Source organism: Psychromonas sp. SR45-3 (assembly GCF_014163575.1).
GTDB lineage: Bacteria > Pseudomonadota > Gammaproteobacteria > Enterobacterales > Psychromonadaceae > Psychromonas > Psychromonas arctica.
On record NZ_JACJDP010000021.1, the window covers coordinates 1 to 57,671 of the forward strand.

General features: G+C 37.0%; 52 protein-coding genes (1 of these 52 running past the window's edge). 35 read left to right on the forward strand and 17 right to left on the reverse strand.

All coding sequences use genetic code 11. The features are described 5' to 3' along the window. The 8 genes from H5084_RS12010 to H5084_RS12045 form a co-directional block, all read left to right on the forward strand. On the forward strand, positions 1-674 hold a 674-nt coding region (locus H5084_RS12010), incomplete at its 5' end, for a transposase (RefSeq protein WP_409077637.1). A 523-nt stretch (positions 675-1,197) separates the two neighbouring features. Beyond that, positions 1,198-3,066 carry a methyl-accepting chemotaxis protein gene (locus H5084_RS12015; RefSeq protein WP_182690619.1) on the forward strand — a complete coding sequence of 623 codons (1,869 nt, stop codon included), beginning with the start codon at positions 1,198-1,200 and terminating at the stop codon, positions 3,064-3,066. Positions 3,067-3,430: 364 nt separating this feature from the next. Next, positions 3,431-4,018: a uracil-DNA glycosylase family protein gene (locus H5084_RS12020; protein WP_182690620.1), complete on the forward strand. Its 588-nt coding sequence runs from the start codon at positions 3,431-3,433 to the stop codon at positions 4,016-4,018. Between the two features lie 474 nt (positions 4,019-4,492). After that, positions 4,493-5,059, forward strand: coding sequence for a PepSY domain-containing protein (locus H5084_RS12025; RefSeq protein WP_182690621.1), 567 nt, complete (start codon positions 4,493-4,495; stop codon positions 5,057-5,059). Between the two features lie 616 nt (positions 5,060-5,675). After that, positions 5,676-6,746: an extracellular solute-binding protein gene (locus H5084_RS12030; protein WP_182690622.1), complete on the forward strand. Its 1,071-nt coding sequence runs from the start codon at positions 5,676-5,678 to the stop codon at positions 6,744-6,746. Positions 6,747-6,845: 99 nt separating this feature from the next. Then, positions 6,846-7,961: an ABC transporter ATP-binding protein gene (locus H5084_RS12035; RefSeq protein ID WP_182690623.1), complete on the forward strand. Its 1,116-nt coding sequence runs from the start codon at positions 6,846-6,848 to the stop codon at positions 7,959-7,961. 5 nt (positions 7,962-7,966) lie between these two features. Next, positions 7,967-8,842: an ABC transporter permease gene (locus H5084_RS12040; RefSeq protein WP_245600448.1), complete on the forward strand. Its 876-nt coding sequence runs from the start codon at positions 7,967-7,969 to the stop codon at positions 8,840-8,842. A 10-nt stretch (positions 8,843-8,852) separates the two neighbouring features. Further along, complete coding sequence (locus H5084_RS12045) at positions 8,853-9,716, forward strand: ABC transporter permease (protein WP_028869874.1); 864 nt, start codon at positions 8,853-8,855, stop codon at positions 9,714-9,716. Positions 9,717-10,003: 287 nt separating this feature from the next. On the opposite strand, the gene H5084_RS12050 is transcribed toward H5084_RS12045, so the two are convergent. Together H5084_RS12050 and H5084_RS12055 are read right to left on the reverse strand one after the other, a co-directional pair. Next, positions 10,004-10,582, reverse strand: coding sequence for a hypothetical protein (locus H5084_RS12050; protein WP_182690624.1), 579 nt, complete (start codon positions 10,580-10,582; stop codon positions 10,004-10,006). Between the two features lie 212 nt (positions 10,583-10,794). Beyond that, positions 10,795-12,342 (reverse strand): sodium:alanine symporter family protein, encoded by a 1,548-nt coding sequence (locus H5084_RS12055; RefSeq protein WP_182690625.1) that lies wholly within the window; start codon positions 12,340-12,342, stop codon positions 10,795-10,797. Positions 12,343-13,229: 887 nt separating this feature from the next. Here H5084_RS12055 and H5084_RS12060 point away from each other — a divergent pair. The 7 genes from H5084_RS12060 (at position 13,230) to H5084_RS12090 (ending at position 22,440) form a co-directional block, all read left to right on the forward strand. Beyond that, complete coding sequence (locus tag H5084_RS12060) at positions 13,230-14,612, forward strand: uracil-xanthine permease family protein (RefSeq protein ID WP_182690626.1); 1,383 nt, start codon at positions 13,230-13,232, stop codon at positions 14,610-14,612. Between the two features lie 602 nt (positions 14,613-15,214). Next, positions 15,215-16,321, forward strand: a complete 1,107-nt coding sequence (gene potA / locus H5084_RS12065) for a spermidine/putrescine ABC transporter ATP-binding protein PotA (protein ID WP_156916152.1) — start codon at positions 15,215-15,217, stop codon at positions 16,319-16,321. Beyond that, complete coding sequence (potB, locus tag H5084_RS12070) at positions 16,305-17,177, forward strand: spermidine/putrescine ABC transporter permease PotB (protein WP_182690627.1); 873 nt, start codon at positions 16,305-16,307, stop codon at positions 17,175-17,177. The genes potA and potB overlap by 17 nt, the downstream gene beginning before the upstream one ends. Continuing rightward, complete coding sequence (gene potC / locus H5084_RS12075; RefSeq protein ID WP_028869880.1) at positions 17,161-17,934, forward strand: spermidine/putrescine ABC transporter permease PotC; 774 nt, start codon at positions 17,161-17,163, stop codon at positions 17,932-17,934. The genes potB and potC overlap by 17 nt, the downstream gene beginning before the upstream one ends. Further along, entirely contained in the window at positions 17,934-18,965 is a 1,032-nt protein-coding gene (locus H5084_RS12080) for a PotD/PotF family extracellular solute-binding protein (RefSeq protein ID WP_028869881.1), read from the forward strand. The genes potC and H5084_RS12080 overlap by 1 nt, the downstream gene beginning before the upstream one ends. Positions 18,966-19,453: 488 nt before the next feature. Further along, the gene (locus tag H5084_RS12085; RefSeq protein ID WP_028869882.1) at positions 19,454-20,851 is read left to right on the forward strand and encodes an MBL fold metallo-hydrolase RNA specificity domain-containing protein; all 1,398 of its coding nucleotides are present in this window, start codon (positions 19,454-19,456) and stop codon (positions 20,849-20,851) included. Positions 20,852-21,231: 380 nt separating this feature from the next. Next, entirely contained in the window at positions 21,232-22,440 is a 1,209-nt protein-coding gene (locus H5084_RS12090) for an acetate kinase (RefSeq protein WP_182690628.1), read from the forward strand. Positions 22,441-22,677: 237 nt separating this feature from the next. On the opposite strand, the gene H5084_RS12095 is transcribed toward H5084_RS12090, so the two are convergent. After that, on the reverse strand, positions 22,678-23,946 hold the full coding sequence (locus H5084_RS12095) for a hypothetical protein (RefSeq protein WP_182690629.1): 1,269 nt from the start codon (positions 23,944-23,946) through the stop codon (positions 22,678-22,680). 442 nt (positions 23,947-24,388) lie between these two features. Between H5084_RS12095 and H5084_RS12100 the strand changes: the two genes are divergently transcribed. The 3 genes from H5084_RS12100 (at position 24,389) to H5084_RS12110 (ending at position 26,782) form a co-directional block, all read left to right on the forward strand. Further along, the gene (locus H5084_RS12100) at positions 24,389-25,108 is read left to right on the forward strand and encodes a ZIP family metal transporter (RefSeq protein ID WP_182690630.1); all 720 of its coding nucleotides are present in this window, start codon (positions 24,389-24,391) and stop codon (positions 25,106-25,108) included. Between the two features lie 166 nt (positions 25,109-25,274). After that, positions 25,275-25,547, forward strand: coding sequence for an acylphosphatase (yccX, locus tag H5084_RS12105; protein WP_182690631.1), 273 nt, complete (start codon positions 25,275-25,277; stop codon positions 25,545-25,547). Positions 25,548-26,191: 644 nt separating this feature from the next. Next, positions 26,192-26,782, forward strand: coding sequence for an AAA family ATPase (locus H5084_RS12110; protein ID WP_028869887.1), 591 nt, complete (start codon positions 26,192-26,194; stop codon positions 26,780-26,782). A 120-nt stretch (positions 26,783-26,902) separates the two neighbouring features. Here H5084_RS12110 and H5084_RS12115 read toward each other — a convergent pair whose 3' ends face one another. Then, positions 26,903-27,817 carry a DMT family transporter gene (locus H5084_RS12115; RefSeq protein WP_182690632.1) on the reverse strand — a complete coding sequence of 305 codons (915 nt, stop codon included), beginning with the start codon at positions 27,815-27,817 and terminating at the stop codon, positions 26,903-26,905. Between the two features lie 227 nt (positions 27,818-28,044). On the opposite strand from H5084_RS12115, the gene H5084_RS12120 reads away from it, so the two are divergent. Then, the gene (locus H5084_RS12120) at positions 28,045-28,536 is read left to right on the forward strand and encodes a MarR family winged helix-turn-helix transcriptional regulator (RefSeq protein ID WP_182690633.1); all 492 of its coding nucleotides are present in this window, start codon (positions 28,045-28,047) and stop codon (positions 28,534-28,536) included. A gap of 292 nt (positions 28,537-28,828) precedes the next feature. On the opposite strand, the gene H5084_RS12125 is transcribed toward H5084_RS12120, so the two are convergent. From H5084_RS12125 to H5084_RS12150, 6 genes are all read right to left on the reverse strand, one after another. Then, complete coding sequence (locus H5084_RS12125) at positions 28,829-30,553, reverse strand: ABC transporter substrate-binding protein (protein WP_182690634.1); 1,725 nt, start codon at positions 30,551-30,553, stop codon at positions 28,829-28,831. Positions 30,554-30,661: 108 nt separating this feature from the next. After that, positions 30,662-30,934: a DUF2160 domain-containing protein gene (locus H5084_RS12130; RefSeq protein WP_182690635.1), complete on the reverse strand. Its 273-nt coding sequence runs from the start codon at positions 30,932-30,934 to the stop codon at positions 30,662-30,664. Between the two features lie 9 nt (positions 30,935-30,943). Further along, positions 30,944-31,744, reverse strand: coding sequence for a carbohydrate ABC transporter permease (locus H5084_RS12135; RefSeq protein WP_028869895.1), 801 nt, complete (start codon positions 31,742-31,744; stop codon positions 30,944-30,946). 19 nt (positions 31,745-31,763) lie between these two features. Next, entirely contained in the window at positions 31,764-32,627 is an 864-nt protein-coding gene (locus H5084_RS12140) for a carbohydrate ABC transporter permease (protein ID WP_028869896.1), read from the reverse strand. Beyond that, positions 32,620-33,723 carry an ABC transporter ATP-binding protein gene (locus H5084_RS12145; RefSeq protein ID WP_182690636.1) on the reverse strand — a complete coding sequence of 368 codons (1,104 nt, stop codon included), beginning with the start codon at positions 33,721-33,723 and terminating at the stop codon, positions 32,620-32,622. Before H5084_RS12145 ends, H5084_RS12140 begins: the two co-directional genes overlap by 8 nt. Further along, on the reverse strand, positions 33,716-34,816 hold the full coding sequence (locus tag H5084_RS12150; protein ID WP_028869898.1) for an ABC transporter ATP-binding protein: 1,101 nt from the start codon (positions 34,814-34,816) through the stop codon (positions 33,716-33,718). Before H5084_RS12150 ends, H5084_RS12145 begins: the two co-directional genes overlap by 8 nt. Before the next feature lie 598 nt (positions 34,817-35,414). On the opposite strand from H5084_RS12150, the gene H5084_RS12155 reads away from it, so the two are divergent. Beyond that, a complete protein-coding gene (locus H5084_RS12155) occupies positions 35,415-37,316 on the forward strand; it encodes a sigma-54-dependent Fis family transcriptional regulator (protein ID WP_182690637.1) in 1,902 nt (633 codons plus the stop codon). Positions 37,317-37,586: 270 nt separating this feature from the next. Here the strand turns inward: H5084_RS12155 and ald are convergent, their stop codons facing one another. After that, entirely contained in the window at positions 37,587-38,705 is a 1,119-nt protein-coding gene (gene ald / locus H5084_RS12160; protein WP_182690638.1) for an alanine dehydrogenase, read from the reverse strand. Positions 38,706-39,137: 432 nt separating this feature from the next. Between ald and lrp the strand changes: the two genes are divergently transcribed. Further along, on the forward strand, positions 39,138-39,602 hold the full coding sequence (gene lrp / locus H5084_RS12165; protein WP_028869901.1) for a leucine-responsive transcriptional regulator Lrp: 465 nt from the start codon (positions 39,138-39,140) through the stop codon (positions 39,600-39,602). Between the two features lie 57 nt (positions 39,603-39,659). Here the strand turns inward: lrp and H5084_RS12170 are convergent, their stop codons facing one another. Next, positions 39,660-40,295, reverse strand: a complete 636-nt coding sequence (locus H5084_RS12170; RefSeq protein WP_028869902.1) for a hypothetical protein — start codon at positions 40,293-40,295, stop codon at positions 39,660-39,662. A gap of 465 nt (positions 40,296-40,760) precedes the next feature. Here H5084_RS12170 and H5084_RS12175 point away from each other — a divergent pair, with 465 nt between their 5' ends. Further along, entirely contained in the window at positions 40,761-42,401 is a 1,641-nt protein-coding gene (locus H5084_RS12175) for a bifunctional diguanylate cyclase/phosphodiesterase (protein WP_037072083.1), read from the forward strand. A 46-nt stretch (positions 42,402-42,447) separates the two neighbouring features. Here the strand turns inward: H5084_RS12175 and H5084_RS12180 are convergent, their stop codons facing one another. Beyond that, a complete protein-coding gene (locus H5084_RS12180; RefSeq protein WP_028869903.1) occupies positions 42,448-42,822 on the reverse strand; it encodes a VOC family protein in 375 nt (124 codons plus the stop codon). 621 nt (positions 42,823-43,443) lie between these two features. On the opposite strand from H5084_RS12180, the gene H5084_RS12185 reads away from it, so the two are divergent. From H5084_RS12185 to H5084_RS12205, 5 genes are all read left to right on the forward strand, one after another. Further along, the gene (locus H5084_RS12185; protein WP_028869904.1) at positions 43,444-44,325 is read left to right on the forward strand and encodes a GGDEF domain-containing protein; all 882 of its coding nucleotides are present in this window, start codon (positions 43,444-43,446) and stop codon (positions 44,323-44,325) included. Between the two features lie 259 nt (positions 44,326-44,584). Then, positions 44,585-44,986, forward strand: a complete 402-nt coding sequence (locus tag H5084_RS12190; protein ID WP_205962987.1) for a phosphate-starvation-inducible protein PsiE — start codon at positions 44,585-44,587, stop codon at positions 44,984-44,986. A gap of 73 nt (positions 44,987-45,059) precedes the next feature. Then, complete coding sequence (locus H5084_RS12195; protein ID WP_028869906.1) at positions 45,060-45,527, forward strand: GNAT family N-acetyltransferase; 468 nt, start codon at positions 45,060-45,062, stop codon at positions 45,525-45,527. 13 nt (positions 45,528-45,540) lie between these two features. Then, a complete protein-coding gene (locus H5084_RS12200) occupies positions 45,541-45,786 on the forward strand; it encodes a Rho-binding antiterminator (protein ID WP_028869907.1) in 246 nt (81 codons plus the stop codon). Between the two features lie 51 nt (positions 45,787-45,837). Then, positions 45,838-46,611, forward strand: a complete 774-nt coding sequence (locus H5084_RS12205; protein WP_182690639.1) for a spermidine synthase — start codon at positions 45,838-45,840, stop codon at positions 46,609-46,611. A gap of 11 nt (positions 46,612-46,622) precedes the next feature. Here the strand turns inward: H5084_RS12205 and H5084_RS12210 are convergent, their stop codons facing one another. Then, a complete protein-coding gene (locus H5084_RS12210; protein WP_259396788.1) occupies positions 46,623-47,507 on the reverse strand; it encodes an OmpA family protein in 885 nt (294 codons plus the stop codon). A 124-nt stretch (positions 47,508-47,631) separates the two neighbouring features. On the opposite strand from H5084_RS12210, the gene rnt reads away from it, so the two are divergent. After that, a complete protein-coding gene (gene rnt, locus H5084_RS12215; protein ID WP_028869910.1) occupies positions 47,632-48,240 on the forward strand; it encodes a ribonuclease T in 609 nt (202 codons plus the stop codon). Positions 48,241-48,569: 329 nt separating this feature from the next. Then, positions 48,570-48,986, forward strand: a complete 417-nt coding sequence (locus tag H5084_RS12220; protein WP_182690640.1) for a fibronectin type III domain-containing protein — start codon at positions 48,570-48,572, stop codon at positions 48,984-48,986. A 123-nt stretch (positions 48,987-49,109) separates the two neighbouring features. Here the strand turns inward: H5084_RS12220 and grxD are convergent, their stop codons facing one another. Next, entirely contained in the window at positions 49,110-49,442 is a 333-nt protein-coding gene (gene grxD / locus H5084_RS12225; protein WP_028869912.1) for a Grx4 family monothiol glutaredoxin, read from the reverse strand. A gap of 206 nt (positions 49,443-49,648) precedes the next feature. Here grxD and sodB point away from each other — a divergent pair, with 206 nt between their 5' ends. Further along, positions 49,649-50,233, forward strand: a complete 585-nt coding sequence (gene sodB, locus H5084_RS12230; RefSeq protein ID WP_028869913.1) for a superoxide dismutase [Fe] — start codon at positions 49,649-49,651, stop codon at positions 50,231-50,233. 197 nt (positions 50,234-50,430) lie between these two features. Here sodB and cysZ read toward each other — a convergent pair whose 3' ends face one another. Continuing rightward, positions 50,431-51,198, reverse strand: a complete 768-nt coding sequence (gene cysZ, locus H5084_RS12235) for a sulfate transporter CysZ (RefSeq protein ID WP_028869914.1) — start codon at positions 51,196-51,198, stop codon at positions 50,431-50,433. Between the two features lie 246 nt (positions 51,199-51,444). Between cysZ and zipA the strand changes: the two genes are divergently transcribed. The 3 genes from zipA to H5084_RS12250 all read left to right on the forward strand — a co-directional run bounded on the left by zipA (position 51,445) and on the right by H5084_RS12250 (position 54,891). Then, positions 51,445-52,380 (forward strand): cell division protein ZipA, encoded by a 936-nt coding sequence (gene zipA / locus H5084_RS12240; RefSeq protein WP_182690641.1) that lies wholly within the window; start codon positions 51,445-51,447, stop codon positions 52,378-52,380. An 88-nt stretch (positions 52,381-52,468) separates the two neighbouring features. Next, the gene (gene ligA / locus H5084_RS12245; RefSeq protein WP_182690642.1) at positions 52,469-54,499 is read left to right on the forward strand and encodes an NAD-dependent DNA ligase LigA; all 2,031 of its coding nucleotides are present in this window, start codon (positions 52,469-52,471) and stop codon (positions 54,497-54,499) included. 131 nt (positions 54,500-54,630) lie between these two features. Next, positions 54,631-54,891, forward strand: coding sequence for a DUF5062 family protein (locus H5084_RS12250; RefSeq protein ID WP_028869917.1), 261 nt, complete (start codon positions 54,631-54,633; stop codon positions 54,889-54,891). Between the two features lie 113 nt (positions 54,892-55,004). Here the strand turns inward: H5084_RS12250 and dsbB are convergent, their stop codons facing one another. Continuing rightward, positions 55,005-55,547, reverse strand: coding sequence for a disulfide bond formation protein DsbB (gene dsbB, locus H5084_RS12255; protein WP_182690643.1), 543 nt, complete (start codon positions 55,545-55,547; stop codon positions 55,005-55,007). A 222-nt stretch (positions 55,548-55,769) separates the two neighbouring features. Here dsbB and fadR point away from each other — a divergent pair, with 222 nt between their 5' ends. Then, entirely contained in the window at positions 55,770-56,480 is a 711-nt protein-coding gene (gene fadR / locus H5084_RS12260; RefSeq protein WP_182690644.1) for a fatty acid metabolism transcriptional regulator FadR, read from the forward strand. A gap of 60 nt (positions 56,481-56,540) precedes the next feature. Beyond that, positions 56,541-57,671, forward strand: partial view of a DNA translocase FtsK 4TM domain-containing protein gene (locus H5084_RS12265; protein ID WP_028869920.1) — the start only. 1,434 nt of this gene lie beyond the right edge of the window; 1,131 of the gene's 2,565 nt are visible here — the first part of the coding sequence; its start codon is at positions 56,541-56,543; the stop codon falls past the right edge of the window.

A 57,671-nucleotide genomic window follows, 5' to 3' on the forward strand; every position in this document is an offset into this window, starting at 1 on the left:
TATCTGACGAAGAAAGTAAAGCTGCGCTGAATATTATCAATGCTTGGCGTGACCGTTTAGCAGATATCTCATGGTTTATGCGTTGTCTGAATGAGTTCATTGCACGTAAAGCCAATAAAGAAGATAACTGTACAGGCCGGTTCTGGGAAGGACGATTTAAATCCCAAGCATTATTAGATGAAGATGCATTGTTAACTTGCATGGCTTATGTCGATCTTAATCCTGTTCGAGCCAAAATGAATAATAGCGTTGAAGCGTCAGAATACACTTCTGCTTATGAGCGCATACATGGTGTTGCTTTTAAAGAGGAAAACAACAATGGGTCTTCTTTGGTCGGATTAAGTTTTAAGAAAAAGCCATTATTGGGTTTTATAGGCGATGAGCATGAAACTCAACAGCAGGGAATCCCCTTCTCACTGCTTGATTATATCGAGCTAGTCGATTGGAGCGGTCGTATTTTACGAGAAGATAAACGAGGAGCAATCGCCAGCCATCATCCTAAATTGCTCAATACACTTGGGCTTGACAGTGAAACTTGGTTATCACTTGCAAGTGGTTTTGGCAAAGACTACCAAGGGGCAGTCGGCTCGTTGGAAGAGTTAGCATTATTTGCAGCGCATACTGGTAAGCGTTGGATGGCCAGCAAAAACGAATTACGACGAAATATGCACTAGTTTCTTGGTTACTTCTTATTTTTAAAAAATGCCGTGAGAACGAAAGAATTCACTTGTTTAAAATACTAGAAAAACGGCTTTATGCCCTGCATTTTATACCCCTACAATATTTTTAGAACACTTTCTGATTTATATTTTATTACATGCACCGATTTTTTTATGATTATTTGGCTGTAAAAGTTTATGGATGTCTACTGCTTCTCTTGATAAATTGTATATTACTTTTGCTGCGTAAAGTATTTTGTCTGTGTGTCAAATACACTACAGATCACATTGAGCTTTCTTGATCTAAATCCTTTTTCTTACACAAAAAACAGATTCAACCTTAATTAAATTGACGCCATTTATGTAATACAATATCATTTTATGACGTGATAAGGAGCGAACAATATCACCGAAGATATTTATGCTAGTGATAGTGTGAAGAAGCTTTGATATCAGCTTGAACTAACATCTTAATTCAACTAATGGAGCGGCAATCTATCTTGTTTACAAAGTGAGCATTGATCCTTGCCGAATAATAATGAAATTTAGTCACAAAATTGTTACAGCTTCTTCTATTTTAATTTTAATCACGGTGAGTTTACTGTCAATAAAACAGGTCATGACTGTTCAGTCAGAGCTTGAAACCACAATTCGAAATAGTATTGACGATATTATGCAGAGTGTTAAAAATAATGTTGTTGCCGAAATGGAAGGCCGTATGGATGTTGCCCGCTATGTAACGGACATTGCTCAAAAAGACCTGTCTCCAGCAGCAATCAAAGCTGTACTAGAGCAACCTTCCCTCAAAAAACCATTTATCTTAAGCGGAGGAGGTTTAGAAATTGACGGTAAAGTTATTAGTGGTGATCCTAGCTGGAACCCAGGGCCTTCATGGGACGGTCGTAAGCGTCCTTGGTATATAGCAACAAAGAAAAGTAACGCACTTATTGTTACAAAGCCTTATACTGACTCAGTAACTAATGAAATGTTGATTTCTGTTAGTACGCCACTTAAAGATAAAGATAAATTTGTAGGTGCTTTATTTTTTGATGTCAGCCTTGTTGGGCTTGCTGATATCGTCAATAATGTTAAGTTATTCAATGCGGGCTATTTATTTGTAGTGGACAGCCACGGTACTACTATTGCGCATCCAGATGAGAAAAAAAATGGTAAAAATTTCTCCTCTTATCAACCAAATATTCAAATTAAAGAACAAGTTCAAACTATTATAATAAATGGTCAAGACTTTGTTTTTGATTTTATCAAAGTACCGAATCAAGATTGGTTTATTGGGATGTCTATTGATCGAAACATCGCTTTTGCTTCTGTTTCTAAAATGCGCTCTGAATCTATCATCTTTGCAGGTGTTGCTTTAATTATCAGTATTACTCTTTTATTACTGTTAATTACTAAATTGATGCGACCATTAAGCTCATTAAATGACGCAATACAAGATGTTGCATCAGGTAAAGGTGATTTAACTAAACGACTCAAAACCGACACTGACGAGGAGTTTGCATTACTTGCTTCTGGATTTAATCAGTTTACCGAAAATCTTCAAGGTCAAATTAAACAACTTAAGTCCATTGGTGGAGATATTTTAATTGGTGCTGAGGAGACGGCTCAAGGCTCAGAAGGGGCGACTAAAGCAATTCAAGATCAACTCCAAGAGCTAGAGCAGTTAGCGACAGCGATGCAGGAAATGGCAACGACGTCTGTTGATATGGCTGGTAATGCCCAAAGCGCTGCGGCGGCGGCTAAAGAAGCAGATGAGGCAACGCAGAAAGGTACTTTAGTTGTTAATAATACTACTGAATCTATAAATACACTTTCAGGATCTATCGATGAGGCTGTAGCTGAAATTAAGACATTAGAAAATGCGACTACTAGTATTGCGACGGTTTTGCAGGTTATTAATGAAATTGCAGATCAAACTAATTTATTAGCACTTAATGCCGCGATTGAAGCTGCTCGGGCAGGCGAACATGGTCGAGGGTTTGCTGTTGTTGCTGATGAAGTACGTACTCTTGCGCAAAGAACTCAAAAATCCACGATGGAAATACGTAATATGATTGAACAGCTTCAGGCTGGTACAAGTTCTGTTTCTAAAGCGATGTGGTTAAGTAAAGAAAGTGCAACAAGTACTGTAGATCAAGCACGGGAAGCAAGCAGTGCTCTACAACGCATCAGAAGTGCTATCTTATCTATTACTGATATGAATATGCAAATCGCTTCTGCAGCAGAAGAACAAAGTTTGGTGGCAGAAGAGATCAATGCAAATACGGTGAAAATAAAAGACTTTTCTGAGATAGTTTCTGAGGGGGCGAATTCAACTAATATTGCAATGCAGGCTCAAACTGGCAATGTACGTAAACAAGAAAGTATTCTAAATAATTTTATTGTATAAATACCTAAACTGAAAAAGTGTCTACTTACCTAAAGGCAGATACTTTGTAGTGTCGTATCCTGCGATAAGATAAGCTAGGTACTATTACAAGTCTGCGTCCGATATCATTATCTACACTTTGTTTAGATAATGATATTTGGCTATCACTGACGAGCAGTTTTGGAAATGTTATCGAAGTGCTGTTGGTTTATTGTGATTCATACCTGTTTTATTTAGTATATAAATCTGGCATTGTTGTTCCTAAGTTGGTTATTTGTATGTTTTCATTTTGCATCTTTCTGTGGATAAGAAGTGATTCGTAACTATGCTCCTGACTGTTTTTTCCATCCATTCAAACTATGTACTTATGATCTGAATTCAAGCCATGAAAACAAAAAATTTCAATCAATTATTAACAGACGTTCGTGCTTGCACCATTTGTGAACCCTTTTTGAAAGAGGGAGTTCGTCCTGTTTTGCAAGTTAATAAGCACGCAAAGATTCTTATTGCTGGGCAAGCGCCAGGTTCAAAAGTCCATGCTACAGGTATTCCGTTTGATGATCCGAGTGGAGACCGTTTGAGAGCATGGATGGGGATTGATAAAAACACCTTTTATAACTCACAAAAAATTGCAATATTACCCATGGCTTTTTGCTATCCAGGGAAAGGTAAATCTGGTGATTTACCGCCCCCACCAATATGTGCAGAGACTTGGCGACATAAGCTACTTGAAGCGATGCCAGACATTCAGCTCACACTTGTCATCGGGCAATATGCTTTGGCATGGCATTTAAAAAATAGAGAAAAAAATCTTACTGAGACAGTTAGAAACTGGGCGGCTTATGGAGATCAAGTTATGCCGCTTCCGCACCCAAGCCCGCGTAATAATATCTGGTTAAAGAAAAACCCATGGTTTGAAGCTGAGGTATTAACAGTGTTAAAAAGTAGGGTTGACAAAATACTGTTATCATAACTTTTTAGTTTTATTGTGCTAAAGGCATCAACATATAGTCGTTATAGTCCATCAATGCTGTGTCCATCTCTGTGTGAACTTGAGTCGTCGATTACATCACGATAAGAGCAGCACCCAGCCTGTAAACCGCTAGTAATTATCTCTAGAAAGCTACTTTCCATCTAATTTAATCAATTGCTTACTGAAAATAGAATAATTTATTGAATCTGTATTGAATGTCAATTACTGTGCCCGCTTATACCAATGACGATAAATAGCTGATCCATTTTACTGGCTAAAACAATGTATTTCTTCGTTATAAATTTAGTAATGGGAACAAGTTTTTACGTCAATTCATGCCTTGAATTACGTTGTTTTTCCTACGCGAAATCTAGATCACGTACTTAACGTAATTAGTATTGTTTAAATCCGTGGGCTGAAAATGAGTTGTTCTACAGCCACTTAAAGCAACAAGAAGAAACAGAGAAAAGACTAATGGAAAAAATAAATCGTTCGTTATTAATCAAAGCACATACGTTACTTGCCGCTTTTATCTTACCCGTGGCAATAATGTTTTTTGTAACAGGTGCACTTTATACTTGGGGTATAAAAGGTGGAACTGAGAAAACGACTCAGGAACTACATATTAAAGCGCCTATTCAAGGGGAACTGACAGAGCTTGTAGCATTGGCAAAAAATGAATTACAAAAACAAGGTGTGGGATTGCCATCAGGTAATGCCAAAATTAAAAAAATCGGCTCTTCTTTTCAGCTTGAATGGAGTGGTTCAACCGTTAATGTTGTTTTAGCGCCTACATTTCAGCCTTTAGTTGTTACATTAACCATAGAAAATGCTAGTTGGTATCGACAGCTTGTACAGCTCCACAAAGCAAAAGGTGGTATTCCTTTTAAAGTCTATGCGACTGCGTTTGCCATTGCTTTACTGTTACTCATTATCTCTGGTTTTTTGATGGCATTACAAATGCCAAAGTTACGTCAGCTAACACTCATTTCTGCTTTGCTTAGCATTGCATTATTTGTTGTCATGGTGATAAGCAGTTAAGTTTTTTATAAACAATATATTGATAACTTATTGCAAGCCTATCAACGTTCACTATTTGTCATAACAACGCCACCTTTTAGCTATTTCACTCTATAGATCTAAGGAAGGTGCAATCAGGCTGCCACGCTGAGTTTAATTGTCGGTAGCCTGAATCTTGGATAGCCGACAGTGAGTAGTCAAGTTCTTGAAAGTTCTGGATTTGAATTGCTGGCAATCCATAAACTTTGGTTGATGATTATTTACAAACTATCTTTTAAAGATGCATATTGTTGCACTTGGAGGTGGTTTGTTATCACTCAATCTCGTTAATCACCTATTCCCCTGTCTGATACGCCTCACTATTATTTTATTTCCTGATGTGTTCACCGGGTTTAATTGTGTGGTGAAAGTCGTTACCTTACATGTCCTGATCAGCTTCTACCTTAGTCAATCGTTGTTAGTGCTTGGTAGATATTTAATCAATTCGTTTCTTGTCTAATTTCACCTCTTAGTTGATGTAGGTCTTATCTTTGACATAAATATTACTCTTGTCATGTTTATGTCACAATTTTTTGCTTATATTGATTCTCCTAATTGGTATTACTTTTAGTCAAAACAGACATCTATGGAGAGAATAATGCAAATTTCAAATTGTAAGTCACTAATTGCAGTCGGTTTTACCTTATGTTTAACAGCACAATCAGTGAATGCTGAAACACTGCGCTTATTGACGTGGGGTGGTTATGCACCTAAAACCGTTGTTGATATGTTTAAAGCCGAAACTGGAATAGATGTTGAGGTGACTAAATCTAATAATGAAGACATGATTGCTAAGCTTTCAGCAACGCGTGGTGGTGGCTTTGATCTGGTTCAACCTAGCCAAGATAGAATCGCGAGTGCGCAAGCTGAGTTTAATATCTATAAACCGATTGATTTATCTAAGATAGAAAATAAGTTGTTTGTAACGAGTATGCTTGACTCAACATTAAAGTCATCAATGTATGACGGTAAACCTTATGGTGTACCGCACATCTGGGGCACTTCTGGTTTAATTGTAAACTCTGAAAAAGCAGCTGATGTGAAAGATTATGCAGACCTATGTAACGATGCTTATAAGGGCAAAGTGACTTACCGTTTAAAACGTCCTACTTTAATCGCATTTGCATTTTCTATGGGGCTAGACCCATTTGCAGCTTATAACGATCCTGTAGAGTATGAAAAGATCATGTTACAAGTGCAAGATAAGTTAATCAGCTGTAAAGGTAACGTTAAAGCCTATTGGTCTGGTGGTGATGCCATGAAAAACTTGATGCGTAGTGATGAAACTGTTGCAGCTATGGCTTGGGATGCAGGCGGTTGGCAATTACATGATGATAATAAAGCGATTAACTTTGTTGCTCCAACATCGGGTGCATTAGGTTGGATCGATGCATTTGTAATACCGCGTAAAAGCAAAAATGAAGCGGCCGCTTATAAATGGATAAACTTTGTTATGCAACCCAAAATAGCGGCGTTGATCACTGATTCTGCTGGTAATTTCACTGCTTCAAAAGGTGCTGATGAATTCGTTAATGCACCACTAAGAGCTAAGTATCAATCAAGCTTTGATACGGCGTCTGTTGACAACATTAAATGGTACCCACCTGTGCCTGCTGGTTTAGAAATAATTGAAGGCAAAGTATTAGATCGCGTTAAAGCGGCAAAATAGCATTCAGTATTTTAATTAGCCTTATTTAGGTGTAACTTTGGTTGCACCTAAATTTTTTATTTATTGTAAAACCCATTCAATCATTAATTAGGAATTCATTTGCTTAATCATACGGATTTTGATTTGCAATGCACTGATCTCGTTAGACAGTTTGATGATTTCACTGCCGTTGACCAAGTCTCATTTGCCATTAAAAAGGGCAGTTTCTTTTCTATTTTAGGCCCTTCAGGCTGCGGTAAAACTACTCTGCTACGTATGTTAGCAGGATTTGATGATCCAACATCGGGTGATATTTTTATCAAAGGTAAATCGATGATTGGCGTACCGCCCAATAAGCGGCCAGTTAATATGGTCTTCCAGCATTTAGCGCTTTTCCCGAATATGAATGTGTCAGAAAATATTGCCTATGGCTTACATCGTCAAGGCACTAATAAAGTTGAAATAAAGCACAAAGTAGAGCAAGTTTTAGCACGAGTTAACTTGAGCGGTAGCGGACAAAAGAAAATATCACAATTATCTGGTGGGCAGAAACAACGTATTGCGATTGCTCGATGTTTGGTGTTGAATCCAGATGTTTTATTGTTGGATGAACCGTTAGGCGCATTAGATTTGAAGTTGCGCGAACACATGAAAGTGGAACTGAAAAAGCTGCAACAAGAATTCGAGACCACCTTTGTTTATATTACTCACGACCAATCTGAAGCATTGGTAATGAGTGATCAGGTTGCGGTGATGAATCATGGCCAATTCCAACAAGTCGGTGATCCTCAACAATTATATTTTCAACCAGATAATGCCTTTGTAGCAGGCTTTGTTGGTGATAGTAATAAATGGTCGGCGACTGTGATTGATATTTTATCGGATTCATTACAAGTAAAAACAACAACGGGATTGATCCTATACGCACAAAAATCGAATGAGAAAGCCTTTATTATTGGTTCTGAAGTGGAAGTGTTTATACGTCCGGAGGCTATCCATATCTCACCGGTGTCGACAGCTAAAGCAGATCAAAACCAATTAACGGCCAAAGTGAATAATATTTTATTCGATGGTGCAAATAGCCAATTATTAGTTGAGGAGCAAACCTCTCGAGAAGAGATAAAGGTTAAATTACCTCAAACTGCGGAGTTCATACATTTAAAGAAAGGGGACAATTTACAGATCTCATTTCCTAAGCAGCAAGTTAACATTTTTCCTAAATTACAGGATAAATAATCAAGATGATGACGAAAGGGAAATCAAAAACACCACTTAAATTAGGCTTATTACTATTACTTTGCCCTCTTTTATTATGGTTAGTATTGTTAGTTATTTTACCGCAGCTGACCATGTTAAATATTTCGTTACAAGAACGTATCGCGCCACGCATTTACGAATATGGTTTTAGTAATTATATCGAATTTTTTACTGAGCCTCTTTATTGGAATACCTTCTTACGCACCGCTGTGATGTCGATCATCGCCACTGTATTAACGTTAATCATTGCTTTTCCAATCTCATATTACATCGCAAAAATGTTACGAGGCCGAGCTAAAGGATTATTGTTGGTGCTTTGTTTGATCCCATTTTGGGTCAGTGAGTTAGTGCGAACTTATGGTTGGATGATTTTGTTACGTGAAAGTGGCGTAGTCAGCTCCTTCTTACAATATATAGGTATGACAGAAGGACCTATTGAATTCCTTTATACCGATGCCACTATTATGTTGGGGTTAGTTTATAGCAGCATGCTATTTATGGTTGTGCCGTTAACATCTACTTTAGAAAGTCTCGATGATAGTTATATTGAAGCGGGATATGACTTAGGGGGCAATGGTTTGTCTGTGTTTTGGCAAATCATTGTGCCGCATGCCAAACCTGCGATTGTATCCGGCTGTATTGTGGTATTTATGTTGACCTTGGGTAACTATTTAACGCCTATCTTACTGGGTGGTAAATCCAGCCTATGGTTTACGGAGCAGATATTTACACAATTTATCACTCGTTTTAACTGGCAACAAGGCTCGGCATTTGGTGTTTTACTATTAAGTATTTCTTCTTTAATTGTGTGGCTGGGGTTAAAGCTTAGTCGTCAATCATTCAGTAAAGTAATGTCTTAGGAGACGCAATATGATCCCATCGATTCCTCAGTCAGCACTCTTTAAATCTAGTTTTAGGCTCTATGCTTTTATATTCTTTGCTTTTTTGATGGCTCCTTTAGTGGTTGTTGCTGTATTTGCATTCAATGACAGTATGTTTCCCTCTTTGCCTTGGCATGGTTTTACCTGGGATTGGTTTTTCTCCGATCAAGAGCCTATGTTGGGGTTATTTCATGATCCTCAGTTATATCAATCAATCGCAACGAGCTTCCTCGTTGCAACTTGCACCACGGTTTTGGCTGTGGCGTTAGCCATCAATAATGCTTTTTTGTTTGAGCGGGCAACATTTCGCGGAAAAAGTGTTTTATATATGTTGATGTTATTACCTTTGGTAATACCAGGGGTTATTTTAGGCGTCTCAATTTTAATTATGAGTTCAAGTATTGCTAATTATTTTGACGATGTCTGGGCTATCGATATTGAGTTATTAAGGCCAGGTTTGGCATTGGTCGTGATTGGCCAATTTGCTTTTATTACGACGATTTGTACTTTAATTGTTGCTGCAAGATTGCGTAGCTTTGATTTAAGCTTAGAGGAAGCTGCTTTGAACTTGGGAGCAAGTAAGTTACAAGCGATACGTACTATTACTATTCCGTATTTATTACCTGCAATTATTGGTGCTGCCGTGATCAGTTTTTTAATGTCTTTCGAAAACTTCAATACTACCTTGATGTTAGTTGGCTCGGACAGTCCTTTAACCATTACGCTTTATGACCGCTTACGAGAGGGGGCGACACCGGTTATTAATGTTGTGTCATTATTGTTAATGCTAGCAAGTGTGGTATTGGCTTTAGGTAATTACTTTTTAACAGGAAGGAAAAGTACTGTTAAGTAAATAAAGCAGGATGTTGCTTACGTGTAAGGTTGTAAGCAGTGAGGGCAGTCGTTGGTCGCTATATCGAAACAGGCCTTAGAAGTTCTTTCTTGGTGTTATATGCCTTCTCTGCTTGTTAGAGCCACTTCTATATTCTTAGCTGTGGTTATGCGTTATCGGGGGGTAGTGACTTTCTTCATCTGAAAAAGTGATCAAATAACATTACACTCGATTTTTTATATCATAGTCTAATAAAATAATGGCTCATAATATTACATTAGTGTTTCATTAGTACAGGCCTGGTATATTTATAAAACAATTTCTCTACGACAGTCATTTACTTCCACACCTAAAAAAGATCCTAATAATTCAGCATCTTGTAGTAATTGTTGTTGATCATTGTGATTCAAAATATTAATTCTTCGTCCATGTTCAGTTAATAAATTCAGCTCATAACAGGCGTAGTTTAATGCATGTTTACGTTGAATAACTTTATTGTTTATTTGCAAAGAGATAATGTTTTTGAGTTTAACGTCCCGGTCTTTATGGTTATTAAACACTCCTGTTTTTCGATCAAAACTAACTCGGCTTAGAAATGGTTGAATTAATGAGATGCCGAAAGTGCATATTGCAATACCAAATCCCCCCAGAAATATGGCAAAGTCATATTTACTTAAAACCATTAACTGGTAAGTTGCAAGGCTCATTAAAAATATCCCCACAACAATATAAATGACACAAAATAACATAGCAGTGATAGTCGGGCGTAAAAATGCAATATCACCCATTACGACTGCTTTATGTGATAAAAACTTAGGGCCATCACGAAGTAATGTGCGGGTTAAATCAATGGTTACAGTTTCTGTTTCGTTATCATTCTCGTTCATATACCTTCCTTGTATATCATGTGCCATCGTCATTATTGAAAGAAATAAAGTGCACTTGGTAATATTTGTTATGTACAAAATACATACAAGACAAGTAATAAGTATCCTATACAAAAAAACTCACCGAAGTGAGTTTTTTATTCAATATGCTTAACAAAAACGGCTAATTAACTGTTTTATGCTAACGATTCTACAAAGATAAGTCAGTGCAGTTATTTTGTATCGTAAGTTTTTATCTCGCCAGATTTAATACGAGCAATAAATGAATGTAATTCTTTTTTCACGATTGGCATTAAGAAGTATAAACCAATGATATTGAAGATAGACATTGCAAATAAAGCCGCATCAGAGAAGTCAATAACAGCACCAAACTGAATGGTCGCACCAAGAACTACAAATAAACAGAAAAGAACCTTGAAAATAAACTCCGTTGATTTACCTTCTCCAAATAGGTAAGTCCATGCTTTTAAGCCGTAATATGACCAAGAAATCATTGTTGAGAAAGCGAACATAATAACAGCTAACGCTAATAGGTATTTGAAAATACCTGCCGTCTCTGTAAATGATGCTGCTGTTAATGTTACGCCTGTTAAACCGTTGCCGTCAAAAGGTGCAACGTTTAATCCTGCAATGATGATAACTAATGCCGTCATTGTACAAATAACAACGGTATCAATGAATGGTTCTAATAAAGAAACAAGACCTTCAGTGACTGGCTCTTTAGTTTTAACTGCGGAGTGAGCAATCGCTGCCGAACCGACCCCTGCTTCATTAGAGAAGGTCGCACGTTTTAGACCTTGAATCAATGCTCCAATGAAACCACCAACAACACCTGCACCAGTGAAAGCACCTTCAACGATAGAGGCAAAAGCAGGACCTACTTGATCAATATTTGAAACAATAACAATCAGTGCCATGCCTACATATAAAGCCGCCATCCATGGAACAATTCGCTCTGTTACCGATGCAATTGAAGGCATACCACCTACAATAACTGAAAATACTAATGAAGCCAGTACAATACCAGTAATGACACCATATTCACTTGGTACATCAAAGGCATACGTTAACATTGCATGTGCTTGATTCGCTTGGAACATGTTACCTGCTCCTAACGTTGCCAAAATACACATTAATGCAAAACCAATCGCTAATATTTTACCTAAACCACCGAGGCCTTTTTCACTTAGCCCTTGGCTTAAGTAATACATTGGACCACCAGATACCACGCCCGATGGTAAAATAGTTCTGTATTTCACACCTAAAGTACATTCACAAAATTTAGACGCCATGCCCAGAAGGCCACATAAGATCATCCAGAAAGTTGCGCCAGGGCCACCAATTGCAAGTGCCACACCTACGCCGGCAATATTACCAAGACCAACAGTACCTGAAAGTGCTGTCGTTAATGCTTGGAAGTGAGAAACTTCACCTTCTTCTTTAGAATTAGGATCTGTATATTTGCCTTTTATAATATTTATCGCTAGTCCAACGCGTTTAAATTGTACAAAGCCAAAATAAATAGTGAAGATTAAGGCTGCGACTAATAACCAACCAACGATTAACGGAAAGCTTGCTTCACCAATAGGAACACTTTTAAAGATTAAACTTACAAACCAACCTGTGTAATCACTAAAAAAGCCATCAACAGACTTACTTAGAGAATCAACTGCTTGTCCAAACTCACTCATTTCTTCAGCCAAAGCGGTAGTGCTAAAGGCTAATAGAAAGAGGGGCATAAATTTTCTTGTTTTTATCATGTTTATTTCCTTATACATGTTTATTTCCTTATATAAAATTGCAGTGATATTAGTTGTTTAAAGTCAAAGCGTATTCAGCATAAATAGTGTAAATGATTTAAGCCAGTGTTATTGACTATTTTCATTAATTTTTAAGGATTAAAAATTATATTCAACCAATATAGATGTTAAATTTAGGTTAAAAGTCTGTTTTTATTATTGTGTGAAGCAGAACGGCCTGAATTTAAACTATTGTGAAGTTGAACTGGATCCCTCCTATTTTACCATCAATACCCAATGGTCGTTTAAGGTCGTTGCGCTAACCCTATTAAATATGCCGTGATCTTGCAGCTAGTTGTTTTTACGTTGGTTATTAATGTAAAACATGTTTAATTAAAAGTATAAGCCTGATCTCGAACTCATCTACCACTGTTTCTCAGCTAACAACCTGCTACTATTTTAACCTTTATGATACAGCTATTAGTTGTTAACGGTTTAACAACTTAATAACATTTTTTATTGTATTACATTGATATCTATTGATTATTTCCAGAGTATTTTCACTATTGTTTGCTATTTATTAAAAGCGAATTAAAATAGCGCCGGATTTAAACCACTTTCATTTCTCCTAGTGTTGGTCTGGTTCTGAGTAACAGCAATCACAGAATTATCCAGCCTTCACAAATAGATGCCCATTCAGCGCATCTTGTCGGGATCAAGAAATACTCACTACCGTTTAAATATTTTATTTGTTAGATAAATTAACCTCAAATGATGCATTCAAAAATTATATCAATCGCTATTGGTGTTTTTTTTTGCTATTACTATTGCTATTTTAAGTGCAATAGATGAGGTGATTGACTATACAAAAATAGTTAAAAGGTAAATATACCAAGGATATAGACACCATGCTTGAACAGCATAGTAAGACTAAAACACAACGAAATTCTGATCTTATATATCGTTTAGATGATCGACCGCCACTGCCTGAAACGCTTTTTGCAGCGACTCAACACTTGTTAGCTATGTTTGTTGCAGTGATCACACCCTCTTTAATTATATGCCAAGCATTAGGTTTACCTGCCAGTGATACTAATACTATTGTTAGCATGTCATTGTTTGCTTCCGGCATTGCTTCTTTTATTCAAATACGTACCTTTGGTCCGATAGGCTCTGGTTTATTGTCAATTCAAGGTACTAGTTTTAATTTTTTAGGTCCGATCATTGGTGCTGGTTTAGCCCTTAAAGCAGGCGGTGCGGATATTAGTACTATGATGGCCGCTATTTTCGGTACCATTCTATTTGCCTCATTAACCGAAGTATTTATCTCCCGTGTGCTACAACATACACAACGTATTATTACACCGCTTGTGTCAGGTATTGTTGTTACGTTAATTGGTCTGACATTGATCCAAATTGGTTTAACCTCAATGGGAGGTGGTTATGCAGCGATTGAAGATGGTAGTTTCGGTAGCCTTGATAATTTAATGCTGGCGGGGACCGTATTAGGTTTTATTGTGTTGTTGAATCGCGTAAAACATCCTTATTTACGAGTTTCATCGATCGTTATTGCAATGATAGCTGGTACGGTATTAGCTTGGTTTATGGGAATGTTAAATGCAGCGGACACACCTGATACAGCTTTAATTGCCGTTCCGTCGGTTATGCAATATGGCTTAGGATTTGATTGGGGGTTATTAATTCCATTGGTGATTGTATTTGCGGTGACGTCATTAGAAGCGATCGGCGATATTACAGCTACTTCTGAAACATCTGAACAACCGGTTGCTGGGCCACTTTATTTAAAACGTCTTAAAGGTGGTGTGTTAGCAGATGGTGTAAACTCAGCTATTGCTTCCTTATTAAATAGTTTCCCTAATTCTACCTTTAGCCAAAATAACGGAATTATTCAGTTAACGGGAGTTGCTAGTCGCTACATCGGTTATTTTGTGGCGGGTATGTTGGTATTACTGGGGTTATTTCCTGGTGTTGCAAACTTAGTACAATTAATTCCTGAACCAGTATTAGGCGGCGCGACGGTGGTGATGTTTGGTACCATTGCAGCTTCGGGGATTCGTATTATTTCTCGTTGTGAGCTGGATCGACGTGCTATTTTGATCATGGCACTATCATTCTCAATGGGATTAGGGATTGGCCAAAACCCTGAAATTCTTCAGTTCATGCCGGACTGGGTGAAAAGTGTTTTATCTTCTGGTATGGCTGCAGGTGGTATTACAGCTATTTTCTTAAACTTAGTCTTACCTGAAGAACCAAAGCAAAAAAATGATTAGAACAATTTTTTAACTTGCTTTCGATAACCGTATTGCTAAGCCATCCACAGCAATACGGTTTCATTTTTTGTCATCTATTCCATAGTACGCATACTCCACACTATACCTCTTTTCGCTATATCTATTTTAAACGATAGCTATTCCAATTAAGAGATTTCCACTTGATAATCATTCATTCAACTCCACAGCCATTCAACTCAACAACCATTTAACCCTTCAAGGGCAAACATTAAATGATAATTTATGAACTGCTGTTATGCGTCTATTAGTTGTCGCCTTATTCACTTAGCAAATGGTTGAACACGATTAATGTCAGGCTTTAAGTGATAAAGTGATTTTATTTGCCGATTTTATCTATAAATTTGTTTGATTTTTGAACATTTTATTGTAAATAGTAGAGTGAAAATAATTTGTTATTTGCTTTGATTTTTTATTGAGTTTGAATGATATGTAGGTACAATCGCGCCGATTGTGATCTACGTTAAAGATTGCAATATAAACAAAATAAAGACTTGTTTTTTAATAATAGTTCTTAAACGCTTAAGCTAAAAATTTAAGATGATGTTAACTGCCATTATGGCTAAATATTTGGAATATTGAATGTGACTGGGTGCCAACCTCTTTTACAACTCTCTGGGGTCAGTAAAACGTATGCCGATAATACGGTTTTAGATGCGTTAGACCTTACAATTTACGACGGTGAGTTTCTTACCTTATTAGGTCCATCAGGCTGTGGTAAAACGACAGTGTTACGCATTATTGCTGGTTTTGAAAAAGAAGACCAAGGGCAAGTGATGCTTGATGAAAAAGATATCTCTATTCTTAAGGCTGAACATCGCCCTGTGAATACCGTGTTCCAAAGTTATGCTTTATTTCCTCATATGACAGTGTATGACAATATCGCGTTTGGTTTGATCATGCATAAAGTACCTAAAGCTGACATTAATGAGCGTGTACTTGAAGCATTACGTATGGTGCGTTTAGAAAGTTTCGCTCAGCGTAAACCACATCAATTATCCGGTGGGCAACAACAACGTGTCGCGATTGCGCGCGCTGTGGTTAATCGTCCACGTTTATTATTATTAGATGAGTCGTTGAGTGCACTTGATTACAAATTACGTCAAGAAATGCAAATTGAGTTAAAGCGCTTACAACGTCAACTTAATATCACTTTTGTTTATGTCACGCACGACCAAGAAGAAGCATTATCGATGTCAGATCGCATCGTTGTATTGAACAAAGGTAAGGTTCAGCAAATCGGCACACCGCGTGAAATTTACGAAACGCCAGTGAACCTTTTTGTTGCTCGATTTATTGGTGAAATTAACCAATTTGACGGGCATGTTGTGCGTCGCATTGATGATAAACATGTTGAAGTGGTTGCGGAAGGCGCTGATTGGGTTGTTAAAACAGATTATCCTTTTGCAGCAAACGACAAAGTACATGTATTACTGCGCCCTGAAGATGTGCGTTTAACTAAACCTGAATTAGCCGCTAATACCGTTCATATAGAAGGGCATATACACGAGTGTAACTATAAAGGTAAAACGTTAGATTCTTACATTCGTTTATCTACTGGAACTAAAGTGATTGCGAGTGAGTTTTTTGATGAAGACGACCCTGATTTTGACTACCGTTTAGGGCAAAAAGTCGCATTACAATGGATAACTGGTTGGGAAGTGGTATTGCCATATGAACAAACAATTTAATCAGTTTCGTTTTTGGGCTATTGGCCTAGCAACAAGCTGGCTAGCACTGTTCGTTTTAGTACCAAGTTTGATGGTATTGGTGACTAGCTTTTTAACCCGTGATGCTGATTTTTTAATACAGTATAAATTTAGTTTAGAAGGTTGGAAGAGTGTTTTCGATCCAACCTTTATATCGCTGTTGTGGGATTCACTTTCGATGTCAATGATCACGGCTGTGATCTGTCTGGCGATTGCTTACCCGTTTGTGATGTGTTTAATGGGATTACCGCAACGCTGGCGTGGCATTGTATTGTTTTTGTTAATTGTACCATTTTGGACTAATTCATTGGTGCGTATTTATGCCATCCAATTTTTGTTAGGTAAAAAAGGCTTAATCAATGAAACACTGCAGTTTGTTGGTTTAATTGATAAACCTTTGGACATGTTATATAGCCAATTTGCGGTTATTTTTGGACTCAGTTATATCTTGCTACCTTTTATGATTTTGCCTATCTATTCCTCTATGGAACGATTGGACTTTAAATTATTAGATGCTGCTAAAGACCTCGGCGCTAGTGCAAGCCAACGTTTAATGCGTATTACTTTACCATTAACACTGCCAGGTATTATTGCTGGGTGTTTAATGGTGGTATTACCGGCGATGGGCATGTTTTTTGTGGCGGATTTATTGGGCGGTTCAAAGCATGCGTTATTGGGCAATGTCATCAAAAACCAGTTTATCCAAACTCGTGATTGGCCATTTGGTGCCGCGTTGAGTATTTTAATGATTTTATTATTATCCTTTATGCTTTGGCTTTACTACCGAGCGACAAAAATGTCGAATCGCGAAGGGGGCATCAATGATTCGAATTTTTAGACTAGGGTTTATTGGATTAGTACTTTGCTATGTTTACACACCTATTTTTATTTTAGTGGTTAACTCTTTCAACGAGTCTCGCTACGGTAATAAATGGAGTGGTTTTACCTATAAATGGTACGAGAAGTTATTTGAAAATGATTCGTTAATGGAAGCGGGTTGGCACACCTTACAAGTGGGCTTAACAAGTGCAACAGCAGCAACAGTGATTGGCACTTTAGCGGCCGTCGCATTACAACGTTACCGTTTTTATGGTAAAGGAGCGGTCTCTTCGTTGGTGTTTGTAAGTATGTTAACACCGGACATTGTAATGGCGATTGCTTTACTTATTTTATTTGTTACTTTGGGTATTGAGCTCGGCTATATTTCGCTTTTAATTGCACACATTACTTTCTGTTTGCCTTTTGTAATAATTAGTGTTTTTTCACGTTTGAAAGGCATGGATATGTCGGTCACCGAAGCTGCACGAGATTTGGGTGCTAACGAATGGCAAGTATTTAGTAAAATTATCCTACCAATGATATTACCTGCGGTAGCATCGGGTTGGTTATTAAGTTTCACGTTATCCATAGATGATGTGATTGTGAGTTCCTTTGTAACGGGGCCAGGCTATGAAATATTACCACTTAAAATATATTCCATGGTCCGTGTTGGTGTGTCGCCAGAGGTTAATGCTATCTCTACTTTACTCTTTGTTGGGTCAGTAGTCTTAATTGTAATATCGCAGCTATTGCTACGTAAAAAAGGAAATTTATAATGAAAAAATGGTTAACAGTGACCGCCGCAATGATGCTTAGTTTTTCAGCAATTGCAGAAGAAAAAGTCGTATTGTATAACTGGGCTGATTACATTCCAGATAAAGTACTTAAATCATTTACTAAAGAAACAGGTATTAAAGTGGAAGTTGCTACTTTTGATAGCAATGAAACTATGTTCGCAAAATTACAATTAGTGAATGGTAAAGGTTATGATCTTGCAGTACCCACGACCTTTTTTATCGAACGTTTAAAGCGAGCTGATCTTATACAGCCGATTGATAAATCTAAATTAAAAAATCTGGCTAACTTAGACCCAAATTTATTGGATCAAGCTTACGACCCAGGTAATAAGTACAGTATTCCGTATCTATGGGGCAGTACCGCTATTGCGGTCAATACCGATGAGATGGATTCATCATCAATTACATCGTGGAAGGACCTTTGGAAACCAGAGTTTAAAGACCAAATTCTGTTGTTAGATGATGTTCGTGATATATTTTTAATGGCATTAAAAGTGAAAGGCTTTGAGAACAATACCACTAATGAAGATGAAATTCGTCAAGCTTATGAAGCGTTGGTTGAGTTATTACCGAACGTAAAATTATTCTTGTCTGATTCGCCAAAGGGGCCGCTTATTCAAGGTAATGTACCGATGGGAGTGATGTGGAATGGTGAAGCTTACATGGCTCAACTTGAATTAGGTACGGTTGATTACATTTATCCAAAAGAAGGTGTTACTTTGTGGGTAGATAGTCTTGTTATCTCTAAAGGCGCAGAAAACGTAGATAATGCACATAAGCTGATCGACTATATATTACGCCCTGAAATTGGCAAAATAATTCTTGAAGGTGTAGGTAATTCAACGCCTAACTTAGGTACTATCTCTTTGTTAAGTGATGAAATGCGTAATAACCCAATGGTTGTACCGCCTGCTGATGTAATTAAAAATGGTTCGTACCATAGTGACTTAGGCGAAGCGAATGCCATCTATGAGAAATACTGGCAAATGCTAAAACAAACTAAATCATAAACGTTGTACATCTTATAAATACTTTAAACCGCTCAGTGAGCGGTTTTTTTATACCTTAATATTGTGATACCAACTCTGCTAACTAACTGATCAATCTTAGTGGTTAAAAGGAACTATTTTCACGTTAAAATTTTTATAAAATAGAACAATCACTTACGGCAACTTTTGCCTTAAACTAACTTCTGTTTCCAGCGTAATATTTGATCCGTAAATTAACGGTATTATTACCCCATTAAAGGATCTAACCCACTTATTGCATTGCTGTCTTTAGTCTTTTCCCCCCGTATTTAACCTTCCTCTCATCTTTTTTAATTAAGTGACTGAATAGCAAAATTGCTAACAGGCTATCAAATTTGTACCTTCTTATGCGCTATGGTCATTACTAGATATTAGATAAAACTGCAGTTATTAAAGGTAGTTAACTTGCTAGATGTTAAGCTATTCAGTTTCAAAAAAATCTGTAATTAAGTGCGTAAAGGAGGTGTTTTATGGCTTTTATTCAATCATTCGGTGCAGCAGAAACAGTCACTGGTTCATGTCATCTGTTGCAGCTTGAAAATGGCCCAAATATATTAATTGATTGCGGTTATTTTCAAGGAGAAGGTGAAGAGAAGACCTATGAGCCTTTCGATTTTGATCCTAAAAGCGTCAATATTGTTTTAGTTACTCATGCTCATTTAGATCATGTAGGCCGCATCCCTAAATTAGTTAAAGAAGGCTTTGATGGCAAGATTGTAGCTTCTCGTGCGACCATGGATTTAGCAGAAGTGGTGTTAATGGATAGCGCTAAAATTGCCGAAGAAGATTACAAAGTCGCTTATAAAAAAGCAAAACGGTCGGGTAATGAAAAAAAAATTCGCTCCCCTATCTATACTATTGATGATGCTAGAGCAGTATTTGATTTAACCATTCAATATGCACAACATGATAAAAGCATTCAACTGACTGCGAATGTGAAGGTGACGTTTCGCCAAGCTGGGCACATTCTCGGTTCAAGCACAGTGCAAATTGATTTCGAAGAGGCAGGGAAAACGAAGTCGGTGGTTTTTTCTGGCGACTTAGGCGGCCGTAAAGATCTAATCATGCCAGCACCTACGGTTATCAAACAAACCAATGCGTTATTTATTGAGTCAACTTATGGTGACCGTAATCATTGTGGTTTAAAAGAGACGGTAGATGAGTTTAAGGAGATTGTGATCAATACCTTAAAAAATAAAGGCAATATTTTGATCCCATCATTTGCTATCGAACGCTCGCAAGAAATTTTATTATTATTAAAACAAATGTATTACGACAAAGAGTTACCACAATGCCAAGTATTTTTGGATTCTCCAATGGCGATGCGCGCCACGCAAATTTATACTGCTCATCATCATGATTTGAATGAGTCAGCCAAACAGTTACTTGAACGTGATGGCAGTATATTTGATTTCCCCTATTTACAATATGCGTTAAAAAGCAATGAATCGATACTCATTAATAAAATAGAAAGTGGTTGTATCATTATCGCTGGCAGTGGCATGTGCACGGGAGGACGAATATTACATCATTTAAAACATCGTTTATGGGATGAGACAAATAGTGTCATATTTGTTGGGTATCAAGTGCAGGGTACATTGGGAAGAAAGTTGATCGATGGTGCTGATTCGGTTCAGCTTTACCATGAAAATATTAAAGTAAATGCACAAATACATAAAGTGAATGGATTCTCTGCACATGCCGACCAACATGACCTTTTAGCATGGATCAGTGAATTTGAAAAAATCGATCATGTATTTTTAATACATGGTGAACCAGATAAACAAAGTATTTTTAAACAAGCGATAGAAGAACAACTGCAAATACCAACACATATTGTGCGCTATGCAGAGAAGATTAATATTTGATCTCAACGTTAGCTTTATTCGTGGAGTTGTTTTATATCAATTATTTAGTGCTATTTTTGCAAGTTTGGTACAGCTTGTCGCTGTACCACTTATTATTTTTTTATATTAATTTAAGCTAGTCTTATGTAAACCCTTCTTACGCCTCATTTTTATTGGATGATGTCTATAAAGCATTCTTTAAAAGAAGAAATATGCTTTTGAAACTATTTTTTGTGATCTATGTCCTTCACGTGTATGCTTCGCACCTCTAATTTGGTGATAGTAAAAACAAGGGCTCTGTCTGTTGTTATTATTTTATAATGCCAAAAAAAACAACTTTTAAAGAGTTGAAATAACTTTTCGCTCTAACCCTTTATTTTTGCGACAAATAGGATATAAAAATGGACAGCAAGCTAATCCTTGTACTTAACTGTGGTAGTTCTTCTTTGAAATTTGCCATTATTGATGCCGTTACTGGTGATGAAAAACTTTCTGGTCTTTCTGAGTGCTTGCACTTAGATAATGCAAGTATTAAATGGAATCTAGAAGGCGTAAAAGGTAAAGCTGAATTAGGTGCTGGTGCAGCCCATGGTGAAGCATTAACTTATATCGTTAATGAAATCCTTTCGCTAAATCCTGTATTAAAAGAAAATTTATATGCTATTGGTCATCGTATCGTACACGGTGGTGAGCAGTTTACTGAATCTGCAGTGATCACTGATTCTGTTATGCAAGGCATTGAAGATTGTGTGTCATTAGCTCCTTTACATAATCCAGCTCACCTGATCGGTATTCGTGCCGCTCAAAGTGCACTACCTTTGTTACAAAATGTTGCTGTATTTGATACTGCTTTCCATCAAACAATGCCTGAAGAAGCTTATTTATACGCACTTCCGTACAAACTTTACCGTGATAATGGCGTTCGTCGTTACGGTATGCACGGTACTAGTCATTACTACATTACACTACAAGTTGCTGAAGTATTAAATAAACCCGTTAGTGAGTTAAATATCATCAACTGTCACTTAGGAAACGGTGGTTCTGTTTGTGCGATTAAAAATGGTATTTCTGTTGATACGTCAATGGGCATGACACCATTAGAAGGGTTAGTGATGGGAACGCGTTGTGGTGATTTAGACCCTGCCATTATTTTCCATTTACATGATGAACTAGGTTATAGCATGGAAGAGATCCACACCATGCTAACGAAAGAGTCTGGCTTATTAGGATTAACAGAAAATACATCTGATTGTCGATTTGTTGAAGATAACTACCAACAAGATAAAGCGGCAACGCGTGCTATGGACCTTTACTGTTACCGCTTAGCTAAATACATTGCAAGTTACACCGCTGCTTTAGATGGACGTTTAGATGCTGTTGTATTTACAGGCGGGATCGGTGAAAATTCAGCACCAATTCGTCAATTAACCTTAGCTCGTTTAGGTTTATTAGGCTTTAAAGTGAATGAACAAGAAAACCTAGCAAATCGTTTTGGTAAATCATCTAATAAAGGCATTTTCAGTGAACCAGGTAGTACGGTCGCGATGGTTGTTCAAACTAATGAAGAGTGGGTTATTGCTAGAGATACTTTACGTTTATTGACGGCTTAGTACATTAATTAGTTAAGAGTTTTACGATTTAAATAGCACTTTTTAATACCCACCAGTTAATTGCTGATGGGTATTTTTTTTTGTCTTTTTTCTGTGGAGTGTTGTGATGCTATTAACGATGCTATTCAATGTATGTTTTACATTTTAAAAGCTAATTATATTTTACTGATGAAATAGGTGACTTTAAACGATTTCACTGCTGAATTGAATTCACGCGTGTTTAAAGCCACCAAATAATTAGAATTGGTAAGTTAAGAAAAGACGAGCATCCCAAGCTTGAGTGTCATCTGAACCTATTTTATCATCTAACCAAGCATAACCAAGTTTCACAGATGTACTGAAGTTTTTGGCGAGTTGACGACCGTAAATCACATTTAATTCTAAGGCATCGTAATCATCTGTATCAGCACTGTTATCAACATCGGTATAAGCAGCCATTGCCCATAACCAATCTTTTTTAGTAAGTGTACTGAATCCTTCAACAAAATAACCCGTTGTGCCCGCAAGGAAACCATATGGATTTGCCATTAGTGGGAAAGTTGGGGTTAAGTTAGATTGGAAAAGATCTTGGAAAGTATGTTCATTATCACCACCTGCGGAGCCCGGAATTAACCAGATACCAGGACGAACATAGGCGCCATCTTTACCTTCAAAAATAACAGAAGTTTCAATGAAATCTGCTGATAGATCACCATTATTACCGTATGAACCGTTACCTTGACCCACAGAGTCTTGATGCGCCCAAACGTTACGCCATTTGGTGCCATCAACCACTTCCCATTTAACATCAGCTAATACAGTATTAAAAATATCTTCAGAGAGGTAATCTGACACATTGATATTTAGTTTGTTAATACCAGAGTAGGTGTAATCTACAAAGAAAGTCCCCGCTGTGGAATAGTCTTTGCCTGCAACATCACTGACATCAGTAAACTCGTAGTTAAATGCAGCTGAGTCTTCAAAAGTAAACGTTGACCATGAGCTGTATTTATAAATCCAACCGGCTACTAGTTTTGTATCTTTGATATCTTCGCTTTCAAATACAATCCCTTCCATTGACTGTGATTTTTGACGTGGTGCAATATCTGGCATTAATAAAGTATCAATAGCAAAACGACCCAATTTCAGATTTGACTTATTTAAATCATATGCGCTCATATTCCAATTAATATAGGCTTTGTTGAGTGTATTGAAATCATCATTGATTGGTACATTTGGGTTATGTTCCCATAATGTAAAAGAACTAACCCATTGCGCACCGACTGTAAAACCAGTGTATTCAGGCGATAAATAATTTAATGTGAAAGCAAGGGTTGAAGTATCGCCTCTTTCATCACCAGTGGCATATTTGTTTTTATCACGGGACATTGTTAAAGATTGAATTTGGCCAGAGAAATTGCCAAGGCCAGCATTATTGATGCCGTCCATAAAACTGTTGCTTGTTTCTTGTGCAGTTACAGAGATTGTTGTAGCCAGAAGTGTTACTGAGAGTAATGCTTTTTTCATTTAAAGATCCATATTAGGCGATAATGATAATAATCTCAATTGTATCAGCTCTGCAGTGTAATGATACAAATGCTCCAACATTTGAACTTAATTGAATATTATTTGTCGCCTATGATTCTACATTAGGCGTTGAATGTTAATGTTAATGTAAAGTGTAGAATCAACGAATAAAGACATGATTAACCTATTGTTATGTCTGTCGCAATGATAAGTGGATGGAAAACCAGCTTAAGGTAAATTAAGGTGGTTATATCAATTACGCCAATTAAGCTAAGTGTTTTAATTATTAAAATGACCTATTGCTTCGTCGTAAGTTGTGTAAAAGGGATCAACTATCTACTCAACTTACGGTGTAAACTAAGCCATTCTGTCTATGCAAAGCAAAACTTAGCTCTCTTACTTAATATGCTTGCTACTACTTAACCTTTATCGAGGATAAACGATGGATCTGTTGCTGGTTGTTATCATTTCTACATTACTCGCTGGCTTGGCGATGGCACTTGGTGCTGTTATTGCTTGTGTTGAAAACATAAAAAACCAATGGATTGAAGAAGAGTTTAGACATAGCGTGATGGCCTTTGGGGGCGGGGCACTATTATCTGCTGTAGCGTTAGTATTAGTTCCGGAAGGCATCGCTAATTTTAGCCCTATATCGGCCTGTATTTGGTTTGTTATGGGGGGGCTGAGCTTTATGGGGTTGGATATCTACCTTAAGAAAATTAATACGCCAGCCAGTCAGCTTGCGGCCATGCTATCGGATTTTATTCCCGAGTCGATTGCCCTTGGTGCTGCCTTTGCAATAGGCAACAGTAATGCCTATTTATTAGCCGCATTGATTGCTTTACAGAACTTACCGGAAGGTTTTAGCGCCTATCGAGAGTTAAATTCAAGCGCCACTTATAAACCTAAAAAAATCATTCTGATGTTTTGTTTAATGGCGATGCTCGGACCCGTTGCAGGGGTGTCAGGGTTCCTATGGTTATCTGAGTATCCAAAGGCGGTTTCTGCCATTATGTTATTTGCTTCCGGTGGTATTTTGTACTCTATATTTCAAGATCTTGCACCACAAGTTAAATTAGAAAGACATTGGGCTCCACCGATTGGCGCAGTGTTAGGTTTTGTATTGGGTATATTCGGGTTAATGGTGACTTCTGGCAATTGATAACGGTAGATAATATTGTGTCTTTTAAGCGTTATTGACTTGCAATGTGATGATACACAAACGCGGATTGGAAGTTATTAAAACAAATGTGTGTTGTGGCTAAGTTTATATTATCGAAGATGTTTATGCTTATATACGAACAATAAGCGTTAAAGGGAGAATTAAAATGGACAAAGTTGGATGTAAAGCGATTGTTTCTGGGATTGTACAGGGAGTAGGTTTTCGTTATTTTACCAGCATGGAAGCCCGTCTTTATAACTTGATGGGACATGCAAAAAATTTACCTAATGGTGATGTCGAAGTGCTGATGTATGGGACGCCCGAAAAAATAGATAAAATGGTGGAATGGCTTAAAACCGGTCCTAAAACAGCGCGAGTTAGTGGTATTGTTGTGAGCGATGTACCTTATCAAAAAACAACTAATTTTCTTGCTTGTTAGAAAGCAGCGTTAAGTTTTTTTGATAGCGAATTTTTGGCTACTTTATAATTGTCTCTCCTTATGTAGCCTCAGCTGCGAAGAATAGCTGCAAAAATCACTTTATATCATTAATTTAATTCTAATAATTTAATTTTTATGTTTTTCGGTGAAGGTGGTTTTGCGTACTTCAATGCAAAAAAATTACAGAGAATATGTACTGACAAGATAATTTAAAGTATATAGAAATTTACAAAAGTAGCTGCATAGTCCCCAAAATAGTCGTTAAACTGTTTTGTACTTTTTTGAGATTTGAACCAGTTCCCTGAACTTATCCATCATTTAGTTATTTCGCCGACAAATTGAATCATTTACTCAAATTGATGTTGCCATTAACAATGATGATTGTCTTAGCTGTTTAAAGGCGATTAACCATTTTAACTTCGTTCATCACTTTAATATCGACCTACTTTAGCAAATTTATTTTTTAATTTTTTAACAAGTGCTTTCCACAAAACTGACTTTGAGCGTATTTTAAAAGGGTTTGTGGTAGTTGATTATTGAACGCAAATCGTTTGATTATTCGTATTTTTTACAAAAAAAGAATCACTATTTACAACGAGTTGGGTATATATTAGGTTATCTTAATATTCAACTGAGGAAGCACAATGAAAAGATTGATCCTTGTTACATCGCCACCAGCCAGTGGAAAAACATATATATCTAAGCAGCTAGCTAAAGAGCTAAAGCATGTTGTGTATTTAGATAAAGATACGCTTATTGTGCTTTCACATCAGATTTTTAAAGTCGCTAACGCGGAAGTGAATCGAAGTTCAGAATTTTTTGAAGAACATATTCGTAACTATGAGTATGACGCAGTTTTAGCTCTGGCGATGGAAGCATTGGAATATGATGATATTGTCTTAATTAATGCTCCTTTTACTCGTGAAATCAGAGACACTGCTTTTGTTGATAATTTAAAAACGCAGCTTGCTAAAAAAGATGCAAGATTGACCGTGGTATGGGTGATCACAGATATTGATGTGGTGAAAAACCGTATGATTGAAAGAAATTCACCAAGAGATACTTGGAAGCTAGAAAACTGGGATGAATACATAAAAGGTGTTGATTTTTCGATTCCAGAATGTATTGATAATCCTGATGTTATAGATGACTTATTATTGTTTCGTAATTCAAATGACCAAGAATACCGTCAATCTTTACAGCAGATACTATCTGTTTTAGAAGCCAAAAAATAAGCGCGTTTGATTAAATCTTATGCATCACTGTCAACATAGCTATTACAATAGTTATCATAATAGCTATCACCATAAGTTAGTGCATAAGATTTAGCCAGTAAACTAGATCGTTTACTGTGTTTATTTTGCCGTTGATAAAGAGGGCTCTTCGACTCTTTTAAGTGTTTTTCTATGTTTATATTTGGCAAATAAAGGGGACAGTAGAGACGTTAAAATGATCGCTGCCATCAGAGAATATTGGTGTAGGCTAAAAGATTCTCCCATTAACAATAATCCCATTAATATACCCGCAATCGGATTAGTAACACCTGCAAAAGTAAATTCAACCACTGTCATACGGCTTAATAACCAAACATATAAAGAATAAGCTAATGCGGTATTAAGTATCACTAACCATATTAAGCCGATCGTATTTATGGCGCTGACGTTTCCAATTGCATTACTATATTGTGCGGGATAAACGGTTGCTTGTAGCGCTGCTAATATAGCCAGTAAACTACCACCTAAAATAAGTTGCCAAGTTAATACTGTCCACCAATGAATGCGGTTGCTAAGTGATTGTGTCAAGTTACTTCCTATCACGATACACCCGATGGCGAAGAGCATTGCGACTAAGCCGACACCGTTGAGTTGTACTTTTTGTGGGTCAAACAATTGCCAAGCTAATACGATTAATAATGCACCTGATATGAGCTGTAATTTAGCGGGCTTTTTCTTGTTAACAAGCCAGTGAAAGCACATTGCAAAAACGGGTACATAAACCATTCCCATTGCGGAGATAGCCGACGGTAAGGTTTGTGCCATGATAAATAGCAGGCCAAAAAATAATGCAATATTAATCGCACCTAAACGCAACAATACCACCCAATCTTTGCCTTTAGGTAAACTAGGTTTAATAAGCAATAAAAGTAACCCTGCTGGTAAAGCGCGAATGGCCCCTAATAATAAAGGGGGCCAACCATCAAGGCTATATTGAGTGACTGCGTAGGTTGTACCCCAAAAAAAGGCAGCGACCATGGCTAATATTATATTCATGTTTGTATCTCTTTTCTTCAAGCTAATGAAATTCATCGGCTCAATCATTATTTTTCCGTAAAGTATCTTTACGTAAAGGGAAGCGGATTTTGCACTTGTTTTTACTTCTTGTAAAGTATCTTTGCATTAAGGTATATTCCAATGGCAAACTAACCTTTAAAGTGGTGTTAAAACCAGTCATCAATATAAATGCAGCTGTATTAGCATTCGCAATAAAAGAGGCTTTCTTGGATAAATTAGATCTTGTGGTTGAGCAATGGCAAAAAGAAAAACCACAATTAGATACCACTGCAATGGCATTAGTTGGACGCTTGTTACGGATTAGTAAACATCTTGAAACGCGCATCACACAATGCCATAAAAGTTTTGCTTTAACTTTGGGTGAGTTTGATGTGTTAGCTGCCTTAAGACGTTCGGCGAATAACGCTTGTTTAACACCATCAGAATTAACCAGTGCTTTATTATTAACTTCTGGCGCGATGACCAATCGCCTAGATAAACTCGCAGACAAAGGGTTGATCGACCGTTGCCATAGTGAAGAAGATAGACGCAGTGTCACCGTCGCATTAACTGTACAAGGTCGAGCGTTAATTGATCAAGCGATTGAAGTACATGTAACCGTGTTAGATGAACTAACGACATCATTAACTACTGAAGATAAACAGTTACTTAACAGTGACTTAGCCACATGGCTAGCGCAGTTCGAAGCAGAGCTCTAGTTTAACCTTGGATATTTCTGTATCTATAGGGTAATCAGTATAAAAGTATATTAAGTGCGTTTTTCACTATAGTTGTACTCTATTGCAAGTTAACGTTGATGTTCATAGGTTAGATTTCTATTATTAAGTTCCAATTACCCAGGTTTGATCGGCAGGTGGTGACTAATCCATAAAAAAACCGCTCCTAGAGAGCGGTTTGTGTTGTAATACGCTGTTTTTATTGGGCTATCTAGCTTAAATTAGATTAACTTAAATTACCCGATACTAACATTAGCATTTACTGCCTTTTGATTTAACCTGCGATCAAATCTTTATAAGCAATGGTTTTACCTGGTGGTTTCTCATTCGGTAATTTAGCTTTAGGTGAGCCTGGTTGATCCAACCAGTAAGACGCATCTTTTTCAGGATTTAAAACCGGGCCACATTCACCTTGTGCTTTACTTCGCTCTAAACGTGCCATCACTTTATCTTGCGCTTTAGCTAAACCGTCCATAGCTTCTTGTGCCGTTTTTTCACCACTTGCTGCTTCAGCAACATATTGCCACCATAGCTGTGCAAGTTTAGGGTAGTCTGGCACGTTAGTCCCTGTTGGTGTCCACTGTAAACGTGCTTGGCTACGATAGAACTCAACTAAACCACCTAGTTTTGGCGCTGCATCTGTCATTGCTTGTGAGTTAATATCTGACTCACGAATTGGGGTTAAGCCCACTAATGTTTTCTTCAGCGAGACGGTTTTAGACGTTACAAATTGTGCATATAACCATGCAGCTTTACGTCTATCAACCGGTGTTGAATTTAAGAATGTCCAAGCACCCGCATCTTGATAACCTAGCTTCATACCTTCTTCCCAGTAAGGACCACGCGGAGAAGGGGCCATACGCCATTTAGGCGTACCATCTTCATTCACTACAGGTAAACCTGGTTTAACCATGTCAGCAGTAAAGGCGGTGTACCAGAATATCTGTTGTGCAATACTACCTTGTGCAGGAACAGGGCCTGACTCGCCGAACGTCATACCTGCAGCTTCTGGTGGCGCATATTTTTTCAACCATTCTACGTATTTTGTGGTTGCGTAAACGGCCGCTGGGCCATTGGTTGCACCACCACGTGAAACGCTTGACCCAACAGGATTACATCCCTCTACACGAATACCCCATTCATCAACAGGAATACCATTTGGTAATCCTTTATCGCCGGCGCCAGCCATTGATAACCATGAATCAGTGAAACGCCAGCCTAAAGAAGGATCTTTTTTACCGTAGTCCATGTGGCCATAGATTCGTTTGCCGTCAATTTCTTTCACTTTTTCAGAGAAGAATTCAGCAATATCTTCATAAGCTGACCAGTTTAATGGTACACCTAACTCGTAACCGTATTCACTTTTAAATCTTTTCTTAAGATCTGGACGTTCAAACCAATCGGCACGGAACCAATATAGGTTAGCAAACTGTTGAGTCGGTAATTGGTAGATTTTTCCATCGGGACCGGAAGTAAAGCTTAAGCCAATAAAATCTTCTATATCCAACGTTGGTGATGTAACTGCTTTGCCTTCACCTTTCATAAAGTCGCTAATAGGAACAACTTTACCATAGCGGAAATGCGTACCAATTAGGTCTGAATCATTAACATAAGCATCGTAGATATTACGCCCTGATTGCATCTGGGTCTGTAGCTTTTCGACGACATCGCCTTCTTGAATTAAATCATGGTTTACTTTGATACCAGTAATTTCATAAAACGCTTGTGCTAGCTTTTTAGATTCATACTCATGTGTGGTTAGGGTTTCTGAAGCAACATTAATTTCCATACCACGGAAAGGTTTTGCTGCTTCAGTAAACCAGCTCATCTCATCCATTTGTTGTTTGTTAGTTAATGTTGATGGCGTAAATTCTGAGCTGATCCAATTGCTTGCAGAATCGCTGTATTGATCTGCTAGTGCCAAGCTACTGCATCCTGCTATCATGATAGCAACGCTTAAGCGGCCAAGTTTAAATACTGATTTCTTGTTATCAAACATTCTCTGAGTCCTTTTATTAATTAAAGTGCTTATCGTCTATTTAATGAGGCACCTAACAGTGCCATAAAACATCCTTTTCGTAAGGCCTAAGGTACTCTCCTTGCCATGTCACCCCCATCTCATCACAATGAGCAACCAAATAATGGCTACTGTAAAGGGCAACCAGATAGTGAATTCTGTGAACCCGATAAACCCTAAATGAATAAATGCAGCGCTTAATAAACTGATAAACAGTCTGTCGCCACGTGTTGTTTCCATTGGGAAAAATCCTTTCCTTGCGACACAAGGGCTAACGATTTCCCAATAAGTCATCCCAATCAGGATGCATGCAATCCCAATAAAGAATAATGCTGACGGTGTTGTCCAAGCCATCCAACTCATATCGTTCTCCTATACACGGCCAAGAGCAAAGCCCTTCGCCACGTGATTTCTAACAAACCAAATAACTAATACACCCGGTAAAATAGTGAGCACCCCAGCTGCGGCGAGTACTCCCCAATCAATACCCGATGCACTAACCGTTCTGGTCATTACCGCCGCAATTGGTTTCGCGCTGACTGACGTAAGTGTTCTGGCTAGCAATAATTCCACCCAACTAAACATGAAGCAGAAGAAAGCTGTTACACCGATACCTGAACTAATTAACGGGATAAATATTTTGGTAAAAAACTTTGGAAAACTGTAACCATCGATATACGCGGTTTCGTCAATTTCACGTGGAACGCCAGACATGAAACCCTCTAAGATCCATACCGCGAGTGGCACGTTAAATAAACAATGCGCTAGAGCAACCCCGATATGGGTATCAAATAAACCCACCGATGAATAAAGCTGGAAGAATGGTAATAAAAATACTGCTGGTGGTGACATTCGATTCGTTAATAACCAAAAGAACAGGTGTTTATCACCAATAAAGCGAAAACGTGAGAAAGCATAAGCTGCAGGTAACGCGACCAATAGTGTGATCACCATATTCAACGATACGTAATAAATGGAGTTGATATACCCCATATACCAGCTAGCATCAGTAAAAATGGTCATGTAGTTAGCAAACGTGAAATCATTTGGCCAAAAAGTTAGGGTGCCTAATATCTCTTGGTTGCTTTTAAATGACATCATTAACAGCCAATAAAGTGGCAATAGCAGAAACAAAATATACACGCTAAGGCCAATTGTTTTTTTCTTATTCATAAATCCATCCTTATGCTGATTATTTGTTGTCGCTATGAGTCATGGCGGTGTAGAACAACCAACTCACTAACAATATGATCAAGAAGTAAATGATAGAGAATGCACCCGCTGGGCCAATATCAAATTGTCCTACTGCCATTTTGGTGAGCGCTTGGCTTAAGAAGGTTGTTGAATTACCTGGACCGCCACCGGTTAATACAAAAGGTTCGGTGTAAATCATAAAGCTATCCATAAAGCGTAATAACACGCCTATCAGCAATACACTTTTGAGTTTGGGTAGCTGGATATACCTAAACACAGCCCATGCCGATGCTCTATCAATACTCGCTGCTTGATAATAAGCATCGGGAATTGCACGTAACCCAGAAAAAGACAACAGTGCGACCAGTGATGTCCAATGCCAAACATCCATTAATAAGACGGTTAACCAAGCATCAATAGGGTTTGCTGCATAGTTGTAATCAATGCCAATCGCATTTAAAGCCCAGCCAAACAACCCAATATCTGCACGTCCGAATATTTGCCAAATAGTACCCACTACATTCAATGGAACTAACAAGGGAAGGGCAAGTACCAATAAACTGATCACTGACCACTTGCCTGACTTAGGCATCATCAACGCGACACCAATACCTAACGGAATCTCAATCAGTAACACAGAACCTGAGAATATAAACTGTCTCACTAATGAGTCTTGTAGACGTGAGTCATTAAGTATTTCTCGATACCACTCAGTGCCAACAAAATAGCGAGTGCTTACATCGAAAATATCCTGTAACGAATAATTCACTACCGTCATTAAAGGCACAATGGCGCTGAAAGCTACCAATATAAATACTGGTAATACGAGGAACCATGCTTTATTAGAATGGGGTTTATTCATCGTCATTCTCCTTTTCAACAAGAAATTCGTCGATATACAGCATTAACCATTGTTCTGGAAAACTAATATAAGCACTTTGAAGAGGTATTTTTTGATCCTCTTGTAAGCGCGCTTTAATGGAAACACCACCAAGGGTTAAACTGACAATTTTATAAGTTCCCAAATCCTCAACAAACTCAACGTTTGCTTGTTGTGCTTGTGAATTGGGTTTGTCCCAAACATGTACAAACTCGGGCCTAATACCTAGCTTGAGGTTATTTGAGGTAGAGTGCTGTAGTGCTTTTTTCTCAGCAGCACTGAGTGGGAAGGCGATATCACCAAAACAAACGCCTTCTTTACAACGTTTTACTTCAAGAAAGTTCATGCCGGGACTGCCGATGAAGTAACCTACAAAGGTATGATTAGGTTGTTCAAATAATTCACGTGGGGTACCGAATTGAACTACTTGACCGCCGTACATGAGTGCAATTTTATCGGCAAAGGTTGATGCTTCTAATTGGTCATGGGTAACGTAAACCATGGTCGTTTTGAACCTTTCATGGATTTGTTTTAATTTACGTCTCAATTTCCACTTTAATTGTGGATCGATAACCGTTAACGGTTCATCAAATAAGATAGCTGAAACATCGTCTCGCACTAAACCTCGTCCCATGGATACCTTTTGTTTCTCATCTGCGGTAAGGTTCGCTGCTTTTTTATTTAGCACGTCTGTCAGTTCAAGAATCGCTGCTATCTCTGTGACTTTAGAGTTTATTTTGGCGACTCCTGCACCCATGTTTCGTAGTGGAAACGCTAAATTATCAAATACACTCATGGTGTCATAGACGACGGGGAACTGGAAAACCTGCGCGATATTACGATCCTGTGGTGGGATATCATTGACACGCACCCCATCAAATAAAACATCGCCTTCGGAGGGTTTTAACAAACCTGAAATGATATTTAATAATGTCGATTTACCACAACCTGATGGACCTAATAACGCAAAGGCACCGCCGTCATGCCAAATATGATCCATCTGTCGAATAGCATATTCAGGGGGATTGGCGGTGGTATCATAGCTATGCGCTAGTGATTTCAAATGAATTTCAGCCATGGAAGTGATCCTCTATTCTGCGACTAGATGCTTGGATTAATTTTCCATCCTTTTCAAACACATTCAGTTTGTGGGTAGGGACGTAGATTTTTATTTTTTCATCTACGTGATAGCTATGAACGCCGGATAAATGCAATACCATTTGGAAGTGTGCATTTCGAACATGTAAAAAGGTTTCTGAACCACTGATCTCTGCCACTTCCACCTGTACTGAAATTTCTAAGTCATCATCATTTTTTGGCAGTAAGCTTAAATGACTTGGGCGTATACCAAATTGATATTCACCTGCTGATAAAGTATTCAACTCAGAGGTTAATGGGAAATGAATAGTGTTATCAAAGGTCACTTCATTTTCAGTAATATGTCCTTTGATCATATTGATAGGGGGTTCGTTGAATAAAGTCGCCGCAATCACGTTACAAGGTGAATGATAAGTTTCTGCTGTTGGCCCTGTTTGAATAATCTGACCTTCGTGCAAAATCGTAGTGGTGCCGCCTAACGCTAATGCTTCATTAGGTTCCGTGGTTGCATACACCGCAATAGTGTTTCTTTGGGCAAATAATTCACGCATTTCAATACGTAATTCTTCACGCAATTTATAATCTAAATTTACTAAGGGCTCATCAAATAAAATAAGATCTGCGTCTTTGATTAAAGCACGCGCCATCGCCGTTCTCTGTTGTTGTCCACCTGAAAGCTCTAATGGCAAACGTGATAAGAAGGGGGTGATACGTAGCATTTCAGCTATTTCCATTACTTTCTCTTTGATAGTTTTTTCTGATGCTTTGGCTAAGCGTAATGGGGATGCAATATTGTCGTATACACTCATATTCGGGTAATTAATGAATTGTTGATAAACCATCGAGATATTTCGTTTTTGCACTGATACACCCGTCATATCAATACCGTGCATGAGAACGCGACCAGATGTCGGTTTTTCTAACCCCGCCATCAAACGCATTAAGCTTGTTTTACCAGATAAAGTTCGTCCTAGTAATACATTAAAGGAACCTGGCTCAAAGGTCAGGTTGGCTTTATTAATGTAATACTGGCCATCTACAATCTGTGTCACATTTTCCAATGTCAGGGACATAGCGCGATAATCTCCATTTAGTTACAACGAAATAAAACAAGGTACCGTTAAATTTCACTATTTGATTAACATATCAGTGGGTATAGCGAAATCCATGCCAAAAAACAATTTGTCGATAAGTTGTTGATATTAATTATTTTATTTTGTTTTTTGGGGGAGCGGTGAAAGTGTTCAATTTTTAATAAAATGAGCGAGTTGTTAACTATGTGAACAAATTGTTAACGGAAATGAGTGATCTGAGTCGTTTAATTTCAATATTGTGTTTAATGGTCAAACTTGTCGCATCATTGATAAAAGGTAATCAATGTTGCTGATAAGCATTACGTTATAAAATAAAATAATTTATGTGTTTGTTTTTATTGTTATTAATTTATTTTTCATCTGTTTTTATGAGCATTAAATAAAAAAATTACGCATTGATAGAATAACGTCAGCCATCGCAGAACTTAGTTTTACTCCCTTATTTGTTATATTTTTGTGATCGATAATCTGTCTTTGTTAAAAGATTCTAATCATACTGTGCTTCCTGAAAATTTCATCGCCTATATTTTTTCTTCTATACGGGTATACCATTTAGTTTCATTCAAAAGGGAATATCATGACTCGAACAGCACCTGAATTTATTGAACATGAAGAACTCATTTCAAACTCGTGGCAACGTTGCCGTGAGTCAGGTCTGTCACATCATTCAAGCCCAGACATCGAACACTTAGACCGAGGTGAATTGTCTTCTTCACTTGAACAGCACCATCAACTACTTGAAACCACGCACTATGAAGTATTGCCGTTTTACGAAAATTTGCTGGCGAATAGTAATAGCCAAGTGATGCTAGCTGATGGTCAAGGCTGTGTGATAAAAAGCTGGGGCGAGCAACGTTTTAAACCACAGCATAAAGCGTTATTTACGCCGGGTGCTAATTGGCAAGAGTTGTCGTTAGGTACCAATGCAATTGGTACTGCGATAGAGACAGGTAGTATTGTACAAATTAATCATGATGAACACTTTTTAATTGCGAATCGATTTATGACAGGCTCAGCAGCACCTATTTATGGTGTAGATAGACAAATGCTTGGGGTCATTGATATTTCAAGTGATACTTATTTACCAGAATGGCATACCTTAGGTATGGTGAAAATAATGTCACAAGCGATAGAAAATCAGTTGATCATATCGCACTTTAAAAATAATCATTATATTTTGCGCATAAATACAAGTTCTGAAAACATTGATAGTCAATGGTCAGCGTTGATCGTATTCGATGAAACAGGTCTGATCATTTCGGCAAATCGTCGTGCTGAACTGATACTTTGTAGTGATTTAAAATTGGTGAATATTACGGATATTTTCGAAGTCAATATCAGCCAATTATTAAATCAACCAGAAGATTTTCAAGTACCATTGATGACTAACAATAATTATCGAATGCATGGGGTTTTACATAAACCTCAGCAAACAGCACCACGTATTTTAGACTTTAGGAGTTTAGCGCCAGACCATCAAAAATTACATGTTTCCGAACAGCATAAGTTTACGTTGGATGAGCTTAATTTAGGTGACCCGACGTTAGCCAAGGCTATTTTACAAAGTAAAAAAATTGTTGATAAAGATATCCCTATTTTAATTCGTGGCGAAACGGGAGTAGGTAAAGAAGTGTTTGTGAAAGCGTTACATTATTCTAGCCAACGCCATAAACATAATATGATCACGGTAAATTGTGCTTCTATTCCACAGGACTTAGTGGAGTCAGAATTATTTGGTTATGAAAAGGGCGCCTTTACTGGGTCAAACAGTAAAGGTTATATTGGGCTGATACGTAAGGCGGATAAAGGCACTTTATTCTTGGATGAAATCGGTGATATGCCGCTCAATGTTCAAGCGCGTCTATTAAGAGTTTTACAAGAAAGAAGAGTCAATCCATTAGGGAGTACTGAATCTTACCCTGTTGATTTTAAATTGGTTTCTGCAACTAACTGTAACTTAAAAGAAGCCGTAAAAGCGGGTACCTTCCGACAAGATTTGTATTATCGAGTGAGTGGATTAAATATTGAATTACCGGCATTACGTGATCGTACTGACCGTCGTGCACTGATCCAGTTTTTATTAAATTATTATGCTGAAAACAAAAAACAAGCACTGATCACTGAGCGTACAATGCAACGATTCTGCCAACATCCTTGGCCAGGTAACATCAGACAACTAGTGAGTGTGATTCAAATTGCACAAGCTATGTCAGAGGATGAAGCGATTGATTTACAATATTTACCCGATGATTTTTTTGCCGATATGGAAGATCAACTCAATGATAATGTAACGGCGTTGATGCCAGAAAAAAATCCAAGCATAGAAGAGTCTGAAAACACTATTAAACTTGATGCGGATGATATGAATATTGTTAACTTATATCAGTCTTTAAGCTGTAACATATCTAAAACAGCATTAGAATTAGGGGTCAGTCGAAATACCGTTTATAAACGTTTACGAGACTGCGGTTATAAATAACCTTAGCTTACAATAAGTAAAAGGTTATTTATGGAGATAACGGTGATTTCCCTTACATTTGTAACTGGAAGACTGCAAGGTTATTGTGATAATGGCGGCTATAAACTGAGTATTATTTACAAGGGTTTTTATCTATCCCACGGTTATCAACCCCAATACTTAAAAAACCTCGATGCTTATCTATAGCAAAGAGGTTCTTAAGTGATAATGTTAAATACTTTCCTTACATCAACAGCTCAGCTACATAACATAGTTCAATAGTTCAATAGTTCAACTTGCAAGGGCTGATGCTGCAGTAACATAAGCAAGGTTGTGTGCAACTGCGACACTTTCACAGGTTATTTTCCCATCAATCACATTTAATCCTTCTAGCAAGCCTTTATCTTTTTGTAATGCGGCTTTATAACCTAGGTTGGCGAGTTTGATGATATAAGGTAATGTTGCATTGTTGAGTGCAAAGGTCGAAGTACGGGCAACTGCACCCGGCATGTTTGCAACACAGTAGTGAACCACTTCGTCAACAATGAAAGTAGGATCTTGATGAGTGGTGGCATGCGATGTTTCGAAACAACCGCCTTGGTCAATCGCAACATCTACAATCGCAGAGCCAGGTTTCATGTTAGCAATGTGCTCCCGTGTTACTAATTTAGGTGCAGCAGCCCCTGGAATTAATACCGCTCCAATCACAAGGTCCGCCGCTAATACTTCAGCTTCCAGTATATCTGTTGTTGAATAAAGCACTTTAACTCTGCTGCCAAATTGAATATCTAGGTTACGTAATGTATTAATATTACGATCTAAAATAGTCACATCTGCACCTAAACCGACTGCCATCTGAGCTGCATTATTACCCACCATGCCACCACCAATAATCACTACTTTCGCGGGCGCAACGCCTGGTACTCCACCTAACAACATACCACTACCTTGATTTGATTTTTCTAATGATTGTGCGCCAGCTTGAATCGCCATACGTCCTGCTACTTCTGACATCGGCGCTAAGAGGGGTAAACCGCCTTTTGTATCAGTGACTGTTTCATAGGCGATACACACTGCTTTTGAATCAATTAACTCCTGAGTCTGTGGCAGGTCAGGTGCTAGGTGTAAATACGTGAATAGAATCTGGCCTTCACGTAACATCGCACGCTCACTGGCTTGAGGTTCTTTCACCTTAACAATCATCTCTGCGTTGGCAAAAATAGTACTCGCTTGCTCTTCAATGCTTGCTCCTGCTGCAATATAATCTTGGTCAGTGAAGCCAATTCCATTTCCTGCACCTTTTTCAACAGTCACAGCATGGCCATTTTGTACTAACTCACGCACACTTGCTGGTACCATACCAACGCGATATTCATGATTTTTGATTTCTTTAGGTACACCGATATGCATAATTTTTTCCTTTCAATGTTAATGAAGTTGATTATTAGGCGGTTACAAATAAATATTTGATAGAAATAGTATAAACAATTGAAAAAAGTTATATTCACTGTAATTTTTTGTTTATTCATTAGTTACACCCGTTACCAATCGAGATGCTTTATTTAGTCGTTAGAGCGGACAGCAAGGCAAGGCGCGACATGATGACCTTTCGAGCAATTAACTTAGTTAATTCTCTATCGGTAGGCGTAAAAACAAGCTTTTACACCTTAAATTGCTAGTTCTTATCGAATGCTGCAACGTAGAATGGCTTTTCTCGCTAACGACTCACCTCACAACTTGCTGAACTTCGCATCTTGAATGGTAACGTGTATATATGAATATAATCCTTTTAAAGTATTCTTAATAAGATAATAAAACTATTTAATAACAAAGGTGTGGTTGATGTCACTAGATAGAGTTGATCGTAATATATTACGAGAATTACAGAAAAATGGCCGGATCTCTAATGTGGAGCTTTCTCAAAAAGTAGGACTAAGTGCAACACCTTGTTTAGAAAGAGTGAAAAGATTAGAAAAACAAGGTGTTATCAAGTCTTATACAGCATTGTTAGATCCGCAGTATTTAGATTCATCATTGCTTGTTTATATTGAGCTGACATTAAAACGATCTAGCCCAGATGTTTTTGAACGCTTTAATAAAGCCGCAACACAGCTTGACTCTATTTTGGAATGCCATTTGGTGTCCGGCGATTTTGATTATTTATTAAAAACCCGTGTCGCTGATATGTCAGCGTATCGTAAAGTTCTGACAGAAACTTTACTATTATTACCCGATATAAAAAATTCAAAAACTTATGTGGTGATGGAAGAAGTGAAATATTTAACTTCAATTCATGTACCTAATTAACGTCAATTTTTAAATGCTTTCATTTATAGTTAGAGACGCAAAAGGTAGTTTATTTAGCTAGTTATAAAGTTCATCTACGTCGCCATTCAAGATGCTTTTGTTGATTCGCTGTAGACTACTTTGTGCCGTCTCTAATACTTGCTGCATGTTTTCATAACAGCGTCGTTCATTTTTTCCATAAGCGAGGAAGTTTAATGTCACTTGGTAACCCATGCCTCCACTATCTAGACCATCCCCTAATGATAAATAGCAAGTCGGTGATGTTGATACGCATATTGCGCCTGCTTTAAATCCTGGTTTTATACTTGAAATCTGGATCAATAGATTATTAACTAACCATTGAATACTTTTTTGTTGACAATTTTCTGGCAAGTTACGAAATAAAATCATCAAGCGGCCACTGCATTTTTTTGCAAAAGGATATTGTTGGTCGGGGTTATTTTCAACTTCAGTAAATGTGCAATCATTACTTTCCAGTAAGGATTTTGTACTGTTTATCCATTCAATTAACGAATAAAACGTTTCAGTAAATGCCCACTTCTTAAAAGGAATAAGATCTTCTAATGAAGTACGGATCAAATCAGGCCTTTTTTTAAAATCGATATAAATAAATTGCTTATTTTCTATCATATGAGTCCACGGATGGGACCTTAAAGTGTTGTTGTCGATTTGCTCGGATACAAATGCATCCATATCTATTCCTTTTTTAGTTATTTTTTATGGTTGTACTTGATATTAACAGTTATCTTTGCTGCACTATATAACTGTTTAAATGTGATACACGTTATAGCATACGGTTCTATTAATTACTGATGAGGTTCTAATCAGTTTTCGCATTTTATCGAAGAATGCTTTAAAAAAGTGTTAGGTTTGTTTATGAAAAGGAAAGTATATTTATTGAATCTAGTTCACAGACTTTGCTAATTCTAGCGCCCGATCCTATTTATATTTTAACGAGGACATTGCTAGTTTTTATTTTGATGACTACACTTTGCTGCATTTATCAGGCATAAAAGTCTTTGTATTATCAAGTAATAAGGACAAATGAAGGTTGATGATTGCTCATTATTAGTAGCCATTGTTTGATATACTTAATAAAAAATTACCTAAAGGCTTAGCATAAAGTCTATCATTATCAAAAATTTGGTGAGTTCTAGTATGACAAATAATCGGAAAACATTATTAGCGGCGTTAAGCATTCATAATGGCATTATTATGGATTGTAACGAGGCTTTTACTGATCTATTTGGGTTCACTACTCAGCAACTAAAGCATATGCCTGTAGAAAATAAACTAGTACTATCAGAAAATAGTGAGTTTACTAATTTGCAGACATTATGTACGGCATCGATTGCGACGGAAGAGGGGGTCTTTGCTACTGCAGGCATGTTTAATCATTTACACTATGTTGTTGCTGTTAAATTACACTGTGTTGCTCAAGGTAATAATACTTTCATATTACATTTTTGTATCGCAAAAAATAAGTCAATTGATCCAATCTCTGAGTTACCTAACGGCTGGGCATTAACTTCTAGAATTAATTATTTAACCAATAACAAGTACCTCGGCTTGAAAGAGCTGGTGTTGATTATTATCGAAGTCGATAATTTTTCGACGATTAATTATCGTTATGATTATTTCGTAGGTGACCAGTATTTAGTGATGTTAGGTAAGCGATTACAGCAATCAGCCAAAGATTTTGGCTTTGTTATTCGTTATTCAAATGCAAAATTTGCTATTTTAATTGAAGATCATTGCAACTTATCCTCGCACCGATTAATGAATAAAATAGAATTGATTTGTAAACATCTCTGCTCAGATTTAATTAAACCCATCGCTATTTCAGCAGACATTGAAATAAATAAGTCTTTTAGTATAGGAGTTAGTTCACCAGGGTTTGAATATACTAGTTACCATTCCATGCAGATAGCTGCAGAAACTGAAAAGCAAAAAGCCAGAAGATATAGTATTAATAAGTATTATATTGCACCTCCAGAGCCAACCGATGAATTATTAAATAAAAAGCTAATTACCGATGCATTACCGCTGGCAATAGCTCAAGATAAAATACAGCTACATTACCAACCTCAATATGATATTAAAACGAATAAACTGATTGGTTTTGAAGCGCTGTCTCGTTGGTATGATGAATCATTAGGGTACATTGCTCCTGATATTTTTGTTGCTATTACGGAAGACATTGGGTTGCATTTCGAATTTGATCTCTGGGTTTTTGAGAAAGTTTGTAGGCAATCAGTGAAATGGAAGATAGGCGCCATGGTAGTGCCACGTATTGCGATTAATGTTTCCTTTAAAACAATGGAAATGAGTACCTTTATTGAACGTATACAAGTTATTCTCGATCAAACAGGTTGTCCAACGAACTTGCTTGAATTAGAAATAACCGAAACGAGTTCTATCACTAATGCGAGTATGCTATCTGCTAATATGTTGCAAATTAAAGCGTTAGGCATGCACATTTCCATCGATGACTTTGGAACAGGTTATTCATCATTAAGCTTGATTCGAAATTTTTATTTATCAATTGATAAATTGAAACTAGATCGTAGCTTGATCGATAAAGTCTGCCAAACAAAATTGGATAAAAACTTTGTAAAACATATCATCAAGCTTGGTAAAATATTGAAAGTAGCAGTACTCGCAGAGGGAGTGGAAACCCAACAACAATTAGACCTGTTGATAGAACTAGGTTGTGACTATGCACAGGGCTATTACTTTTCAAAACCTGTACCCCTTGAAGAAGTTCCTACATTAATTTATGCCAGTGAATGCGTTTAAGTGCCTTGTAGCGCACTTTTATTAACATTTACTGGTCATTTTTGAATCAAAAAACCACTGATATATTCAGTTTGTTGCCATCAAGGTCACGCGCGTAGGCGCCATAGTAATCAGGGTGATAATCACGTGGTCCGGGTAACCCTTCATCGCTACCACCACATTTTAATACCGCCGCATGGAAAGCCCTTACTGACTCAGGATCTGGAGCAGAAAACATGACTTGTGTGCCATTACCAAATGTTGCCTGTTGTTTATTAAACGGTAAGATTAAGAAGAATGTCACTTTGCCATCTTTACCCGCATAACCTCTTTCTTGCTCATCAGATACGATACAAGTCATTCCAATTGTGGCTAATACTTGATCATAAAAAGCACCGGAAGTTGCTAAGTCATTGGTACCAATGCATACACCAGAAAGCATATTTTTTCCTTAAATTAATAATGAAAGTCATTTGAAAGTAACCGTTACCTACCTATATTACTGCTATAAGTATTGTGTCACTTTATTAAGATAACAAAGTGTAATGTCATTTTAAATCAATAGTTAAGGAATCATTGCCAATTTACTGCTTGATGAAATAATAAGCAGTTACCAGATAAAAACCAAATATGAGACTATTTTCCTTTTAGATTAACGATTTATAGTATAAATTTTATAACCTTCATTATTTGAGATAGTTAAATGAGCAAGCCGTCATGGGGGCAGAGTTAGACATAGTCTAGTCGGTTAACAAGAAGTTATGTGCAATACTGAATTAAGGTAAATAATATATTTACTGGTAGATCTCGCTTTTCTAGTTATGTTTTCCTGACGTATGTTGCATGTCATGTGTTTTACAGCCGCATATTGGTGTTTGAGATAAAGCTACACCGATATCAAACTAATTTTAAATAGCAAAATATCAGTTGTCCTTAAGTGAATGAAACCTTATTGCCTCTTTAATGCCTTATCGGGTCAATTTACTAATATCTTATAGTGCAGTATCCATATTCAAAAAATACAGTTATATGTCATTCATAAAAACGAGCCAAAGGATTGTTCATGATATCAAATCACCTTAATAAACTCAGAGGGCTGCATGCTGCGTTAGATAATCTGCAGTCATTTGTTTATATAAAAGATACTGAATCAAAATATATTTACGCTAATAAATACACTCTGGACTTATTTAAATGCGCAGCTGAAGATTTGCATTTAATTCGAGACCAACAATTATTTTCCCCTGAAATAGTAGAAAAGTTAAGAGAAATAGACTTGAAGGTTTTGTCTGGTCAGGAAACTAGAGAAGAAATTACTATCAATGAAGATAGTGCTGATAAGAAAGTTTACCTTGAAGTGAAAACACCTCTCTATTCAGAAACATCGCCTAACCTCATTATCGGTATTTTAGGTATTTCAACGGATATTACTTATCAAAAAAAATTAGAAGAGAATGCGCTAACACTAGCGAAAACAGACGCACTAACTAATTTAATCAATAGATTGGAACTTGATTCAGTGCTTAATTTACAAATAGAGCAATCAAAACGTTTTGCACACCCACTAAGTATTATTATGTTTGATATCGACCATTATAAAAAAGTTAATGACAATTTTGGACATATTGTTGGTGATCAATGCCTAGTTGAAATGGCTAGTATTTTAAAAAATAATGCGCGTGTTATTGATACTGTAGGTAGGTGGGGAGGAGAAGAGTTTTTGATTATCTGTAACGAAACTGATTTAAATGGTGCGTTAAAACTAGCAGAGAAACTAAGAGTGGCTGTTGACAATCATCAGTTTAAAACGGTGAATCATATAACGGGAAGTTTTGGTGTCGCAAGCTTTAAAGCCGAAGATACAATTGATACGTTCATAAATAGAGCGGATCAGGCATTATATAATGCAAAACAACAAGGTAGAAATAGAGTGGCAAGCTTGTAAATTCATTATATTTTACATACTGAACAATTAGCGACAGAAAAAATGAAACACATACTAAAGTTAACCATAGACAACCACCTCCGATAAAAGCAATCAGCAATAAAATAAGTAATAGTGTATTACTAGGTTCAAAAATCAGTAATGCTTAATCTGACAAATAAGGGCATGCATTTATCAATTGAATTCAGTTGTATCTAAGCTGAATTCAAGAATAGAATAGACCACTTCATTATTACAATTCGTTTCAAGGAGTATTCCAGTGTTAAAGGTTAAGAAAGCAGGATATAGAGCGTTATCCTTAGTCGAGCATATTGGGTTATTCGTTATTGCATTATTAACCGTGGTTGCCATGGCGAATGAAGTCTGGATAGTGATTTCTAACGGAGAGGTGACATTGTCGGATTTACTCCTTCTGTTTATTTATTTAGAAGTCTTTGCGATGGTGAGTTTATATTTAAAATCAGGACGTTTGCCTGTACGTATGCCACTCTATATCACCGTCGTTGCATTAGCGAGATATATGATTTTAGATATGAAAAATTTGGACACAATAAGAATGCTAGGGTTATCTGCATCCATTCTTATCATTGTGTTAGCGATATTAGTCATTAGATACGGCCATATAAAGTATCCCTATGGTAATACAGACAAAAACTTATAAATGACTTTCAAAACTTGAGATGTTCAATATAGCGATCATGTCGTGTTACAACAATGACGATATATGAGGATATATGAAAATAGTCGAATATACTCCGCAACGTTCTGCTGAAGTCGCTGAGGTCTTACATGACGCAGTACATGCGATACAAGATGATCTATACTCACAAGCGCAAAAAAAGGCTTGGACTGCGGGTATCGTTGATAATCATAAATGGCAAAAGCGCTTACTGATCAGCAAACCATACCTGTTGCTTATCGATAATAAAATAGCTGGATTTATTGAGTTAGATTCTAAGGGATACATTGGTTGCCTCTTCGTTGCACCTGCTTTGCAACGACAAGGCATAGCATCTTCATTATTACAGTATGTTTGTACTATTGCTGTTCAAGCGGGTCTAAGGCGTTTAACCGTCCATGCATCGATTGTCGCTAAACCTTTTTTTGAAAAATTTGCTTTTGAAATTGAGAGTGAAAACAAAGTCATTCGAGCGGGTGTAGCGCTGACTAATTATAGTATGTACAAACAGCTTTCCGTATAAAAGGATAAATGCCATGATAAATTGCGAGCATTACGACACCATTGAAATAGTGTGCATGTACCATTATCCAATCAAAATTTTGTTAAAAACAGGAAAAACGCTTGAAGGAGTTGCAATGGATACTGGGCGTAATAATGAAAGGGAAGAGTGCATTAAGATGAGCATTGATAATGTCGAACGTCATATAGTGTTAGAAACTATTGCCACACTTGAAGTAACCATTAATAACCCACACTTGGACTGCATTTCTTTTATTTAATGATAATGTTAATTCGACCTTTATCTACTTTCACCTAGGAATTAAGCTGCCATGGATAGTGAAGCATTATTAATGGAAGACTCTTTTATTGTTGAACAGAAAATGATTGATGGGGGGTTATTGGTAGTTAAAGAAACAGAGCAATTAAAGTGGTTCGAATATGCTGGTTTCTCTACACAATCAGTGATGAACAAACATAAACCGACACAAATTTTAACGCCAGTTTCTCGGTCATTACTACTATTTTTACTCTTTAAACAACCGCCACTTTCAATTTTAAATTTAGGATTGGGGGGAGCAGGTTTAGAGCGTGCATTGGTTACCATACCCAACTTAACATTGACTGCCGTTGAGGCTTCACAATCGATTATCGACATGGCGACAAGTTACTTTAATTTACCGAAGGAAGTAAAAGTTTTTTGTCAAAAAGCGGAGCAATATGTAGATCACACTACTGAGGTCTATGATGTGGTTATTTGTGATTTGTTTATCGGAGAGAAAAGCCCATATTTTTTATTTTCTGATCACTTCTATCAGCAAATTGTGAATATAACTTGTGATCAGGCTGTGCTCATGATCAATCTTCAAGCAGATACAAACCTGCAGTTATTCAATGCTTTGTCGGCAATAAAAAAGCAATTTCCTCATATAGCTTTGGTTGAGTTTACTGATTACAGCAATATTGTGCTTATATGCAGCTTACAAAAAATTCCTAATTTATCGATGTTGATCAAGGACACAACAGAACTCACTCAATCTATATTATTTGATATTGACAGTCTGCTTGATAAAGTAATTTATATACCTAATAGCGAAGTATCGTAATTAAATAGGCGTTATATCTCTTCTTTCTCAATTGAAATAACCACACGTCTATTTTGTTCTCTGCCTAGTACGCTTCTATTATCGGCGATATGGTGTTTTTCACCAAAACCAGAGACTTTAATTTTATCGTTATTAAACCCTATTTCCGATAAATATTTTTTTACAGAGTTAGCTCTTTTTTCAGATAACACTGTATTGGCACTAATTTCACCATAACTATCAGAGTAACCCGCCACCAAAATGACATTGATCGTTTTATCATGTTTTATGTAATCACCAATCATTTTTAGGCGTTTTTTAGAAAATTGCGTTAATAGTGACCCATCTTTTTTATAGCGTAAAATACTGTAAGAAATATCATCAAAATTGTAGGGCAATAAACGTGAGATACAATTATTAAAATCATCATAACTTTTATTAAAATTGATTGAAGAAAGTCCGACACTGACCGTTTGATTATTGTTGTACCAATCATGAAAATAAAAGGTTGGGTATTGACCTCTTTCAAGTTCATTTAGCATGCGCCATGCACTTTGTCTGGTTACGTAACCATCAAATTGTTGATGGAATGTGACTGTGTCAATTAACTCAGGTACTGCGCCTGGTCGCCATTGTGGGGGCACGGATTTTAATTGCACCACTTCAGAGGTTGGCATTGCTCGTCGACTGTCTAGTTTGAAGTCTAAATTGATTTTTTTACTCGCTTTGACCACAAAGTTAGCCTGACCATAACGAGGAATAGGGTGCTCAAGTGTGCACTGTATCGGTGATGAACTACTCAAATACCAGTTAGAATTATCCAAACCTGCATTGTACTGCTTATTAGCAGAAAGCGCTGGCATAGCTGTCATCATTAATAGTAAAGGATAAATATTTTTGATCATAATATTTTTCATAGTTGCTCGATATTTTTAAACACTGCTACTTATATCGACAGAGGGATAAATATCTTTAGTAAAATTATGCGATTTTTACCACTTTCTGGCATAATCCTCTGACTTTATTTAATAGTGAGATGAAATGGATAACCAATTAGCAGCGCGTTTTAGAGGGTATTACCCAGTTATAATTGATATTGAAACATCAGGATTAGATCCTCAGTGTCATGCGATTTTAGAAATCGCAGCCATTTTTCCTGAAATGGATGAACAAGGGTACTTAAAAAGCGTGGATAAAATTCATTTCCATGTGATGCCATTTGAAGGGGCTGAATTAGATCCTAAAGCGCTTAGCTTCACAGGAATAGACCCTTTTAATCCTTTACGTAACGCTGTTGATGAGCGTGAGGCATTAACCGAAATTTTTAAAAAAGTACGTAAATATCAAAAATTGAACGAGTGTAATCGTGCCATTATTGTTGCGCACAATGCCTCATTCGACCAAGGCTTTATTAATAAAGCAACCGACCGCTGCAAACTAAAGCGTGTCCCTTTTCATCCCTTTGCATCATTTGATACTGCAAGTATGGCGGGTTTGACATTAGGTCAAACGGTATTAGCCAAAGCCTGTGCTGAGGCTGGAGTTGATTATAATAATAAAGAAGCACATTCTGCTCTCTATGATACTGAAGTCACCGCTGAACTATTTTATTACATGGTTAACCGTTATAAAGCATTGGGTGGCTGGTAATAAGCATTTATTTTCACCTTTAATTAAAAATAATTAAATTAATTTTAGAACTCTTTATATTTCAATATATTACCCATCCAATATATAATTATTTGATTTTAATTTATTGTTTTTATTCACGTTTTAACTTTTAAGTGTCTGATTTTTTAGTTTAATGTTGTTTTATTAAGTCCATCAGTAATCTTGGTTTTGATGTTTTTTGTTTTTGATTGAATCTTTTGTCATCTATAGGGTCCATAGGTACTGGAAATTAATTGATCATTTGGTGTGGTCTTAATTGTATGTAAGTGGCTCTATAAAGGTATTGTGTAAAAGTGATGAAGATAAAGATGAAAAAAATAAAATGGTGTAAATTGGCTACGTTAATAATTTTACTACCATTAGCAGGTTGTGCTGTCGATGTTGATGAGGAAAATGCCGAAGCGTTAGCTAAGGCTGAACTAGGTGTTGAAAAGCAAGTTGATGGCTCTGTGGTAGATGGACGCTCTAATAATGCCATTGACTTGTTGCCAGACTATATTTCGATTGAAGTACATTGGGAAGATCTAGCCGATAATGAAGAAGGCTTTTTGATTGAGAGAAGTACCAGTGAAAGCGGCGAGTTTATATTATTAACTGCCTTAGAAATGGATGAAACGACTTATTTAGATGAAAAAGTAAAACAAGGTAATACTTATTGCTATCGAATTGGTGCTTATAATAATGTTGGTGTTGCTTATTCAGATGTGAGTTGCAAAAGCAGTTGAGCAGTATAGTTGGAGGCAGATAAAGGTATCAGGTAGATATAAAGGCTAGCACAACCAAGATTGTGCTAGCCTTTATAAACAGGTACTGCTTAAGGAACACTTAAGCAGTACCATGCTTAATTATTACTCTGCTGCGTTTGCTTTTTCAGCCGCAGCGGTAATTAACGGTTGTAATTCGCCTTGTTGGAACATTTCTAAAATAATATCGCAACCACCTACAAGCTCACCTTCTACCCATAATTGTGGAAAAGTAGGCCAGTTAGCATATTTTGGTAGTTCAGCACGAATATCAGGGTTTTGTAGAATATCAACGTAAGCAAACGGTTGTCCACATTGCATTAAAGCCTGTGAAGCTTGTGAAGAGAAACCACAACTTGGTAATTTAGGCGATCCCTTCATGTATAACAAAATAGTGTTTTCGTTTAATTGTTCTTTGATTTTATCTAAAGTTTCCATTATTTTTCCTCTAACGACAGCATATTATTAATTAATTGCACATTATATCAGTTCTAAGCGTGCAATCTTACTATGAATTTGCGATTATTCTACCATAGATAAAAAATGATCTAGCTCAATTTTTGTTGTGGCTTTTTATTCATAAAGAAAGTATAAATGGTCGCTAAAATTGATATCCCCCTCAGCCTCTATTAGGAGAATTTAAAATGGCTTTTGAATTACCAGCATTACCTTACGCAAAAGATGCATTAGAACCACACATTTCAGCTGAAACATTAGAGTTTCACCATGGTAAGCACCACGCTACTTACGTTGCTAAATTAAACGGTTTAGTTGAAGGTACTGATCTTGCTGAAAAATCTCTAGAAGAAATCATTAAAACTTCTGAAGGTGGCGTTTTTAACAATGCTGCACAAATCTGGAACCATACCTTTTACTGGAACTGTTTAGCACCTAACGCTGGTGGCGAACCTACGGGTGAACTTGCAGCTGCTATCGATGCAAAATTTGGTTCTTTTGCTGAATTCCAAGCACAGTTAAATGATAAAGCTGTTAACAACTTTGGTTCTTCATGGACTTGGTTAGTTAAAAAAGCAGATGGTTCATTAGAAATCGTAAATACATCAAATGCAGGTACTCCATTAACTGAAGAAGGTACTACACCACTTCTAACTGTTGATTTATGGGAACATGCTTATTACATTGATTACCGCAATGTACGTCCTAACTACCTAAATGGTTTTTGGGCATTAGTTAACTGGGAATTTGTAGCTAAGAACTTCGCTGCTTAATTACCTATAGACTAAGTTGGAAGTATCGATCTCGTCCTATTCGGATGACGATTGATATTTTTAGTTTGTCATTGATGAACTTCAAATATAAACCTATCGCTGATCGAATGATCAGGATAGGTTTTTTTGTAGGTGCAGTTTAGTAGTCGGTTCAGCTTAGTAATGGTCATTGAATTTATGGTTGATTTTTTTTGTGTTTATTGGTCTATTGTTAGCGCTTGATTTTTATAGATGTCAACCCAAGCAGCAGTTGCACCACAAACGGCAATTGGCATAATAATAAAGTTTAAAATAGGTAACGTAGTGCAGAGGCTAATTACCATTCCGAAAGTAATATTTTTACCGTAGCGTTTCCCTAAAATGGTGCGCATGCTAGCAAAAGAAACTTTATGGTTGTCAAAGGGGTAGTCAGCGTACTGAATTGCCATCATCCAACCTGCAAAGATAAACCAAATAATAGGCGCGACGGTTTGGCCCACCACTGGTATTAAAAATAGAATTAAACAACCTAAAATACGAGGTAAGAAATACAGCCATTTTTGGCATTCTCGTTTAAATATCCTTGGTAAATCTTTAAATAAATCTTGCCAACCTTCATCATTGATAGGCTTATTGGTTAATAACATTTCAGTTTTTTCTGCTAACAAACCATTGAATGGTGCGGCAATTAGGTTCGCGATAGTCGAAAATATAAATGAGAATAAAAATAAAATAGAAAAAATAATAATTGGCCAAAGCACATAGGATAGCCAAGTTAAAATAGATGGAAGTTGCTGCATGTAAGCATCTATCCAATCGGTAATGCTAGAAAATAAAAACCAGAATGCACTGGCGAAAATCAATACGTTAATAAATAATGGAATGAGTACAAACATTCTTAGTTGAGGATGGCGAAGAAGTTGCACACCTTTAAATAAATACCCTATGCCAGATAATGGCTGATGAATTAAACGTTCATTGTTCATGATTAAACCTTGTCATTGTTATATCAGATGATATTACCTTGTATAGCGGTTGTCATTCAAGATACAAAAATCAATGCATGTGAATTGTAGATGGAAATAATGTGCAAATATTCGCTAATTATTGATCGCTTTTATAAATTCCTTAGCAGTTTTGCAAAAAATTAGTGGCAAATGATAGACGCACAGCTTGATACAAGGTAATTTAAGGGACATAAAGTTATCTATGATCAATCAAGAGAATCAATAATGCAGCACTTTCAACCTATTCTTATTGCAATTGGTATTTTGGCTATTGCCGGTGTATTAATCCATGGTTTTTTACTCAACAGGAAAAATAAATTAGCCTTGCTCGCTGAACAAGAAGAGCAATATGATGAATTGGAAGAAGGGGACGAATCCTTTAATGATCAAGATAAACAATCATCTAACTCAGTCAACCGTGAGCGTGACTTTGATTCAATGGCTTTTTCTTCACATCTTTCAGACGATAAAGAACAGTCAGAGGTGATCAATTTTAATATTGATGCACAAGAAGACAACAAGGATACCGATCCTATTGTATTTCAAGACGAAAAAGATCAAGTGATTGATAAACTTGAGCCTGAAAGCAAACAACATCCTGATGTAAATAATATCACCAGTGTCGATCAGATCATCAGTGATATTGAATTAGCAAATAAAGGTGATATTAAAGCTACTGACCCTAAACAAGCTATCGACGCTAAGCAAGTAAGTGAAACTGCGCAAACTAGCCAAGTTGAACAAAAGCTGCCCGATGAATTATTTATTTTTAATATCGCAGCTAAAAAAGGCGAACGTTTAGGTGGTCATGAACTATTACAATTCTTTTTAACCTCGGGTTTTCGTTATGGTGATATGAATATTTTCCATCGACATGAGCATTCAGACGGCACTGGTGAAGTATTATTTAGCATCGCTAATATGATGGCACCGGGTACCTTTGATTTAGATTATATGGAACAATTTAACTCTCCTGGTATTTCATTTTTCTTCACCGCCCCAAATGATAAAATTAGTGTAAATAAATCCTTCGATATGATGTTGCGGGCAGTAGAGCAAGCTGCAGAAGAATTTGACTGTGAAGTTTTAAATGAAAAAAGAGAGAAATTTACCCCTGAACAATTTATGGAGTATCGTCAGCGTTTACAACAATACCAATAACATTGAAAGGGTATTTACCACTTTCTAGAAGAACCTCGTTTACGAGGTTTTTTTATTAGTAAAAACAAATAAATAAGAGCAAAGACTGATGAGTGATAATAAGCAAACAGTAGAACAAAAAATACAACAACTAAGCGAATTATTAGAGGAATATAATTATCAATATTATGTACAGGATGCACCTTCGGTCCCTGATGCGGAATATGATCGTGTTTTCCAAGCTTTACAAAAACTTGAAATAGAAAACCCTGATTTAGTTTCGATTAATTCACCCACTCAAAAGGTAGGTGGTGCAGCTTTATCAAAGTTTGAACAAGTAACACATCAATTACCTATGTTGAGTTTGGATAATGTGTTTGATAGCGACTCATTAAATGATTTTATGCAGCGTGTGATGGATAAATCCCCTCTAGCTGAAACTGCTTTTTGTATTGAACCAAAACTAGATGGCTTAGCAGCTAGTATTATTTATGAAAATGGTGTGTTGGTTCAAGCGGCAACTCGAGGTGATGGCCTAACTGGCGAAAATGTAACAGAAAATGTTAAAACCATTACAAACTTACCACTCAAACTTCGAGGGGAGAATATACCCGCGGTGTTAGAAGTACGTGGTGAAGTGTTTATGTTAAAAGCAGGGTTCGACAAATTAAATAAAGGCTTGATTGCCGCAGGTGAAAAACCTTTTGTTAATCCTCGCAATGCCGCCGCCGGAAGCTTACGCCAGTTAGATTCTAAAATAGCCGCTGCACGTCCATTAGCTTTTTATTGTTACGCAGTGGGCGTTTTTGAAGGTGAGTTGGCGAATAGTCAATATCAACGTATTGAACAACTAAAGGCTTGGGGCTTACCCGTTTCAAGCGAAGTAAAACGTGTTATAGGTAAAGATGCTTGTCATGATTTTTACGACAAGATTGCACAAAAAAGACCGTCTTTAACTTATGAAATAGACGGTGTTGTTTATAAAGTGGATGATATTGCCCTACAGCAAAAAATGGGTTTTGTTGCTCGTGCTCCGCGTTGGGCTACTGCTTATAAATTTCCCGCTGAGGAAGCTGTAACGGTGGTTGAGAATGTAGAGTTCCAAGTGGGACGCACTGGTGCGATTACACCGGTTGCGAAGTTAAAGCCTGTTTTCGTTGGTGGTGTGACAGTCTCTAATGCAACGTTACATAATAAAGATGAAATTCAACGCTTAGGTATTTTGATTGGCGATGTTGTTGTTGTCAGACGAGCCGGTGATGTGATCCCGCAGGTAGCAAGGGTGGTATTAGAGCAACGTAATAGTGAGTTAACCCAAGAAATTATCTTTCCTGAAGCGTGTCCTGTTTGCGGCAGTGATGTTGAACGCATTGAGGGAGAAGCGGTAACACGTTGTACAGGGGGCTTATTCTGCGAAGCGCAACGCAAACAAGCCATTAAACATTTTGCCTCTCGCAAGGCCTTAGATATTGATGGATTGGGCGATAAATTAGTAGAGTTGTTAGTTGACCATAATATGATCAAAGATCCTTCTCAGCTTTTTTCGTTAACCACTCAGCAGCTTGCTAGTTTGCCGCGAATGGGGGAAACCTCGGCGAAGAAACTAGTAAATAGTTTACAACTAAGTAAAAAAACGACACTTGCGCGTTTTTTATATTCCCTAGGCATTCGTGAAGTTGGGGAAGCAACGGCAGCTAATTTAGCTAATCATTATAAAACCTTACCAGCTATCATTGCAGCAGGTATCGAGTCATTAAAAAGTGTTAGCGATGTCGGAGAGATTGTAGCTAAACATCTTTACTATTTCTTTCGCGAAGAGCATAACTTAACTGTTGTTGAACAATTATTAGCAGCGGGTGTGCATTGGCCTGAGATACAAGAAGTTGATCAAAGTGAGTTATCTTTATTGGATAAAACCTTTGTTATTACAGGCAGCTTTGAGGCTATTTCACGTAATGACATTAAAGCGGCTTTACAAGCATTAGGTGCTAAAGTGGCTGGTAGTGTGTCAAAGAAAACAAATACTTTGGTTGCAGGAAGCGCTGCTGGCTCTAAATTAATTAAAGCGACGGAATTAGATATTGAAATTTTAGATGAAGCTGCAATATTAAAGTTACTAGGTAAAACAGCTGGTCAATAACAACACTATTTAATAAGAATCTTGTAACTCATTCACAAATAGAAGCTTTATTTGTGAATGATACTTTATATTAGTGGTTGTCGATGTTAAATATAAAGAAAAGTCGTTTTACGGTAAGTTAAGGAATAAGTATGAAAAAGATTAAAAACGAATCTCAGTTATTACAACACGCTACTAAGCTTGGCGTCGCTTATGCCCTTAAACGAGGTTATGTGGGAATTGATAAGACAACCTCAGCAAAAGATAAGCAAGAATGTATTTACCGCTTGCTAGTACAAGATAAGTTAATTAACCCATTAAGTGAAGGCGATGAAAATACGGCTAATATTCGTCATAAGTTAGTGGTCTGGATAATGAAAAATTTGCCTGCAGATCATTCATTATTAAAATAATCAAATACTGCACCGTTGTTACTTACTTCATTATCAAGAAGTGACAACCGGTGCTGCATTTAAAGTGATCTTTTCTTATTATTATGATCTGCTTTACTTACGCAAAGTTAACGTTATTTAAGGGGAGATGCTTTTGCTGGTAAGATTGCAGTAACTGCTACCACTAATAAGATCACAACATAAATAGCAAAACTCAATATTAACCATTGCGGCATTGAGTAACCCATAAATTGCCAAACGATGTCTGAACAATCACCAGTAGGATTAAATAACCATGGCATAAACTCATGCAATGGTAACCACTCTGGAAAATTAGGGAAAAAATCACAGGTAGCAAAAGGTGATGGATTCATTTGATAATCAACATGTTCAACTGCTAATAACAACCCCCATATTGATCCAACGGCCCACACAGCAAAAGCAATTAAACGAACCAATAAATAGCTGGGTGCAGAAGCCCCAATCAGACCTGCTAATATGATCGCTAACATAGTGATACGTTCATAAATGCACATAACACAGGGTTCAAGCTTCATCACGTGTTGAAAATAAAGGGCCGACAACTCTAGCATCAATGCGCTAGCCGCCAGTAATAGCCAAGGCCAACGTTGCAAAGAAAGGTTTTTTAAATTGGGTGAAAGGGAATTTGAACTCAATGGTTTCTCCTAATAGAATATTTCAATCCACTAAGCGACATTGTACTCTTTAAAAGTTCATTATAAACAGCGGATTACTGTGATAAATGATAAGGTTACAAATTGCATTGTGATTTAGATCACATTTGCTTATTTGCTAATACTGTTTTTCTAAACAGTCAGCATCGAATACAATGAATATGTTAATATGTCGCTATACGATATTGGAAAGTCAAAATACCCATGATAATGAAAGTGAAAGGCCCTGCAGACGTTGCAGAACAATACTTAATCGAGTCTATTTGGAATGGATCCATTCCGATCCATTCAGAGTTGCCAGCAGAAAGATTGCTCGCCGATAAAATAGGTGTCACACGCACTACGTTACGCGAAGTACTGCAACGTTTATCAAAAGAAGGCTGGATCACCATTAGGCACGGTAAGTCAACTAAGGTTAATGATTTCTGGGAAACATCCGGTCTTAATATTTTAAGCACAATAACACGCTTAGATAAGGAACATCGCGGCGATTTTATTGACCAACTAATGTCTGTACGGACCAATATAAGTACCATTATTTTAAGAATGGCAGCCAAACACAATAGTCAGAGTGTGATTGAGTTTTTAGAAAATATTCCCTCTGCGGATGCAAGCAGTGAGGTATTTACTGAATTTGATTATCGTTTTTATCACCATGTTGCTGTGTCATCAAATAATATGATTTATGTACTGATCTTAAATGGATTACAAGATTTGTATCGAAAAGTGGGTACTTTTTATTTTTCTAACAGTGAAGCTAAGTTAATCGCATTATCTTTTTATGCTGATATTAAAACAGTATTTGAACAAGGTGATGGTCAGCAAATTATGCAAATAGTGCGAGAGTCTGCTTTTGCAAGCGGTAAAATATGGCTACGTTTACGTGATCAATTGCCGGATAATTTTTTAGATTAAAGTCGTTTTATTTTTTTTCGTATATGCCATTCGGCATTTTTTAGAGTTAGGGTTATTTTCTTGTCAAATAGCAAATTATTAAATCACCTGTCAGGGGTGCAAAAGTTATTAGAAGTTGGGATCATTGTTAGTGCATTTGTTGCCATATTCATTACTTTGTCCTTATTTACTTTCTCTCCGGTAGATCCAAGTTGGTCGCAGCAACAATGGGTCGCTGAAATTCAAAATTCAGGTGGCCGAGTGGGCGCTTGGATTGCCGATATTTTATTTTTTGGTTTTGGATTTTTAGCGTATTTAATCCCGGTTATTATTGTTTCTTTTGCATGGGCAATTCTATGGAAGCCGACGTTTAATTTTGATGTCGATTTTTTAAATTTGAGTTTACGTATTGTCGGCTTTATTTTTACCTTCTTTAGCTTAAGCGCTTTAATTGCACTCAACGTCAATGATTATCTGTATTACCCTTCGGGCGGTTTAGTTGGAGATATCTTAGCGCAGAGCATGTTAGGCTTTTTCAGCTTATTAGCCGTTAACCTTATTTTGCTTACTTTTTTAATCTCTGGAACAACTTTGTTGTTCGGGTTTTCTTGGATACGTTTAATTGATGGTATTGGTGAGCACACATTAAATGCCATTGAATGGTTAGGAAACTTACCTGAGACGATTAAAAAAATTAAACAGCAACGCTCAGAAGGTGACCAAGATAGATTCGCTGAAAAACATCAATTACAACAACAGAAGTTAGAGAAAAAACTACAGAAGCAAGCGCTCAAAGAGCAGAAAAAATTAGCAGCTCTTAGCGAACAAAATACAGTTGAAGAAGAGGTTGAAAATATTGATTTTTCAGGTGTTCAGGATGATATTGAGCAAGATAATGATTTGTTTATAGGCACTTCTTTTGTGAATGAGAATGATCAAGAACAAGTAGATTTAAGTATTGATAATATTGACTGGCAAGATAATCGTCTCTCAGAACAAGATCCAGTCAGTGAATCTCCATCAACCAGTGAACCATTACCTACTAGTCAACCTAAGCAACAATCTGAGGTATCGGCAAAGGCAAAAGTTGATTTCTCCCATCTACCGGAGCATGCACGTCCTCAGCAACGCTTTGTGGTTGATAAAGATATTGCACCTTTACCAAGTATTGAATTATTAGATAGACCTGATAAGAAGATTAATCCTATTTCA

Excerpts from the sequence above, each read along its gene's own strand:
- H5084_RS12015 (WP_182690619.1), top strand. The coding sequence starts at position 1,198 with ATGAAATTTAGTCACAAAATTGTTACAGCTTCTTCTATTTTAATTTTA.
- H5084_RS12020 (WP_182690620.1), top strand. The coding sequence starts at position 3,431 with ATGAAAACAAAAAATTTCAATCAATTATTAACAGACGTTCGTGCTTGC.
- H5084_RS12025 (WP_182690621.1), top strand. The coding sequence starts at position 4,493 with ATGGAAAAAATAAATCGTTCGTTATTAATCAAAGCACATACGTTACTT.
- H5084_RS12030 (WP_182690622.1), top strand. The coding sequence starts at position 5,676 with ATGCAAATTTCAAATTGTAAGTCACTAATTGCAGTCGGTTTTACCTTA.
- H5084_RS12040 (WP_245600448.1), top strand. The coding sequence starts at position 7,967 with ATGATGACGAAAGGGAAATCAAAAACACCACTTAAATTAGGCTTATTA.
- H5084_RS12045 (WP_028869874.1), top strand. The coding sequence starts at position 8,853 with ATGATCCCATCGATTCCTCAGTCAGCACTCTTTAAATCTAGTTTTAGG.
- H5084_RS12050 (WP_182690624.1), bottom strand. The coding sequence starts at position 10,582 with ATGAACGAGAATGATAACGAAACAGAAACTGTAACCATTGATTTAACC.
- H5084_RS12055 (WP_182690625.1), bottom strand. The coding sequence starts at position 12,342 with ATGATAAAAACAAGAAAATTTATGCCCCTCTTTCTATTAGCCTTTAGC.
- H5084_RS12060 (WP_182690626.1), top strand. The coding sequence starts at position 13,230 with ATGCTTGAACAGCATAGTAAGACTAAAACACAACGAAATTCTGATCTT.
- potB (WP_182690627.1), top strand. The coding sequence starts at position 16,305 with ATGAACAAACAATTTAATCAGTTTCGTTTTTGGGCTATTGGCCTAGCA.
- potC (WP_028869880.1), top strand. The coding sequence starts at position 17,161 with ATGATTCGAATTTTTAGACTAGGGTTTATTGGATTAGTACTTTGCTAT.
- H5084_RS12080 (WP_028869881.1), top strand. The coding sequence starts at position 17,934 with ATGAAAAAATGGTTAACAGTGACCGCCGCAATGATGCTTAGTTTTTCA.
- H5084_RS12085 (WP_028869882.1), top strand. The coding sequence starts at position 19,454 with ATGGCTTTTATTCAATCATTCGGTGCAGCAGAAACAGTCACTGGTTCA.
- H5084_RS12090 (WP_182690628.1), top strand. The coding sequence starts at position 21,232 with ATGGACAGCAAGCTAATCCTTGTACTTAACTGTGGTAGTTCTTCTTTG.
- H5084_RS12095 (WP_182690629.1), bottom strand. The coding sequence starts at position 23,946 with ATGAAAAAAGCATTACTCTCAGTAACACTTCTGGCTACAACAATCTCT.
- H5084_RS12100 (WP_182690630.1), top strand. The coding sequence starts at position 24,389 with ATGGATCTGTTGCTGGTTGTTATCATTTCTACATTACTCGCTGGCTTG.
- yccX (WP_182690631.1), top strand. The coding sequence starts at position 25,275 with ATGGACAAAGTTGGATGTAAAGCGATTGTTTCTGGGATTGTACAGGGA.
- H5084_RS12110 (WP_028869887.1), top strand. The coding sequence starts at position 26,192 with ATGAAAAGATTGATCCTTGTTACATCGCCACCAGCCAGTGGAAAAACA.
- H5084_RS12115 (WP_182690632.1), bottom strand. The coding sequence starts at position 27,817 with ATGAATATAATATTAGCCATGGTCGCTGCCTTTTTTTGGGGTACAACC.
- H5084_RS12125 (WP_182690634.1), bottom strand. The coding sequence starts at position 30,553 with ATGTTTGATAACAAGAAATCAGTATTTAAACTTGGCCGCTTAAGCGTT.
- H5084_RS12130 (WP_182690635.1), bottom strand. The coding sequence starts at position 30,934 with ATGAGTTGGATGGCTTGGACAACACCGTCAGCATTATTCTTTATTGGG.
- H5084_RS12135 (WP_028869895.1), bottom strand. The coding sequence starts at position 31,744 with ATGAATAAGAAAAAAACAATTGGCCTTAGCGTGTATATTTTGTTTCTG.
- H5084_RS12140 (WP_028869896.1), bottom strand. The coding sequence starts at position 32,627 with ATGAATAAACCCCATTCTAATAAAGCATGGTTCCTCGTATTACCAGTA.
- H5084_RS12145 (WP_182690636.1), bottom strand. The coding sequence starts at position 33,723 with ATGGCTGAAATTCATTTGAAATCACTAGCGCATAGCTATGATACCACC.
- H5084_RS12150 (WP_028869898.1), bottom strand. The coding sequence starts at position 34,816 with ATGTCCCTGACATTGGAAAATGTGACACAGATTGTAGATGGCCAGTAT.
- H5084_RS12155 (WP_182690637.1), top strand. The coding sequence starts at position 35,415 with ATGACTCGAACAGCACCTGAATTTATTGAACATGAAGAACTCATTTCA.
- ald (WP_182690638.1), bottom strand. The coding sequence starts at position 38,705 with ATGCATATCGGTGTACCTAAAGAAATCAAAAATCATGAATATCGCGTT.
- lrp (WP_028869901.1), top strand. The coding sequence starts at position 39,138 with ATGTCACTAGATAGAGTTGATCGTAATATATTACGAGAATTACAGAAA.
- H5084_RS12170 (WP_028869902.1), bottom strand. The coding sequence starts at position 40,295 with ATGGATGCATTTGTATCCGAGCAAATCGACAACAACACTTTAAGGTCC.
- H5084_RS12175 (WP_037072083.1), top strand. The coding sequence starts at position 40,761 with ATGACAAATAATCGGAAAACATTATTAGCGGCGTTAAGCATTCATAAT.
- H5084_RS12180 (WP_028869903.1), bottom strand. The coding sequence starts at position 42,822 with ATGCTTTCTGGTGTATGCATTGGTACCAATGACTTAGCAACTTCCGGT.
- H5084_RS12185 (WP_028869904.1), top strand. The coding sequence starts at position 43,444 with ATGATATCAAATCACCTTAATAAACTCAGAGGGCTGCATGCTGCGTTA.
- H5084_RS12195 (WP_028869906.1), top strand. The coding sequence starts at position 45,060 with ATGAAAATAGTCGAATATACTCCGCAACGTTCTGCTGAAGTCGCTGAG.
- H5084_RS12200 (WP_028869907.1), top strand. The coding sequence starts at position 45,541 with ATGATAAATTGCGAGCATTACGACACCATTGAAATAGTGTGCATGTAC.
- H5084_RS12205 (WP_182690639.1), top strand. The coding sequence starts at position 45,838 with ATGGATAGTGAAGCATTATTAATGGAAGACTCTTTTATTGTTGAACAG.
- H5084_RS12210 (WP_259396788.1), bottom strand. The coding sequence starts at position 47,507 with ATGAAAAATATTATGATCAAAAATATTTATCCTTTACTATTAATGATG.
- rnt (WP_028869910.1), top strand. The coding sequence starts at position 47,632 with ATGGATAACCAATTAGCAGCGCGTTTTAGAGGGTATTACCCAGTTATA.
- H5084_RS12220 (WP_182690640.1), top strand. The coding sequence starts at position 48,570 with ATGAAAAAAATAAAATGGTGTAAATTGGCTACGTTAATAATTTTACTA.
- grxD (WP_028869912.1), bottom strand. The coding sequence starts at position 49,442 with ATGGAAACTTTAGATAAAATCAAAGAACAATTAAACGAAAACACTATT.
- sodB (WP_028869913.1), top strand. The coding sequence starts at position 49,649 with ATGGCTTTTGAATTACCAGCATTACCTTACGCAAAAGATGCATTAGAA.
- cysZ (WP_028869914.1), bottom strand. The coding sequence starts at position 51,198 with ATGAACAATGAACGTTTAATTCATCAGCCATTATCTGGCATAGGGTAT.
- zipA (WP_182690641.1), top strand. The coding sequence starts at position 51,445 with ATGCAGCACTTTCAACCTATTCTTATTGCAATTGGTATTTTGGCTATT.
- ligA (WP_182690642.1), top strand. The coding sequence starts at position 52,469 with ATGAGTGATAATAAGCAAACAGTAGAACAAAAAATACAACAACTAAGC.
- H5084_RS12250 (WP_028869917.1), top strand. The coding sequence starts at position 54,631 with ATGAAAAAGATTAAAAACGAATCTCAGTTATTACAACACGCTACTAAG.
- fadR (WP_182690644.1), top strand. The coding sequence starts at position 55,770 with ATGATAATGAAAGTGAAAGGCCCTGCAGACGTTGCAGAACAATACTTA.